The sequence below is a fragment of the Pseudoalteromonas sp. 1CM17D genome (genome assembly GCF_023161805.1).
Taxonomy (GTDB): Bacteria; Pseudomonadota; Gammaproteobacteria; order Enterobacterales; family Alteromonadaceae; genus Pseudoalteromonas; species Pseudoalteromonas atlantica.
In genome coordinates this window covers 1-51,238 of sequence record NZ_JALNTP010000017.1, presented here as the reverse complement: position 1 = coordinate 51,238, position 51,238 = coordinate 1, and the positions used below count along the sequence as shown (strand labels likewise).

Here is a 51,238-nt window from a genome sequence, read left to right as displayed (position 1 = left end):
GTATGTTTACGAAACGCTTTTACTTTCATGAGAACTGACTCCTAAATAGGTGTCTACTTTTATGGAGTCAGATCAATCAGCTATCAGCTAAATAATCGACTACTTAATGCTAACCTGCTAATATTCCTGCCTATTCTTTAATATTCAGCTTCTTATATCTGCATGAATAGCCAAGAATCTAGTCTCACTTTAAAAAAGGAAGCACTAAAATGAGCACACTAGGTCAACAAGTAAAGCAGCTTAGAAATAATAAAAAATTGAGCCAACCAGAGTTCGCTCAGCAAGTGGGGATAGAGCAAAATCATACCCAAACTACCTCAAGATGCGAGTTTCAGTTGGAATTAAAAGCGATTTAGGCAAGGCATTGATTGCAATTAATAGTGGTTCTATTGTTAAAATCAATAACGCAGTATCAATCGCTTTTAAACCAACCCTTTGGGCGTTTCACAGGCACTTACTCTCATCGTTGTTACTTCTTAAAAGGGACTGCCATTGTTGCAAAGTAACGCCTTGATATTAAGCCCCTGTGAGACGCTGAATTCTGCATCTTGAGGTGGTTTGGGTATATATCAAAACTTGAAAACGATAAATCAATTCCCTCGAATGAAATATTTAGAGCCTTATTGATAGCATTAGATCTTTCAATTGATGAGTTTATGAAGCCGCTTGTATCAAGTCATGATAAAACCAGGCTTATGCAGATACCGGATGTTGAGCAGTGGTATAAAAATAAAGCTGTGAGCACTTCAGTAACTCAGCGTAAATTGATTTATTTAGCAATGTTTTTAATTTCGTTTGGGTGTGCACTATTTTATGCAGGCCATAAAAATTATGTGTTTAACGAACATTTTTATGAGTATCGCTCAATTGGAATTATTAAAAATGATGAACCACTCAATGTTTTCAATCATTGGAAAGATTATATAATAGATCCCAGTGCTGAAAAGCGTACAGCAAAACTTAAAGAGATGCTTGCTAGGCGTGTTGAACTTTTTAAATTAATGGATGAGTATATCGGTGAATCATTTGTCGAAGAAGTGACGGGTGGTAAACGTGTTTATACAACAGATGCTGTCCCACGCTACATATCACATGCAGGTAATACTTGGCTTGAGTTTATTGGATTATTTGCAGCTGTTTTAGGTTTAGCTCTGGCGGTATTAGAACCAAAATTAACGCGTCACGCATAAAAAGCTGTATGCGAACAAGCACACAGCTTTTATCTTAAATTTAGCCCATAGTTGTATGGGCTTAAGCGCTATTTTAGATAGGTATCTAAAAATTTTAAGTAAGCGTTAGAGGCTGTTATACGGTTTTCTTTTTTAGTAAAACCATGCCCTTCATCATCAAACAATACATACTCTACTGGCACGTCATTGGCTTTGACTGCGGCAACGAGCTCATCGCTTTCAACTTGTAAAACACGTGGATCGTTAGCGCCTTGTATTACCATTAAAGGTTTAGTGATATTTTTAGCATGAAATAGTGGCGATATAGCCCGATGACGCTCACCATCTGTTGCAGGGTCGCCCATTTCATCGTACAACGCCTTTTTAAAACTCTCCCACCAGGGTGGAATTGAGTTTAGCGTTCTTACCCAGTTAGTAACCCCAAAAATATTAATACCGACTTTGAATTCTTCCGGCTCAAAAGCAAGGGCTGCAGCAGTCATAAAGCCGCCGTAGCTGCCCCCTATGATGCCAATTTTATCGGCATCAACCCACTCTAAACTCTGCAGGTGCTTTTTACCGTACACAATATCTTGTAAGTCGTCAGTGCCGTGCTTTTTATCATCCAAATGAAAAAATGTTTTGCCGTATCCTGAACTCCCTCGGTTGTTAACTGCAAAAATAGCATAGCCATGATTAACTAAATGTTGTTGCATTGCTCTGTAACCAGTACGGCTTTGCCCACCAGGACCACCATGCACCCACACCAGCGCAGGTACTTTATTGTTTCTGTTGGCTTGTTTTGGTTTATACAACACGCCTGGTATTTCTAGATCATCAAAACTTTTAAAGCGCACAATGGTGCTCTCTACTAAGTCGTTTTGATCTATGTCTTTACTTAATGTGTTAGTAAGCTGCTTAGCTTTATTACTACCGACTTGCCAAACAAATAAATTGCTTGGTGAGGTGTCTGAGTTTAAATAAAACGCCATGGTTTTCTCGTCACTTGAGAAATTCACACCGTGTAAATTACCATTGGGTAGGGCGGGCATAGCAACTTGTTTACCTGTCAGAGTATCTAAAATAGACACTTTGGTACTGGCATCGGCATTGACACCACTTACTTGGTAGCGACCAGATTTAGAAAAATAGATAAAGGTTACGTCCCACTCATCTTCTAAAGCCGGCGTGTGCTTACCTGTGGCTAACTCATAGCGCCACATTTGTGAAAACTCGCCTTTTGCGTCTGTAGAGTAATATAAATATTTACCATCAGCAGAGAAGGTTTCAGGCGTATATTGTGCGGGATCATCATGCTGGGATATAAGATGTGGCTTGAGGGTTTTTTTATAAGTGTCAAGAATGTATGTATCACTGTCTTTATTGCTATTATTTTTAGATAAAGCAATAAAGCGTCCATCGGGGCTAATGGCGCCAACATCTAATCCGAGCTCATTTTGATAAACAGGAGACACTTTATAGGTTTCACTATCTACACGATATAAATCCATAAATTTGGCATCACGCTGATTACTTGAGATAAAAAACTGGCTGCCGTCTTTTGTAAAACCTGCAAAGCCAGCTCGTGTTTCATCGCTAGGGGTTAAATCTTTGATTGAACCGTCAACTTCACGCACGTAAACATGGTACCGTTCGTTACCGCCTGAGTCTTTGGTAAACAATATACGCTCATCATTAGGGAAATAGCGTACTGGGTAAGTACTGTCTTCAAAATTAGTTAAGCGGGTTTTACTACCGGTTTTAACATTGACTTCGTATAAGCTGTAAATGCCGCTTTCATCGCTACTGACTAACACTTTATCACCACTTGGTGAAAAACTACTGCCCATAATAGAGGTGGTGTCAAAAAAAGTTTTTGCGTCGTAGGTTTTTACTTGTTGTGTTTGCTCAGTTTTTACAGCGCTAGTGACTAAACTATTAGATTGATTGCAACCCGCTGATGCAAGAGATACAGCACAGGTAATACAGGCAAGTTTGAGGGCTTTTTTCATAGGTACATTCCTTGGTTTATAGTTATATTTCATTTAGAAGTGTTAACCGAACGTTTTTCAAACGCAAGTATTTCTGATATGCAAACAGTAATAAAGTGTTACAAACCATAAATCGTTTTTATATAAGTATTCGCTATAATGATAACTCGTTGAAAAGTGGGTATTTATGATAGAAGTCATTGGGTTACATAAACAGTTTGCTGAAAACATATTGTACAATGGTTATAACGTGCGATTCTGTGCACCTAAAATATGCATCGAAGCACCTAATGGCCAAGGGAAAACAACTTTATTGATGATGTTAGCGGGGCTTGAAACTTACGAAAGTGGTGAGCTTTTGTTTTCTGGAAACACATTAACCGAACCACATAAGCAAATTGCTATTACCTCTGACAGTATTGCTTTACCCGACTTTTTAACAGCAAAGCAAATAATTAACTTATCCTCAAATACATTTGGTTGTTGTTGGCCAACAGCTATAGTCGATGGATTTAATTTTAATGAATTTCTAAATACGCGCTTTGACGCTCTATCATCAGGGAACCAAAAGAAGTGTCAGTTAATTTTAGCGCTTATGCGCGATGCACCGTATTTACTGTTAGATGAACCCAGTGCAGCGCTTGATCAAGCGAGTATTGAGTATTTATTAATTTTACTTGATGAATATTTAGTAAATAAGCCACAAGGTCAAATAATTATTACCTGTCACGAGCCCGAGCCTTTTTTACTGCATGGCTTTGAGTGTATGCCTTTATGATTGCAAATTTAAAACAATCAATTGGCCAATACCGCTCTTTTATGGATTATCGTTTTCTGGCATACAAGACTGAACTTACACAATTATTATTACAACTGAAAAGCTTTGGGGTGTTATTTTTAGTGGTGTTAGGCTCGTCAGTGTTGGGTTTGATATTGCTACTTTTTTTAGGGCTTGGAAAAATTATTGATAGTAGTGATGCACCTCAATATGGTGCGAAAATGGCTTGGCTGTATTTGCTGCTACAAAGTGTAATGTTGAGCGCAATGAAGTCCGCAATAAAAAACTCAGCCCAACGAGCGTTTCAACAGACATTGGTAAAGCGGTATTGGCTTGGTTTGGTGGATATAAAGCTTTTGCTGTTAAGTAATGGCTGGTTGATTGCAAGCCTTGTTATCGCGATTGACCTGAGCATAGACCAGTGGCTTAGGGTGCCGCATTTTTTGGTGTTTTTACTATTACAATTTATCCTCGGCATTTTATGCTTATACAAGCCAATAGCGCTTGTTTATGGATTTTTGTTATCTGCAATGTGGCTAATGTTACCGTTTGATGTAAGTCCACTGAGTTATCAGTGTGGCTTTGTGCTGTTATTTGCCTTAAGCACCTTAATGGCACCTTTAAATTTTGCAGCTAAGTTAGATCTAAGCTCACTTACAGGCTTTTGGCTAATGTTTTTTATACACAACAGCTGGGCTTTGATTTGGCGAGGTGCTTTATTGTTGTGCGTATTTATGGCATTTGAGGTACTACTACAAGAGCGCGCTAATTTAGCTGATATATTTAGTATTTTGTCACTAGCCTTTGTGGTGTTGTTTAGTAGTTCATTACAATTTGATTGTAGTCATCTACATCAACAATATAGTGTGTTTTTTAAAATGCAGAATAAGCAAACAGCATTTTTTATTGGCCAATTTGTTCCTAGTTTAATTGTGCTCTTATTTTCGCTTATTGGTTTTTTTGCTTTATTCAATCAAGCAAGTGGCTTGTTGCTATTAACTGGCATTATTTGGTGCGCACTCCAACAAGCTATCGTGCAAAAAAAACCAGCGCATTACGCGCTGGTTTGGATGATCACAACAGGCGGACTGTTGGCTGCGTTAACCTAACGGGTTAAGCTGCATCTGCTTTGCTGTCTTCACTTTTACGTGCGGCTTTGCCTGCTAATAAATCAGCTGGGTCAAAGTCATCAACGTTAATCACGTCTAAGCGGGCTTTTTCAACAGCGGCTAATTTATCAGCTTCTGCTTGGCTTAATATGCCAGCTTCAAGGCCCATTTGCGCTACTTTATCAAGTTGGAAGAATGGCAGTTTAAGGCCTTTTTCTTTACATACTCGTTCAAATAACGGCTCTACAGCCAGTACGTCTTTAAGTGTTTGCTCTTGACGGCCAACTAGGTTTAGTGGCTCATCTTTTAAGTAAACATAGCTTGCTAAACGGTTACGCGTTTCGCTAGGTACTTGGAGTAGTTGTGCTAATTTATGCTCAAGTTTGTCGGTAGGTTTACGAACCGGGCGACCAAACGGGAATAACAATACTTTTAATACGCCACGTAATGGGGCAGAGGGCATGTTATTGATTAAATCAGCAAGGGCACGTTGGCAGTGGTAAAGATGATCCTGACAGCTCCATTTTACTAGGGCTAAATCTTCTTGTTTACGGCCTTCGTCGTTATAACGTTTAAGCGTTGCAGACACTAAATATAAGTAACTTAGTAAGTCACCTAAACGTGCTGAAATACGTTCTTTACGTTTAAGCGAGCCACCAAATACCGCCATGCTAATGTCAGACATAAGCGCAAGCGATGCACTAAAGCGTGATGCTATACGGTAAAACTCTGCGGTGTCGTCTTTGTACGGTACGCTAGTAAAACGTGCACCACTAAGCGCAAGCCACTTAGTACGTACAAGGTTCGACATTGTAAAGCCAATGTGGCCCATTAGCGCTTTATCAAATACGTTAAGCGCTTCTTCGCGGTCTTCAATTTCACAAGCACCAAGCTCGGTTAGTACAAATGGATGACAGCGAATTGCACCTTGACCATAAATAATCATATTACGGGTCAAGATGTTGGCACCTTCTACTGTTATAGCAATAGGGGCACCTTGATAGCCACGACCTAAATAGTTATTTGGCCCAAGCATAATCCCTTTACCGCCAAGTACGTCCATTGCATGAATGGTCGACTCGCGCATTTGCTCGGTTAGGTGGTATTTAATAATAGCTGAAACAACCGATGGCTTTTCACCTAAATCTACCGCACCCGTTGACATACTAACTGCTGCATCTGAGCTGTAAGCGTAACCTGCAAGTTTAGCCAGTGACTCCTCAACACCTTCCATTTTACCAATTGGTAAACGGAACTGACGACGAATACGGCTATATGCACCTGTTGCTACGGCAATTGTTTTAATGCCACCGGCAGAGTTTGACGGCAATGTAATTGCACGGCCAACCGATAAACATTCAACCAGCATGCGCCAGCCTTGGCCAGCCATTTCTGGGCCACCAATAATGTAATCAAGGGGTACAAAAATATCTTTACCGCGAGTCGGGCCATTTTGAAATGGTACGTTAAGCGGGAAGTGGCGACGACCAATTTCAACACCTGGCGTGTTAGTTGGAATAAGTGCACAGGTAATGCCTGGCTCTTTGTTGTCGCTTAGTAAACCATCTGGATCTTGTAGTTTAAAGGCAAGACCAAGTACTGTAGCCACTGGTGCAAGAGTAATGTAACGCTTGTTCCAAGTAAGGCTAATACCTACTACTTCTTCACCGTTCCATTGCCCTTTACACACAACACCGTAATCAGGAATTGAGCTCGCGTCAGAGCCTGCTTCTGGCGAAGTTAATGCAAAACATGGAATTTCTTGGCCTTGGGCTAAGCGCGGTAAATAATGATTTTTTTGATCTTCTGTACCGTAGTGCTGTAGTAATTCACCAGGGCCTAACGAGTTAGGTACACCTACAATTGACGATAGTAAGGTCGATTTACTGGTTAACTTTTGCAGAACACATGATTGTGCAAACGCAGAAAACTCTAAACCGCCGTATTCTTTTTTGATGATCATGGCAAAGAATTTATTATCTTTTAGATATTGCCATACATCTTGCGGTAAATCGGTAAGCTCGTGTGTTGCTTCCCAATCATCTAGCATGCTACATACTACTTCTACAGGGCCATCAATAAAGGCTTGCTCTTCAATAGTCAGTTTTGGAACTGGGTATTGGTGTAGCTTTTTCCAATCTGGGTTACCACAAAACAAATCAGCTTCCCACCACGTAGTACCGGCATCGATTGCTGACTTTTCAGTGTCAGACATGCTCGGCGTTACTTTTTTAAAGGTAGTAAAAATCGGCTTGATTATATATTGCTGACGAATGCCAGTAACAGAAAGAGGAACTGCGATGATCAAAAAGATCAACCAGCTAATTAAACCAAAAGCACCTGCAAAGGTACCAATTAATAATGTTGCGGCAGAAACACCAAGTGCTGTGTTCCAACTCGCTCTGTGGTAAACCGCGATGCTGAGCAGTGCGATTAAACCGAGTGTAAATATGAGTGTCATTGCTTATTCCTTAATAGAGGTCAGACCACCTCAGTTAGAGTAGCGCTAGTGAGCGTAAGTTTCAAGTACATTACAGCGTTAAATTAACGACAAACTAGCCATTATGCTTATCAATATTCCCTTTATAAGGAACAAGCATGCACCACTGCTGCGTTTAATTCAATCGCAGCGATTATTTAAGCGCTAAAAATCAGTAAATCAGCTAGCCAAAAAAGTTTTTTTAAGTAAGTATGTCTGTTGTAGCGCACAGTAAAGTACAGCGCTATTTATACGTATTTTTTAAGGGTTAGTTTATTAATGTGTGAATTACTTGGCATGTCAGCCAACGTACCTACGGATATTTGTTTTAGTTTTTCAGGTTTATTAGAGCGCGGTGGTAATACTGGCCCGCATAAAGATGGCTGGGGTATTACGTTTTACGAGGGTAAAGGGTGTAGAACCTTTAAAGATCCTGAGCCAAGCTATCAATCAGAAATCGCCAAGCTAGTAAAAGCTTACCCCATTAAAAGCGTGTCGGTAATTAGCCATATTCGCCAAGGCAACCGTGGTCGAGTGTGCCTTGAAAATACCCACCCGTTTACTCGTGAGCTTTGGGGGCGCGAAATTACCTATGCACATAATGGCCAGTTATCTAACTATCACGATTTAAAACCACAATATTATCGCCCTGTGGGCAACACCGACAGTGAGCTGGCGTTTTGTTGGTTGCTAGATAAAATTCGTGAAAAATACCCAAAACGCCCCTCTAATATGGCCTCTGTATTTAGATACGCGGCTAAGCTTTCGCATACGCTACGTGAAAAGGGCGTATTTAATATGTTATTGACCGATGGCGTATTTGTATTGGCGTACTGCACTAATAACTTACACTACATAACGCGTCGAGCACCATTTGGTAAAGCAACGTTAATTGATGCCGATATGGTAGTTGATTTTAACGAAGAAACCACCCCAAACGATGTAGTAACAGTAATAGCTACACGGCCATTAACCAACGACGAACGCTGGCAAAAAATGCAGCCAGGGGAGTTTGCGTTATTTAAAATGGGCGAACTAATTTAGTTAAATAGCCTAAAAGCAAACACAAAAAAACGCGATATAAAATCGCGTTTTTTTGTGTTTGCTATCACCGTGTTTACGGCGCTTCTGATCTTACTTCGCTGCTCTCGCTAACTGGAGTAGAAACAGGCTGGGTAACGGTAAATGAATTCATTTGTACTTCAAACTGCTCCATGCCTTTTTCACCTTTCCACATACGTACAAGCATGTAGTCCATTTCTGGTGCAAACCAGGCAAGGGCTTGGCGTTTATCGTTATCGTATAAACGTTTTACTTTTATAGCTTCTACGTTACCAATTGGCAGCGAAATCATTTCTTTGCCAACCACTTCAAAGTTGTAGTCGCGGCGATTGCCTTTTTTATCAATAAGCGGAAACGAAAAATAAGTTTCGCCTTTTTTTAAGCCTTCGCGTACTTGTACTTGATACGAAATAGCATCTTGAAATTCGTCAGTCCATTCGCACTTTAGCGGGTATTCGCTAGTACTACTGGTGACCACTTTATTTTGTGTATCAAAGTCTATTTTATAATCTTTATCTGGGCCGGTGCCGGTACGCACCATATTGTAATGATGAGGAGTGACTTTGTTATCTAAAAAAGTAAATACTGAGGTTTCTTCTCGCTTGTCAGAGAAAATCATCCACTCAATATTGCTGTGATAAGTAAGTTGATACGTTTGCTCGCCAACTTTTTTAAGTTCGCGTACTGCCTCGCCATGATTTTTACCTTTGCGTAAAATATCGTAGCTGGCTTGATACTCTGTTAGTTCGCCTGCATTTAGGCTAGTAGGAAGTAAAGCGCCCACACATAACAGCAGGGCACTTATTTTTTTATTGTGGGTAGTGCGCGCCGTGTGCAGGAAGTTGTTTTTCGTCAAGAACTGCATAATCTGCTTCCATAGTAAGTCTGTGTTCACTGAACCACTTGACCACCAAAGGATAAATTATATGCTCTTGTTCGTGCACGCGTTTAGCTAATGTTTCTGCTGTATCATCCTTGAGTACAGGTATTTGCGCCTGAAGAATAACGGGACCGCCGTCTAACTCTTCAGTTACAAAATGAACACTTACGCCATGAACATCGTCTTTTGCATCAATTGCTCTTTGGTGGGTATTCAGCCCCTGATACTTAGGCAACAAAGATGGATGAATGTTCAACATTTTTCCAACATATTTTTGCACTAAGCTAGGAGTAAGAATACGCATAAACCCAGCTAATACAACTAGATTTGGCATAAAAGAGTCAATAACGTTCATTAATTGCGCATCATAGGCCTCGCGCGAGTCAAAATCTTTGTGACTGAGCACTTTTGTAGCAATACCTGCTTGTTTTGCACGCTCAAGGCCGTAAGCGTCTGCTTTGTTACTTATAACAGCCGCTATGTGTCCGTTTATTTCGCCGCGCTCGCAGGCATCAATAATGGCTTGTAAATTAGAACCACTACCCGATATTAATACCACTAAGCGAATGGGTGCCATTACTTAGCACCACCTACAATTTCTACTTGCTCTTCGCCGGCAACAGCATCTTGAATTTCACCAAGGTGCCATGCGTTTTCGCCAAGCTCTTTTAAAATGCTTAAGCTTTGCTCTAGCGCGTCGCCTGGTACTACTAATACCATGCCTACACCACAGTTAAATGTACGGTACATTTCGTGCGTAGTAATATTGCCGTTTTCTTGTAACCAGTTAAAAACGGTTGGCCACTCCCAGCTATCGCCTTTAACTACTGCTTTTGCAGAATCAGGTAATACACGCGGAATGTTTTCCCAAAAGCCGCCGCCAGTAATATGCGATAGGGCATGCACGTCTACTTGCTTAAATAACTCAAGTAAAGGCTTAACGTAAATACGGGTTGGCTCTAGTAAGTGCTCGCCTAGTGTTTTGCCGTCAATAACTTGGTTCGTATCGGCGTTTGATACTTCAAGCACTTTACGAATTAAAGAAAAGCCGTTTGAGTGCGGACCGCTAGAGGCAAGGGCAATAAGTTGATCGCCGGCTGCTACTTTTGTGCCATCAATAATTTTAGATTTTTCTACTACGCCGGTACAAAAACCGGCCATGTCGTAGTCTTCACCATCGTACATACCTGGCATTTCAGCTGTTTCGCCGCCAATCAGGGCACAGCCAGAAATCTCACAGCCTTTACCAATACCGGTTACTACATCGGCCGCTGTGTCTACATCTAGTTTACCTGTTGCATAGTAATCTAGAAAAAACAGGGGTTCAGCGCCTTGTACTATTAAATCGTTTACACACATTGCAACTAAATCAATACCTACAGTGTCGTGTTTTTTTAAGTCGATAGCTAAACGTAGTTTAGTACCTACACCGTCAGTACCTGCCACTAGTACTGGCTGTTTGTAACCTTCTGGAATTTCGCAAAGAGCGCCAAAACCACCAATTCCGCCCATTACTTCTGGACGACGCGTTTTTTTAACTACGCCTTTAATACGCTCAACAAGTGCATTACCAGCGTCGATATCTACGCCCGCGTCTTTATAGCTTAATGACTGTTTTTGTTCGCTCACAGGTTTTCCTCAAATAATTGCTTGGGGTTGCTTTTCGATAGCTTAGAAACGCGCGTATTTTACAACAATTGCAACTGCGCGGCTAGCTCAAATATAGTTTTGAAATAATTAACAAGGACACTTGTCCGCTATTAGTTTGTTAATTGCACAAAAAAAGCACCCTAGGGCGTGTTGACCTTTGCGGATTGGAATTTGTTCAATCTAGGGGCGTTCAAATCGCGGCGCGAGGTTTGTAACCTAGTGGGCTCGATAACTGCTCCTGTGTTATTCTAATGACTTACATCCCTGTAAGAATAAGTAAAAATCGAGCAAAGCTTCCGCGTCCTGCTCACGCCCCTTACCTACATCCATGTAGGCAACAAAGAGTTTATCGTCCCTAGAAAGAACCCGAAGGGCAGCGCATGTTTGGCATTTATGCTGCGTTATCGCCTATTTATGTGGAATAACCACACTTCATAGGCTCTGCCTTGCCTAAAAACCAAACACACTGCTGCAAATTCAACCATCAAAGAACAACTCGCCCTGGGTGCTTTTTAGTTATTTATGCTTTGGCAGTTAGTATTGCTCTAAGTGGAGCAGGGTAACCTTCAATGGTTTTACTGGTATCGTTTGGGTCTAAAAAATCAACTAACGATTCGTTTTCCATCCAGTCGGTCCTGCGTTGCTCATCAAGCGTGGTAATTGCGCAATCTTTTATTTGCACATCTTTAAAGCCAACGCGCTCCATCCACAGTTTTAGTGCAGCAGTACTTGGAATAAACCAAACGTTGCGCATTTTTGCGTAGCGGTCGGTAGGTACCAGTACGGTGTTTTCATCGCCTTCAATTACTAACGTTTCTAGCACGAGTTCGCCACCTGGGCGAAGCTGCGCTTTTAACTGCGCTAAAAAATCGATAGGCGAGCGGCGGTGATACAGCACCCCCATAGAAAACACCGTATCAAACGCTTTAAGCTCGGGTAGTGCCTCTACACCTAATGGTAATAAATGCACGTTTTCGTCTGGGTTGTAATGTTTAATGGCCTGAAACTGACACAAAAATAAATCAGAAGGGTCAATACCCACTACAAATTCAGCGCCTTCACCGCGCATACGCCATAAGTGATAGCCAGAGCCACAGCCTATATCTAATACTGTGCGGCCTTTTAATGGCTCAATATGAGGAAGTAGGCGGTCCCACTTCCAATCGCTGCGCCACTCTGTATTTATTTCAATACCGTGTACAGTAAAGGGGCCTTTGCGCCATGGCATCATGCGTTTTAATAAATGCGTGGCTTGTTTTTGCTCGCCTTCGCTCATCTCCCCCGGTGCGCCAATTTCTACTTTAGTGGCGATATCAACGTGGGTTGTTTTTACTTCTGGCAGATTTTTAAGTACTTTTTGCCATTTTGGTAAATCGCCATGGCTTGCCTCGTTTTGCCAATGCTTTAATTGAGCGGGCAGGGTTTCTAGCCAGTGGCTAAGTGGGCTTTGTGCAATTGCTGCGTAAAATTGGTTAAACCATTGAGACATAAGTCACTCTCTTTATTTAATTGCTACCATTGAGCAAAAATTAAAACATTGATACCACACCTGCGTTTGGCTAAAACCAATGTCGCTTAAACGATTAAAGTGAGTGCTTAGCATATCGGGGCGCATCACGTTTTCAATGGCAGTACGTTTTTGGCTTATTTCAAGCTCTGAGTAGCCATTGTGGCGTTTAAAGTCGTGGTGCAAATCAATTAATAAATTATCGCACTGCTCGTTTTCGGCTTTAATTTTTTCGCTAAGGAGCAGGACGCCACCGGGTTTTAAGTTAGCGTAAATTTTTTCAAGCACGGCTTGGCGCTGTAAAGGCGGAATAAATTGCAAGGTAAAATTCATGGCCACTACCGACGCATTTTGAATCTCAAGCTCGTTAATATCGCCTAAAGTTACTGTAACAGGCACGTCTGACTTAAAGCCTTGTAAATGTACCTTACAACGCTCAACCATAGCTTGTGAGTTATCTACAGCAATAATGTGGCAGTTATCGGTGCGAATATTACGGCGCATGCTTAGGGTAACCGCACCAAGCGAGCAGCCTAAATCGTAAAGGTTTGAATTACTTTGCGCATATTCACCGGCCAATTTACCCATAGTGCTTACGATGGTGGCATACCCAGGCACAGAGCGCTGGATCATATCCGGAAAAACCTCAACCACATTTTGGTCAAAGCTAAAATCTTTTACTTGTTGCTCAGAGGCGTAAATACTGTCTTTTATACTCACTAAGGCAGTCTCTTTAAAAATAATGGCACTATTTTAACATTTTATACTGGATAGTCAGTGATAAATTCAGTAGCTTGGCTAGAATTATGAATAATAAGTATAAAAGAGAACGTTAAATGAGCAAAAGTAAGGTAATTAGCACAGACGATATATTAGCAACCCTATGTCATTCAGTGACGGGTGTTCTGTCATCAGCCAGTGGTAACGAAATTAGCTACTCGGCTATGGTGCAAAAAATAACGCGCACCTGTATGCGTCCAGACATTGGCTGTTTTGTATTATTTGATGGTGGCTTTACAGGTCTGGTAGTCACTAATTTTACAGCGCAAGCGGCAATGGAAATTTACGGCGATTACATGCGCAATATGGGCATGCCTGAAGAAGAAATTGCCCACAGTCATTTATCAGATGACGTTTCAAATATAATGGGCGAGCTGATGAATCAAATTGTTGGTGACTTCACTTCTAAAGTGCGTGAGCAGTTACATACCTCTATTACGCAAAACCAGCCAAAAATGATGGCAATTAATAAACAGGTGCAAATATCGGTTGATACCACCATGGATCGTCCACAAGCACGCCGCGTAACCTTTACTACGCGCAACCAAAATATCTTTTACCTAGAGCTGGCAATGGATAAAACAGAGTTTATTAAACTACATGACTTTGACATTGTAGAAGCGATAGACCCTGATGACATTATCGAAAACGAAGCTAAGCAAAAGGCTGAAAAAGCAAAAGCTAAGTCAAAAGAAGCAGAACAAGATGATGCCGATGATGACTTTATGGCTGAGCTAGGGCTGTAATGTAGGTTGGGTTGAGCGAAGCGAAACCCAACGTGCTTTTGAGCTGTCAGTTTTAAGCTGTCAGTTTTAAGCTATCAGCGGTCAGTAGAAAAGTTACTAAAGAGAACGCGATTTTAAATCGCGTTTTTTATTGAGAACTTTGATTACGAGTTAGGTTGTATTTATTTTTCGCTGACCGCTGACCGCTGACCGCTGACCGCTGACCGTTCATGAATAAGGATTCTCTCCCATTGCCACCACCACACAAAAAATCCGTAAATCTAACTCTAACTGATGGTATTGCGGCTCCATGTGGCAGCACAGTTTATAAAAGCTTTTATTGTGATCTTTTTCTTTAAAGTGGGCGAGTTCGTGTACGACTAGTGCTTTTAACAGTGGCTCGGGTGCGCGCAGTAAATCACTGTTTATGGCTAAATCGTGTTTACGGGTTTTACCCTGCATGCGATAGGTGTGAGTACCGAGTGCATTGGTGACCATATCACCTTGTTTTTTAAATGCAGCGCGTCCAAACGGTGGGGCGTTTTTTAAATACTGCTTTTTTAAATCAGTGGCGTAGCTGTAAAGTAGTTTGTCGGTGGTGATGGTGTGCGCATGTGGGTATTTTTTAAGTAAGTAGTCACATACCTTGTTGTTATTTATAAGGCTTAATACTTGCTCAACAATGTTAGCTGGGTAGCCGGTAAAGTAACGTGCGTATTCACTCATTTTTATTCTCTATTTAAAAAAGCGTTGGCTGGTGGGCTTCTTTTTCGCCGCTGAATGGATTTAATACTGGGTGATTATACCCTAAGTCTTCACAAAACTGCCTAGCAAGGAGTGGAGATTCACGGTTATCAGCAGTATGAAAAAACACATACGGGGATTTACCCTCATCAAGCCATTGTTTTACTTTATTGAGCCACGGTTTATAAAAGGGTTTATAGTCGTTTTGTAAATCGGCTATTACAAAGCGTGCCATCGGCTGCGAGCCAGTAGCTATTGCATGTACCGGTAAGTGGGGCTTTTTTTGTTGTGCATCTATTAAAGCCTCGGTGGTGGGCTTTACTGCAAAAAGCGCACGGGTATCCATAGAAATACGGTTTATATTATTTGCCATTAATAGCTGATTAAGGGCAATTTCGGCCTCACCTTTTTTAAAAAAACCACTATGGCGTACTTCTACGCCGTAATTTAGCTCTTTGGGGAGCAAGCTAATAAATTGCGTTAATTTAGGTAAATCGCTTGGACCAAACGCTTTGGGTAATTGCAGCATTATTTGCCCTGTTTTTTCAAGTATTGGGGCAAATAACGTAAGCCAGTCATTAAGTTCTGTTTGAACATTACTAAGCGCAAGCTCGTGGCTAAAGCGACGATGAAACTTAAACGTGAATTTAAAGTCCTCGGGTACGCTTTGAGCCCAGCGTAAAACAGTGCTTGGCGCTGGGTCTGCGTAAAAGCTGGTATTGCCTTCAACTGAATTAAAATGCTGGGCATATTGGCTTAGCATATCGGCATTTTTACATTGGCGGGTAAATAAATTGCCTTTCCAGGCGCTGCTCGACCACTGAGGGCATCCAATATATAACATAAAAAGGGTGGCTTAATGACTTCGTGGCGTAAGTGTACCAAATACATACGGTGCTTGCTGCAAATTAACATTACAAAGCTAAACACACGCTCTAGGGCGTGTTGATCTTTGTAGATTGAAATTTGTTCAATCTAGGGGCGATTAAATCGCGGCGCGAGGTTTGTAACCTAGTGGGCTCGATAACTGCTCCTGCGTTATTCTAATGACTTACATCCCTGTAAGAATAAGTAAAAATCGAGCAAAGCTTCCGCGTCCTGCTCACGCCCCTTACCTACATCCATGTAGGCAACAAAGAGTTAATCGTCCCTAGAAAGAACCCAAAGGGCAGCGCATGTTTGGCATTTATGCTGCGTTATCGCCTTTTTATGGGGAATAACCACACTACATAGACTCTGCCTTACCTAAAAGCCAAACATACTGCTGCAAATTCAACCACCAACGTTCAACACGCCCTAGCATCTTGATACTACTTGGGTATAATGCAGGGCTTAATTTGATTATTTTTAGATTGCTAGCGGCTTTATTTGTATTGTAGTGACCAGTTTTTTAAATCACACGCCTTAAAACAAATAAATATAACCGTTTAAGCCTTTTATCTGACAGGAAAACTATGCGCTCTATATATTGCGGACAGCTAAATAAAACTCACGTAGATCAAGAAGTTGAACTATGTGGCTGGATCAACAAACGACGTGACCTTGGTGGACTTATCTTTGTCGATTTACGCGATAGAGAAGGGTTAGTACAAGTTGTATTCGATCCAGAGGTTGAAGGATTAATGGATAACGCTAACAAACTTCGCCAAGAGTTTTGTGTGCAGTTAAAAGGGGTTGTACGTGCGCGCCCAGAAAGCCAAGTAAATAAAGACATGGCAACAGGTGAAGTAGAAATTTTAGGTACTGAGCTAACTATTATTAATCGCTCTGAGCCGCTACCGCTTGATTTTAATCAAACCAATTCTGAAGAGCGCCGCTTAAAGTACCGCTACTTAGATTTACGTCGCCTTGAAATGAGCGACCGTATTAAACTGCGCGCTAAAGCAAGCAGCTTTGTTCGTCGCTTTTTAGATGACAATGGCTTTTTAGACATTGAAACACCTGTACTTACAAAAGCAACACCAGAAGGTGCACGCGATTACTTAGTACCAAGCCGTGTTCATAAAGGTAGCTTTTACGCATTACCACAGTCGCCACAGTTGTTTAAGCAATTGTTGATGATGTCGGGTTTTGACCGTTACTACCAAATTGTTAAATGTTTCCGTGATGAAGATTTACGTGCCGATCGCCAACCTGAATTTACCCAAATAGATTTAGAAACCTCGTTCATGAGCTCTGATCAAGTACGTGGTATGACTGAAAAAATGATCCGTGAAATGTGGCAATCATTATTAAACGTTGATTTAGGCGATTTCCCAATTATGCCTTACAGCGAAGCAATGAGCCTTTATGGTTCTGATAAGCCAGACTTACGTAACCCAATGAAGCTTGTTGATGTAGCTGATTTAGTAAAAGACGTAGAGTTTAACGTGTTTTCAGGTCCAGCTAATGACGAAAAAGGCCGCGTTGCTGTATTAACAGTACCGGGTGGCGCTAAGCTTTCGCGTAAGCAACTTGACGATTACACTAAGTTTATTGGCATTTACGGCGCTAAAGGTATGGCGTGGATGAAAGTAAACGACCGTGATGCAGGCGCTGAAGGCGTTCAATCTCCAGTTGCTAAGTTTTTAAACGAAGAGGTAATTACCCAGTTACTTGAGCGTACTAACGCACAAACGGGCGACATTATTTTATTTGGTGCCGATAAACGCAACGTTGTAAACGAAGCAATGGGCGCGCTTCGCTTGAAGATTGGTGTTGATTTAGAAATCACTAACCTTGATAGCTGGGCGCCACTTTGGGTTGTTGACTTCCCAATGTTTGAAGAAGATGACGAAGGCACGTTACATGCTGTGCATCATCCATTCACAGCACCAAAAGATATTAGCGCAGAAGAGCTTGAAGCAAACCCTGCCGCGGCTATTTCAGATGCTTACGACATGGTATTAAACGGCTACGAAGTAGGTGGCGGTTCGGTACGTATTCATAATGCTGATATGCAAGAAGCAGCATTTAGAATTTTAGGTATTGATGCGCAAGAGCAACAAGACAAGTTTGGCTTTTTACTTGATGCCCTTAAATACGGCACACCACCACATGCTGGTTTAGCCTTTGGTCTTGACCGTTTAGTTATGCTTTTATGTGGTACCGATAACATTCGTGACGTTATTGCGTTCCCTAAAACCACTCAAGCATCGTGCTTATTAACCGATGCACCTAGCAAAGCTAATAGCGACTCGTTAACTGAGCTTGCAATCAGTGTGGTAGAAAAAGCAATTCCTAGCGAAGAGTAATACCGCGCGCAACAAATGCGCTTAGCTAGATTTAAAAACCCTTAGGAGTATGCCTAGGGGTTTTTTTATGGTTAAATTTAAACCAGTTCATACCAATCGTGTTAAGTTATTAGTCTATTTAGCACGCTAGAATAGTTAAATATTCAAGTTGCTTGGTATCAAATATTATTCAATAGAGAGGGAGTTCTTATGTCGTTTAATCTCACATTATTTGGTGAATTTTTAGCTTTTTTTATTTTGTTTTGCATTCCAATTTTTGCGCTGATTAGCTATAAAATAGGTAAACGCAAAAGCACCATGCCGGGCGTTTTAGCTTTTGTGGGCGGATGCTTAGCGGTATTTCCGCTCTTTGGCTTAATTTTTATCGCCTTATTAGCGCTTAAACAAGACTTGCCAAAAACCAGCCCTTATGCCCATTAAGCAACCCTAAATACGGACACGTAGTCACAGTGCCAATTTCTAATAATAGCTATTATTGCGATCAGCAATTTAGTGCCTTACAGCTAGCAAAACACACACTCGAAAACACAGAGTTTGAAGCATGTACGTTTATAGATTGCGACTTATCTCAGGGGCAATTTAAAACGTGTCGATTTATAGAGTGCAGCTTTGAGCATTGCAATTTATCGAGCATTGAATGGGGATACAGCTCGCTTGAAAATGTAAGCTTTAGCCATTGTAAGTTAAACAGCGTGCAATGGAGCAATGCTGATTGGGGAGCCCTAAGTATTGATGCGCCGGTGAGCTTTAATAGCTGTGAGCTTAGTAACTGCTCTTTTTATGAATTAACTTTAAAATCACTAAAATTAATTCACTGCTTTGCAAAAAATGTTGATTTTAGACATGCCAATTTAAAGCAAAGTACATTTACAGGGAGTAATTTTCGCGATAGTGAGTTTTTTCAAACCACTTTAACTGAGTGTGACTTTGTAGGGGCTACAGAATTTAATATAGATTTAAACAGTAATGCGTTAGCGGGTGCTAAGTTTGAGCGCTTTGAAGCTCTTAATTTACTGACAAGCCTTAATATTGAGCTTTGCGATTAATATGTGAGGAGCGTTTAGAAGCTGCATATTGCAAGCCTCTAAACAATGAATAACCTTTAATAAGATTAAACAGTGGCCTGTAGCTTGGTATTAACAGCTAGGGCCATTTTTATTACGTGCGTTTGCCAATGTGCGGGCAATTTCAAGCAGTGCAGGGGTGATGTCATCAGCGCCGTCTTTGATTAATTTGGTTACATCGCCTGATGAATATAAGCTATCGCGCGGCGACTTAATACCAAGTTCGCGCACAAAGTCTTTTGTTTTACCTGTGCTGCCTGTTTCAATAAATTTAAAAATAATACGCTCGTTGTTACTTTTTGGCTCGGCCTGTAACACGGCAATTTCTTCTTTATAGGCTTCTATTCGACTTTGCAAAATGTCGATACGTTGTTCAATAGTGCTGTATGATTTCATGGGGTACTTTTCTAAATTAACTAAAAATAATACCCGTATTATCGCATACATTAGCAATGGCGCGCGCTAACCTTTATAGTAAAAGTTATTTTTATTTAAAAACAATAATTTATATAAGTACAACATGCATAAAACAATAAAAAAGTTACTAAAAGTAAGTGCATTTAGCCTAAGCGCGAGTTTAATATCACCATTAAGCTTTGCTAATGACGATGTAATAGTGGATCAAAGCCGCAATCGGACCATCCCTATAAATATCACATACCCCAATGAGAGTAATCAATGCAGCGTACACGCAAAGTGCCCTGTAGCATTTGTAAATGCAGGCTACGGCATTAGCCACAATGACTACACGTTTGCGAGTAAGCTATTTAATGCACAGGGTTATTTAAGCATTGCAGTCGCGCATGAGCTAAAAACCGACCCCTCGCTTAATCGCATACAGCCTTATTTAACCACCCGCATGGAAAACTGGCATCGCGGTGTGGTAACGCTTAAGTTTTTAGTTAATGAGTTATCGAGTAAATACCCAGCGTATGATTTTACTAAACTCACTTTATTTGGCCACTCTAACGGCGGTGATATATCAGCTTTATACGCTTCAATTTATCCAGGGGAAGTAAGCCAAATAGTGACACTTGATCACCGCCGCATGTTGATCCCACGTAATAAAAATATACGCGTACTGACACTGCGCGGTAGTGATTACCCAGCTGATGCTAACGTGCTATTAAACGATACAGAGCTTAAAGAGTTCCCTGTTAGCCAAATAAAGATAGAAAAGTCGCGCCATAACGATATGCACGACGGCGGGCCAAAATGGCTGGTACAGAGAATGAGTAAAGAAGTAGGGGCGTTTTTAGATAATTAGCCAAGATATATAATCAAGCCAACTTTAAGCTGGCTTGATATATAAAGGTTTAAGCTGACGCAGAATTTTGAGTGGCATTAAACAAAGTATGTATATTATTGCAGGTTACCCTTGCGGCGTAGCAAACTGTTTTATTGGCCGTTCCTTTATTTCCATATCTTTTGTAGGAATAGCTAGGAGTGAATATTTCGTTCTTATGGTAATGATATCAACAAACTTACCGTTAATGTACAAGTTGACGAACGGTGTAATTGTACTCACTAAGTATTTTTTTTCGGGGTTTAAAGCAAACCTCTCTTCCATGCCTTTTAGCTCAATAAACTTTACTTCAAGCGGTTCGAACTCTATCGAGGATAATTTTTTGTGTGCACGCCGGCGCCCTTGTATAGGTTGTTCAGGGACCTTTGCATTGGGGTTTTCTGCTCTTATTGAGAAGTATTCATCCACTTCATATATGAACATTGAGTTTAAGTCGATACCTTGTTCATTGAAAGCAAGAGAGCTTAATTTAACTTGATAAGGCGAAGTATTTGCCAACCTTATACTAGTTATACATTTAGTATCTATATGACAAAATGTATAAGAAGATGCAGCAATAGGACCTTCGATAACTTCTTCAGAGTTGGCAAAAGTAGAGTAACTAATTAAAAGAAATATAATATTGATCAAAGTTTTCATTGGGCTGTTCGCACTGCATTTTCAAAAAGATATGCCGAATATAGCAATATATCTCTGTCTTCATTAGTTTGATAAATCTGTGCCTTTTGAGCGATGAAATTAAGATCCTTTATAGCAGTTCTCGCGTTATATGCTGTATCTTCAGAAGTCCAAACTGCGTGACTAAACTCATGAACAATAGTATCTACTTTTCTATCAGTACCTACGCTAAAAAAAGCTCTTACCAAACCCTATAATTCCATATCTGTCATAATAAGTAGCATCGCCAAACCCTGCGCATTTATAAAGCTTATGAGGATTTAAAAGCATGGAGCCGATAAGGTTTATTACTTTACGCGCTTGGCGGATTAAAAATGTTCGTGTTGCTTCAAAATTAATTGAATTAACAAAACCATATTGTTTCATAATTGATTCGAATTTTTCTTTTTTCTTTTTATCTAAGTTAGCAGGGTTGTGCAATATATTAATAAAAGTTGTTAATGCTTTTGGGATAATTAGCATAGCCAATTCAATTTGTTTTAGCTCAGATAAAGTTAACTCGATACCTGTTTTGTTTGTATAATTTAACTAACAAACTATTAGAACTGTACCTATTATTCAACCTCTATATTTTATCTCAGATTGTGAGATTGCTTTATTGAACATCTAAAATAGCGCAGCCACAGCTGCGCTATTTTTGTTTTAGTTACTCAACTAATTCACTTACTACAATTGGGCTGTTATGTAGGGTTTTATGCACTGGGCATTTGTCGGCTATTTCTAGCAGACGCTGGCGCTGTGCTTCGGTTAAGTCGCCGCGTAGGGTAATTTTACGGGTAATGGCCTCTAGGTTTTGGGTACATTCGCCGTTGTCGCAATCTTTGTAATAGTCGCGGGTGTGTTCAAGCTCTACTTTTATATGATCAAGCGGCAGCTTTTTTAAGGTTGCATACATACGCAGTGTCATTGAGGTACACGCGCCTAGGCCTGCGAGTATATGGTCGTAAGGATCGGGGCCTAAATTACTGCCACCTACTTTTAATGGCTCATCGGCAAGCCATGTATGATCTTTAGTACTTACGTGCTGAGTAAATATATGATCTTTTTCTTCAACCAGTACTTTGCCGTTTTCTAATTTTGCGCTGTAGTTGCTTTGCTCATATTTAACGTAGCGGTTTGCCCAATTAGCAATAAGCGTAGCAGCGTACTCGGCATCGTTTTTATTACTCAGTAAGTGGTCGGCGTTATCGAGGCTAATAAAGCTTTTTGGGTGTTTGGCTGATGCATAAATTTTCTCGGCTTCTGAAATATTAACCGTGGCATCAACAGGGGAGTGCATAACTAAAAGTGCGCGTTTTAATTTACCTATATGGCTACGGTCGTACTTTGCTATGTCCTCTACAAATTGTTTTTTTATGGTAAATTCGCGCCCAGCTAAGCTAACTTTAGCTTCACCTGCGGCGTTTATTTCGTCTAAATGGGCTTCAAAGTTATGTGCAACGTGTTGTGCATCTGAAGGAGCGCCAATTGTTGTAATAGCCGATACCTCAGGAATATGCTCTGCAGCAGCCAGTACGGCAGCGCCACCTAAGCTGTGGCCAATTAATAACTGCGGCGCATCAAAGTAAGTACGCAGGTGATCGGCTGCGGCCACTAAATCTTGAATATTTGATGAGAAGTTACTGTTTGCAAAGTCGCCGTCGCTATTGCCAAGGCCGGTAAAGTCAAAGCGCAGTACGGCAATACCCTGTTGTGTAAGGGCGCGGCTTATGCGCGTAGCGGCAGCAATATCTTTACCACAGGTAAAGCAGTGTGCAAATAAAGCATAAAACTTTACATCGCCGGCTGGGCGTTCAAGCTGGCCTGCAAGTTCTAAATCGCCGCTTTTAAAAGATACTTTTTGTCGCATAGAAGAGCCTTAGTGTTTCATTAAAATACGTTACAATAATAGATAAGATATAAGCACTAACTAGTGTAATTTCAATGTTTATTATGCTTTGATCTTGATCAAGTAAACTGCTTACTATTTCATCGTGAGGACATTTGTCCTTATGTTTTTTGGGTGGTTTGTCTATCCTCGCACAGCGCTATAATGAAGGTTTTGCTACTTTATATTGGCTAATTAGCTATATTTTAAAGCAGCTCACTTCTAACAACCTATTCACTGGAACGTACAATGCAATTACCTACTGTTGATTATAAAGCTCCCGATGCGGCTGCTCACTTTGTTGAATCGTTAAGAAACACCGGTTTTGGTGTATTAAAAAATCACCCAATCCCGCAATCTTTAGTTGAGTCTATTTACGAAAAATGGCAAGACTTTTTTAATTCAGAGCAAAAGCACGACTTTTTATTTTCTAAAGAAACGCAAGACGGTTATTTCCCGCCTTCTGTATCTGAGGTAGCTAAAGGCTTTACAGTAAAAGACATTAAAGAGTACTTTCATGTTTACCCTAAAGGTCGCGTGCCTGCTGAGCTTGAAGCCGACGTACGTGAGTACTACCGCTTAGCTAACGAATTTGCAGCAACGCTTTTAAGCTGGGTTCAAGCAGAGGCACCAGCCGATGTACGTGCTAAGTTTTCTATCGATTTAAAAGACATGATTGCTGATTCTGAGCAAACATTGTTACGCATTTTACATTACCCGCCAATGACAGGTGATGAAGAGCCAGGTGCAATTCGCGCTGCAGCACATGGTGACATTAACTTATTAACTGTGTTACCTGCATCGAACGAGCCAGGTCTGCAAGTTCAAAAAACTGATGGCGGTTGGTTAGATGTGCCATGTGACTTTGGTAGCTTAATTATTAATATTGGTGACATGTTACAAGAAGCGTCGGGCGGGTACTTCCCATCGACTATTCACCGTGTAATTAACCCAACGGGTAAAGCGTCGACTAAGTCGCGTATTTCTTTACCGCTGTTTTTACACCCACGTCCTGATGTTGTGCTTTCTGAGCGTTACACTGCAGACAGCTACCTACAAGAGCGATTACGCGAGCTAGGTGTTAAATAACGTTATATTTATTGAGTTAAATATAAACCAAAAGCGGCTTTTAGCCGCTTTTGTTGTTTTTAAGCAAGGTTATACCAATCCGCAATAATGTTGAATCATTTTTAGGGGCTAAACGTGTCGCTATCTGCGTTAAAAAATTCTCATTTATGACTATATAGATGCAGAAGGTAGAGCAATGCAGGAGCAATTGCCGAGAACAACTAAATAACGAATTTATTGTCTAGCTATCAACACGTTTATCTATTCTCAAAATAGATCACTTAATTAAGCGGATTGGTATTAATTTTTTGGGTAAGTTTGTTTCATTATTAAAACCGACTCAGCAATTATTTGCTCAAGTATAGCTAAATCGATATTTTCCAATTTTGTCACGTACAAACAGCTTTTACCTAGGCTATGTTTACCAAGCTTATTTAATAATGCCGCTATTTTGGGGTGATCAAAGCCAGGCATAATATAAATAGAAAGCTTAGTTTTGCGTGGTGAAAATCCTGTGATTGGCCATTCACCTGTGCGGCCGGAGTCGTACTTATAGCTGTATTGGTCAAACCCTATAATATCTTTACCCCATACAACAGGCTTTGCCCCTGTGACTTTTTCAAACAGGGTTAGTAAGGTTTGTGTGTCTTCAATACGCTTTGAATCTATACTTTCTAGGCATTGCTTAAGTGTTATTTGGTTTGCTTTAGTTTTTAATGTCATAGCGTTGATTTGTATTGTTATTAGCTACTCTAAGGTTAGCACTTAATTTGCTAAGTGAATATTTCCATGCATTTCTAAGTTAGTTGCGTATAATGCGCCCTTGGCCGGTTTGGCCTTTATTTTATTGAGAGATTTTATGAGTTTTGATGGTTTAGGTTTATCACAGTCTTTAGTTAACGCGGTTTTAGAAAAGGGCTATGAAACGCCAACGCCTATTCAGGCTCAAGCAATTCCTGCAATTATTGAACGTCGCGATGTGATGGCGGCTGCACAAACAGGCACAGGTAAAACCGCCGGTTTTACTTTACCGCTAATTGAGCTGCTATCTAAAGGCAGTAAAGCAAAAAGTAACCACGTACGTGCCCTTATTTTAGCGCCCACGCGTGAGCTGGCTTTGCAGGTAAGCGAAAACGTTGAAGAATACGCTAAGCACTCTGATGTAAGTTCGTTTGTAGTGTACGGCGGCGTAAAAATAAACCCACAAATGCAGCGCCTTCGTAAAGGGGTTGATATTTTAGTGGCCACGCCTGGGCGTTTAATCGATTTACACAATCAAAACGCGGTTAAGTTTGATAATGTTGAAGTGCTGGTACTTGATGAAGCCGACCGCATGCTTGATATGGGCTTTATTCACGACATTAAACGCCTGATTGCTAAAATGCCGCCTAAACGCCAAAACTTAATGTTTTCGGCAACGTTTTCAGATGATATACGTGCATTAGCAAAAGGGTTAATTAACGACCCTGTTGAAATATCAGTTGCGGCAAAAAACACCACTGCTAAAAGCGTAACGCAAAGCGTTTACGCTGTTGATAAATCGCGTAAAACCGCATTACTTAGCCATTTAATTCGTAGCAACGATTGGCAACAAGTATTAGTGTTTAGCCGTACCAAGCACGGAGCAAACCGTTTAGTTAAACAGCTTGAGCGCGACGACATAGTAGGCGCCGCTATTCATGGTAATAAATCACAAGGCGCTCGTGTTAAAGCGCTTGATGGCTTTAAAAGTGGTGAAGTACGCGTACTTGTAGCCACTGATATTGTGGCACGTGGCCTTGATATTGTTGAGCTTCCGCATGTGGTTAACTACGACTTACCAAACGTATACGAAGATTACGTTCACCGTATTGGCCGTACCGGTCGTGCTGGTGCATCAGGGCATGCTATTTCGTTTGTAACAGCCGATGACGCCGCTGATTTATACGGTATTGAACGTTTTATTGGTGAGCTAATCCCTCGCGCTGAAGAGCCTGGATTTGAACCAACTAGCCCAGTACCTGAGCGCGCATTAGATGCTCGCCCAATTAAACCTAAAAAGCCTAAAAAAGCAAAGCAGCCGTTTAACAAGCCTAAGTCTGATAAGCCGAACAGCAAAAAACCAAACAATGGGGGAAGCGGTACCGGCCCTCGTCGTGGTGGTTCTAAAAAACCAGCAGCGAAAACTGATGACAACGCACAAAGCCCATGGGCAAAACGCCAATCGGTAGGTGGTAATGGCCAGCGCCGTCGTCGCCCAAATAACGATTAATGATTATTAAAGATTGTATTGGCCTTTAATTAAACGCCAATACAAAAAAACGCGCTACCTTTTAATAGAAGTAGCGCGTTTTTTATTATCTGTAATTTATACTTACCTGATCAACGAATTAACGCCTAAACCTACAAACAAGGTGACGCTAACGCTTAGTAAGGTGCCTAGCATAACGTACTCGGTGAGCTTTTTATCTTTACTGGCACTTAAATCGCCAAACCTAAATACCGACTTGGCAGCTAGCAAAAAGCCAAGCCCCGCAAATTGATCAAGTAATATAAAGCTGAGTATAAGTACTCGCTCTATCATGCCAATGCTTTGTCCGGCCAACGGTAAGCTGCCCTCACTTGAAAAGTTAGCGGTGAGCCTTTCAAGCATCATTCTTATAAATACGGCACTTGGGCTTAATATAATTAAATATCCGCATACAACCCAAAGCACTTTAGGGTTTGTGGCAAGTGCGCTTACGTACGCGATTAAACTTTGGTTATCAGTTATATAAATACACAGCGCTATTATTACGGCTATATGCGCTATTTGGTCGAGTAAAAAGGGCACAACCCCTTTGTTAGAATACGACTTAGCAATATCTATTAGGTAGTGGCTAAGCATAATTGCAGCTGTTGAAAGTAACACGGTGCTTAGTTGTTGCCAGCCATAGCTATATTCCCAAAGCGCTAAAATAACGGCGCTAACCACACCGTGTACTAATACATGCAGGTAGAGCTTTTTAGCTTTAAAGTGGTGGGTGTTTCTATCGTTTACCCAGCTCATTGGTTGTAAAAAAAAGTCACTGACTAGGTGGCCTATAATTAATGCCGCTAATAATAACGAAAACCCCATTACTCACTTCCTTTTGCAATCGTTGTTATGACCTGTTTAGCGTGCACTATAAATCGCTCTATTAGCTGATAATTTGCTAAGTTAAGCAATTTAGTGACATTTTCGCGACTGGTGCTAAGCTCTTTTGCCAGTGCTGCATGGCTGTTATCGGCTTGGGTTAAATACACGTAAAGCGCATTGGCTTGTTTTTGCGTTATTTTGCTAAGCAAGGTATCAACAAAGGCAAGGTTAAGACTAAAGCCTTCATCTAGGGTGTGCTCTGCTATCTGTAAGGTAAAGCGCTGATTGGCTATTTTATCAAGGCCTTGCCCTGAGAGCACAAAGGCCGAGCCGGTGGCTGTTTTTATATCGCTGCGTGGGTTGTCTACCTCACCTAAGGCCATACTTTGGCGTAGCTCGTAACCTGCCGACTTTAAATGCAAATAAATGATAATAGCGGTTTTAATTAACTGCTCGCTTTGATTTATTTGCAACTGAAAAGCATCACCTCGGTATATGGTCCACAGTGAGGTATTATTACTAATTGCACGCAAACTTTGCTCTAGCTGATAAAGCATGGCATCGTATTGCTGCTTAGGTATTTTTTGCGATTTAATAATATCGCCGCTGATCACACCAATCATAAAAATCCAAAAAGTAACTTAATGCAGTTACATAGAATCAGGTAACCAAATTTGGTTACATTTAGTTAAGTAACCAATTTAGGTTACTTAAAACAAAATTGCAAGGTTCACTCGTTAATGGCGTTTTTTTTTCAGCTGCGCTGAGCTGTGAGCACTTAAGGAAACAAATGACTTTACAAAACGATCAGCAAATCAGTAAGCCACGTGTCGGTATTTTTGTTGATGTACAAAACATTTATTACACGTGCCGCGAAAGTTACCGTAAAAACTTTGATTACAATGCATTTTGGGCGCACATGAAGCAGCAGTATTCTATAGATTGTGCATTTGCGTATGCCATTCACCGCGGTGATGAAAAACAAAACCAGTTTCAAAATATTTTGCGTGCTATTGGCTTTGAGGTAAAACTAAAGCCGTTTATTCAGCGCCGCGACGGCAGCGCAAAAGGGGATTGGGATGTAGGCATAACGATAGATATGCTAGAGCAAGGCAAAAACCTCGATAAAGTTATTTTGCTCTCTGGTGATGGCGACTTTGCGTTATTGCTAGGGCATTTAAAAAATCAATACAATGTACCGTGCGATGTGTACGGCGCCGATAAGTTAACCGCTGAGGTGCTAAAACAAAGTGCAGAACAGTTTCATTTAATTGATGATAGCTTGCTACTCTAAAGCATAAAATATAGCGGCTAAGTGCCTGCAACATGAGAGTTTTTAATAAAGAGCCTATATAGCTAATATAGGCTTTTTTTATTGCTGTAATAAATTGGGTTTACTCAGCGGTTATGGTAATTTTACGCCATACCATGTTATTGAGGACTCACATGCTTTATTACAGCGACATGCCATTAGACCGCGGGTCTAATTTTCGTAAAAACGCGGCGTGGTTAAACGCACAAATGTCGGCACAAAGTAAGTGGCTTTTGGTGAATAATAACCACACTTTGTTTTATAAAGACGCAGCTCAAGTGTGCTACTTAACGTATCCGCAAATTGCCCATTTAGATTTATCAAACGCTATTTATTTAGGCTCAAATACCGAGCAACAGGGTGTGTTTGCGTTAGATGTTTCAGCCATACACGATGACGAACTCAAGTGCGTTATAGGCGACGCACAGTTTTTTGATATACGCCAATATGGCCCTCACGTTGATATACAAGATGGCTCTATAGCCGCACTTGCACGTGGCTTATGTTATTGGCATGCAACGCATAGTTTTTGTGGGCGTTGTGGCAGTAAAAATACATTAGTAGAGGCAGGGCATTCACGCCTATGTGAAAACGAGCACTGCAAGCACCCTACATTTCCACGCACTGACCCTGCAGTAATTATGGTGGTTACTAAAGTATTTGAAGATGGAATAGAGCGTTGTTTATTGGGTCGCCAAGCAATATGGCAACAAGGTATGTATTCGTCATTGGCGGGCTTTGTAGACCCAGGTGAAACACTAGAGCAAGCTGTAGCGCGCGAAGTTAAAGAAGAAGCAGGCATTGACGTTGATAATGTACGTTATATTGCCTCGCAACCTTGGCCATTTCCTTCCTCTATTATGTTGGGTTTTATTGCTCAGGCTAAAACTGAGCAAATAAACGTAGATAAAGACGAATTAGACGATGCCAAATGGTTTACGCGCGAAGAAGTTAAGGCGTTTGGCAATATGGGCGATGAAGGCGATCATTATAAACTCCCTCGGGTCGATTCAATTTCGCGTTTTTTAATTGAACAATGGCTTTCAAATAAGGCTTAAGGATTGGTAATGTCGACAAGCAAAAATAAAAATACCCAGTTAGTATCAACGGGGCGTAAAAAAGCCTACACCCATGGTGTGGTAAACCCCGTAGTACAGCGTGCTTCTACAATTGTATTTGACAGCGTGGCCGAATTAAAAGAGGCCGCTAAAACCCGCGGTGATAAAACATTATTTTATGGCCGCCGTGGCACAACTACACATTTTGCACTGCAAGAGGCAATAACCGAGCTTGAAGGCGGCGAAGGCTGCACACTTTACCCATGCGGCGCTGCGGCAATAAGCCAAGCGTTATTGTCGTTTGTAAAGGCAGGCGATCATATTTTAATGGTTGATAACGTGTATGAACCTACGCGTGATTTTTGCGATAAAATTTTAGCGGGGCTAGGTGTTACCACCACTTATTACCCACCTACAATTGGCGCAGGTATTGAGGCGTATATTCAGCCAAACACAAAAGTGCTGTTTTTAGAATCGCCTGGCTCTATAACCATGGAAATACAAGATGTACCTGCCATGGTAAAAGTAGCCAATGAGCATAATATTATGACCATGCTTGATAACACCTACGGCAATGGCTTGCATTACCGCCCACTTGAACACGGTGTAGATATTAGTATTCAAGCAGCAACTAAGTATATTGTTGGCCACTCTGATGTAATGATGGGTGTAGCAGTGGCAAATAAAAAGTACTGGCCAACCCTGCGTGAGCAGTCGTACTTATTGGGGCAATGCACCAGCGCAGATGATGCCTATTTAGCGCTTAGAGGTTTACGTACTATGGCAGTGCGTTTAAATCAGCACGAAAAGGCGGCTATAGAGGTGGCAAAATGGCTTGAGCAACATGAGTTAGTTGATCATATTCGCCATCCTGCATTTGCAAGCTGCCCTGGGCATGAATTTTTTAAGCGCGACTTTGATGGCAGCAATGGATTGTTTTCATTTGTAATGAAAACCGGTAACCAAAAAGCCATTGATGCGTTTTTAGATAGCCTTGAGCACATTAAAATGGGCTTTTCGTGGGGCGGCTTTGAAAGTTTAGTCACCGCCAATTTGACCATGAAAGGTTTACGTTCGAACACTGGTTGGGATTTAGGCCCTGTTATTCGCTTGCATATTGGCCTTGAAGACATTGATGATTTAATTAATGACTTAAGCCAAGCACTTGAAGTATACCAACAGCATTTATAAAAATAGGCTAAATAAACAAAGTTTGGCCTGTTACATTTAAACGATTTGTTACAAAGCTCACTTATGGTGAGCTTTTTTTTGCTGGTAATTCAAGGTGTTTACACTTACTGTTGTTACATTACGCTTTATTTTAAAGCATGAGCAACGTCATTAAGGAAAGCCAATGGCAACATCATCATTAGTGAACATAGGGCGATTAACCCAAATAGCGGGTTTTGAGCTAGTACGTATGTTTTTAACCAAGCGCGGCTTAATTGCTATGGCCGCCTTTGCCCTTGTTTGGTTACTTATTTTACGCTACCCGATAGGCCAAGCCGTCAGCATTATTAGTGCGCCCAATTTTGAACAAATGGCACGCGATATTTCAGGCAGTATTGGTTTAAGTAAGTTGCTTGATTGGCCTGAGGCCGAATTTGCTATGTACTGGCTAGTCGCTTTGTATAGCTTTCCGCTGTTTGCTATTTTTATATCAAGCGATCAAACCGTTGGCGATAGAGAGCGCGGCACATTACGGTTTTTATCATTGCGCTCTACACGGTTTGAAATTTTATTTGGCCGTTTTTTAGGTCAGCTTGGCGTGTTAGCGTGTTTATTAGCTATTACCCTAGTGGCAACCCTTGGCGTACTTGGTTACAGAGAGCCTAGCCTATTAATGGGGGGGTTAAGCCGTGCGGTTTCTATATTTATAATAATGGTGGTGGTACTTAGCCCGTTTGTGGCATTAATGAGTTTGATTAACACGTTTGCTCGCTCGTCTCGTTTAGCAATTGTGTTAGCCATTTTATATTTTGCTGGTGGCGGCATTATTGTGGGTATATTGGCGTGGCAAGTACCGGCTTTAAATGCGCTCGATTACCTTTTCCCTGGGGTTAATTCTGAGCTTTTAGCTGGGCAAAACCTACCTTTATTAAGTGCCTTAGGTGTGCCGCTTATTCAAAGTGCTGTATTTATAGCGATTGCGCATCGAATATTTACAAGGAGTTCGCTATGAGCGTATTAATAAAAGCCAGCGGCTTGAGTAAATCGTATGGCGCAAAGCAAGCACTTAACAACGTAAGCTTTGAAATTCAAAAAGGCGCACCTGTGGCGTTAGTGGGTCCTAATGGCGCCGGTAAAACCACATTATTTAGTTTATTGTGCGGCTATATTAACCCAAGCCACGGTGAGCTCAGTATTTTAGGGCATAAGCCTGGTAGTGCAGCGTTGTTCAACCAAGTGAGTGCATTACCGCAAGATGCGCAGTTAGATCCGCGTTTTAATATAGATAAGCAACTGGCGTTTTATGGCAAGCTTCAAGGCATGGGCGCTAAACAAAGCCACAATGAAGCGCTGCGCGTACTTGATTTGGTAGGCTTAAAAGAAGTCGCTAAACAGCGTGCGGGCGATTTATCTCACGGTATGCGCAAACGGGTAACGATAGCACAAGCGCTGATTGGCTCGCCGAAAATAGTGATGCTTGATGAAGCCACAGCAGGGCTTGACCCTATTCATGCCAGGGAGGTGCGAGAGCTGGTATCGAGCTTAAGCGATGAAGCCACCTTTATTTTAAGTTCGCACGATTTAACCGAACTTGAGCGATTATGCTCCCAAGTGCTCCACCTAGATAAGGGCATTTTGAGCGAGCACCAAACAAAAGACAACAATACGCATACTCACTTTTATACCTTAATGCTCAACGAGGCGTATCAAAATGTGGAGCAGCAACTGCAGGCGTTAGCAGGTGTAAGCCGTGTGTATATGAGCCAACATAAAGAATACGTGATTGAGTACCAGCCAACCGGTGAGCCACTTGATATTGCTTTATTAAACTTTTGCCATCAACAAAACTGGCAATATAGGCAGTTAGTAAATGGTCACACCTTAGAAAATCAAATATTTACACAGGAGAAAGCATAATGGGACTACTCAGTGGTTTAATGGGAAATGCAAGCGAAGTAGATGATTCTGATTTAGAAAAAGTACTTGCTAATACCCTAATAGATGGCGAACAAGTAGAAAAAGCCTATAAGGTGATTCGCGATATGTTTATTTTTACTAATAAGCGTTTAATTTTAATTGATAAGCAAGGTATGACCGGCTCTAAAATGGAAATGGTGAGTATTGCTTATTCTAAAATTACTAAGTTTAGCAAAGAAAGTGCAGGGCACTTTGATTTAGATGCCGAGCTTAAAATTTGGATTGGTTCAGACCCAACGCCTATTAGTAAAGAGTTTAAATCGGGCGATAATATTAACGAAGTTTATCGTGTAATAAGTCAGCATGCGCTTTAGTTTGCTGAACATGTTTTAAGTAGTTGTTGACTATATGTTGCAACTACTTTAAATTTACAGTTTCTTACACCTACTTACAATTAACTTAATAAATACAACTGCTTAATTAAGTTTTCATTCAGTTTCTCAGCGTTAGCATGTCCCCACTTTAGTCAATGAGCTAAAGCATAAAAAGCAATGCACAAAGGGAAGTCTTACAATGAAAAAATTAGCAGTTATTATTTCAAGCATTTTATTATCTAGCACTGCGGCTGCTGCAGACAGCTACAATTCAATCAGTAATTTAAGCTACAAAGATAGCGATAACAACGACACTGTTGCTGTAGACTCTATTTATTACCTATCTCCTAAAAAAACATTAGGTCCGTACGATCAGTTTGAGTACATTAATAAACAAACTAACGTTTACGGCGGTTATGCTGATGACGACTTTGGTGATGTTACTAACATTGGTGGCGAATACTTTATTAATGAATTTGTTGTTGGCGCATCTTACGAAAACCTTGAACCAGATTCGGGCTCTAACGGTGAGCTTTACAAGCTAACTGGTGGCTACTTCTTTAACCCTGATTTATTAGCAAAAGTAACGCTTGTTGAAAACAAAGACGGCGATGACTTTGCTTTGTTTGATTTAGCATACAATCACATGCTAAACAGCACAGACTACGTAGGTGTAACACTTACATCTGATGACGACTTTGATTACCGCGCTGTTGCAGCTAAGTACTTTATTGACTTACAGCAAGGTAACTTTTTAACGTTTGAAGGTAAATACGAGAGCATTGAAGATGCAGAAAACCAGTGGGTAGCAGAAACTAACTACTACTTCTCAAAAGCAACCTCGGTATTTGCTAACTACAACAAGCAAGATACATACAGCTTTGGTGCTCAGCACTTCATCAATAAAAACATTGGTCTTAAAGTAGGTTACGAGAACAATGCAGATGACTCTGATAACGATGCATACTTTGCAAACATGCGTTTTCAGTTTTAATTAAGCCCTGTACTTAATTAAAAGCATAAAAAGCCCGCTACTGTAGCGGGCTTTGTTGTTTTTAACTTAAATTATCCGTGGTAAAAGTTTTACCAGGTGCAATTACGGTCTTTGTTCTGCTCATCTAAATAGCATTTTTTAAATTAAAAATAATAATTTTTTTGAAAAATGAGAAAAATATAATGAGGGATAGTTATATTGATGAGGTTTATCGAATAGTTAAGTTGTATTCAATTTAGCGACAGTTTGTACCTTATTTGTTACTTTTGAAGTTTAAATGCTGAGATATAATTCTACTGTAGATTTAAGATGTGCTTTATATTTACATTTGTACGGAATGATTAACAATTTAAGTTGTTGATATTGTGTTTAATTTGTTCTCCCATTCATTTTTTGTTCATTATTTGTTGTTAGGATGCGGCCCGACTTTGGCTACATGGCCCAAGCATAGAAAATAACATTTATAGGGAATTTAAAATGAAAAAATTAGCCGTTATCATTTCGAGTATTTTATTATCAAGCGCTGCATCTACTGCAATGGCAGCCGATACTTACCAATCTATCAGCCACGTAGGATACATGGACATTGATGGAGATGACACGGTAAGTGTTGACTCAACTTATTACTTTTCTCCAAAAGCGACGTTAGGTCCTTACGATCAATTTGAGTACATCAATAAGCAAACAAATGTTTATGGTGCATACAGTGATAATGATTTTGGAGATATTACTAGCGTTGGCGGTGAGTATTTTGTACAAGATTTCGTATTAGGTGCGCAGTACAATAATTTCGACAGTGATTTTGGCTCAAGCACGGATGTAATTGAACTTTCAGCAGGCTATTTCTTTAATCCAAACCTTGTATTAAAAGCAACGTTTGTAGATGTTGAAGATGCTGACAATCAGTTTGTGTTTGACTTAGCATATAACCACGAATTAAACAGCACTGATTATATCGGCTTTACTGTAACAGCAGATGACGAGTTTGATTACCGTGCAGTAGCAGCTAAGTACTTTGTTGATTTACAGCAAGGTAACTACTTAACTGTTGAAGGTAAATTTGAAGATGTTGATGGCGGTTCTAGTAGCTGGGAATTAGCATCTAACTACTATTTCAGTAAAGCAACATCGGTGTTTGTTACAGTTAACAAGAACGATGACTACGCTTTTGGTGCTCAACACTTTTTCAATAACAATGTTGGTTTAGAAGCAGGTTACGGTAATAACTGGGATGATTCTGATTACGATGCTTACTTTGCAAATGTAAGCTTACAGTTCTAATTTAATCAAAAGTTAGTTACTGAACAAAAAGCCCGCTACTGTAGCGGGCTTTGTTGTTTTTAACTTAAATTAACCGTGGTAAAAGTTTTACCAGCCGCAATTACGGTCTTTGTTCTGCTCATCTAAATAGCGTTGCAGCGGTGCAAAGTAATCAAGCATAGCGGTTGCATCCATTTGTGGCTTGCCAGTGATGGTTTCAAGGGCTTCTTGCCATGGACGAGAAGAGCCCATTTCCAGCATTGCGTTTAGCTTATCCCCTGCTTCTTTTGAATTATAAATAGAGCAGCGGTGAATGGCTTTATCGTTACCGGCTATTTCACATAAGCTACGGTGAAATTCAAACTGTAAAATATGCGCTAAAAAGTAACGTGTATAAGGAGTGTTGCCTGGTACGTGGTATTTAGCACCTGGATCAAAGTCATCTTCGCTACGTGCAATAGGCGCTTTCACACCTTGGTATTTTTCACGTAGCTCCCACCACGCTTTATTATAATCTTGTGGCTTTACTTGGCCCGAAAATACCTGCCAGCGCCATTGATCAACCATTAAGCTAAAGGGCACAAACGCGACTTTATCTAGCGCCATTTTCATTAGTAAGCCAATGTCTTTTGACTCATCAGGTACTTGCTCGAGTAAACCAATCTCTTTTAAGTAACCGGGTGTAACCGATAAAGCAATGGTGTCGCCAATGGCTTCGTGAAAACCATCGTTGGCACTTTCTTGATAAAATAAAGGTTGTTTATTATAAGCGCGCTGATAAAAGTTGTGGCCTAGCTCATGGTGAATAACAGAAAATTCTTCGCCGGTGCGTTGAATACACATTTTAATGCGTAAATCGTCTTTGCTATCTATATTCCAAGCAGAGGCATGACACTGTACGTCTCTGTCTTTCGGTTTTACAAATAACGAACGCTCGTAAAAAGTCTCTGGCAGTGGCTCAAACCCCATTGAGGTAAAAAAGGTTTCAGCACCTTTAACCATTTTTAGCTCGTCGTAATTATTTTTAGCTAATAGCTCGGTAACATCGTAACCCGGATCGGCGTTTTCTGGCGCGACCACATCGTAAATGTTACCCCACGCTTGCGCCCACATGTTTCCTAATAAATGCGCAGGAATAGGCTCATCTTGGGCTACTTTGTCGGTGCCGTATTTTTCGCCTAATTTAGCGCGTACATGGCAATGCAGTGAGTTATAAAGTGGCTTTACTTGCCCCCAAATGCGGTCAAGCTCGGTTGTAAAGTCATCGGCTGGCATATCGTACTTGCTGCGCCACATTGCGCCGGTATCAGCATAACCTAGCTCTTTAGCCCCTTCGTTTGTAAGGGTTACTTGCTGCTCGTAAAGTGGGCGCATGGGCTTTGAAATTTGGCGCCACCCTTGCCATAAATCAAGTAGCTCGTTGTAATCACGGCTGGTGGCCATTTTTGCGGTCATATCACCAAGGCTTAAACAGCTGCCATCGTCTTTACAGTATTTACCTTTACCGTATAAACCACCTAGCTCTGCCACAATAGTTGAAAGTTGGGCTGTTTTTTCAGCGTCCTGAGGAGCGGGTAAAGTAAGCGCAAGTTTAAGTTTATTAAGCTTGCGGCGTGCATCGTAATCAAGCGCTAAGTCGTCAAATTGTGCTGCCTGATTGGCTAAACGTACGACCGACTCGGTCATTTTACGATTAACTTCGGCAGATAACGCCGAGGTGTCGTGTGTTATAAAGTTTGCGTAAATCCACTCAGCGCGGCTCGACTCTAGGTAAAGCTCACTTAGTTCTTGCTCGGCTTTGGCAATAAATGCATTGGCATCTTGTTTTGTAAGAGGCTTCTCGGTCTGTGCTGAATCACTAGTGTCTATGGCTATTTCTGCTTCGCAGGCGGTTAGCGCTAATGTACTTGCGACTATGAGGGCGCTCATACTTAGTTTAAAGCGTGGCGTGTTCATTGTATTCCTTTGGTTTATTGTTATTAAGAAAGTGATAATAGCAGCGATGTTTAAAACAATAAAATTAATACGTTAAGGCGTGTGGTGCATCGCGCAATGATTGTATTTAAACTAAGATGGGTCATAATTAAGTTACTATTTTCATTCAATGTAAAAGGAATGTGCTCATGTCAGTATTTATAATATTGCTGGTCGTGGTGGTGGTTATTTTTGCAGTCAAAGATATTCGCCTTAACCTGATCAGCCGTCCTACGTTTAAAATGTTTAAAAAGGTACTTCCGCCGCTCTCGCAAACGGAGCGAGAGGCAATGGAAGCCGGCGATGTATGGTGGGATGGTGAGCTATTTAGTGGTAATCCAGATTGGCAAAAACTGCATAACTTTCCAAGGCCTGAGCTTAGCGATAAAGAAAATGACTTTATGGATAATCAGGTTAACACGCTACTGGCGATGCTAGATGATTACCAAATTGTACAAAAAGACAAAGACCTGCCAAAAGAAGTCTGGGATTACTTAAAAACAGAGGGCTTTTTTGCGCTGATCATTCCTGAAAAATTTGGTGGACGTGAGTTTTCTGCCATTGCTAATTCAACCATAGTGTCAAAAATTGCCACAAAAAGCTTAACTGCGGCGGTTACTGTTATGGTGCCTAATAGCTTAGGCCCAGGCGAGCTGTTACTGCATTATGGCACAAAAGAGCAACAAGACCGTTGGTTGCCAAGCCTTGCAAGTGGTAAAGATGTACCGTGTTTTGCACTTACAGGCCCAGAAGCAGGCTCTGATGCCGGCAGTATTCCCGACTCAGGCGTAGTGTGTAAAGGGCAGCATAATGGTGAAGAAGTTATAGGCCTGCGTTTAAATTGGTCTAAGCGTTATATTACGCTTGCGCCGGTGGCAACCGTACTTGGCCTTGCCTTTAAAATGTATGACCCAGATGGGATATTAGGCGATGAAAAAGAGCTAGGGATTACCTGTGCGCTAATTCCTACAGATCACGAAGGGGTAGAAACGGGTGAGCGCCATTATCCATTAAACATGGCATTCATGAACGGAACTACCTACGGTAAAGATGTTTTTATTCCGCTAGATTGGATTATTGGCGGTGAGCAGGGCGCAGGGCGAGGCTGGCGCATGTTGGTTGAGTGTTTAAGTGCTGGACGCGGTATTTCTTTACCTGCACTAAGCACCGCAACAGGGCATTTAGCCTCTAAAATGACCTCTGCTTACTCTGTGGTACGCCAACAGTTTGGTGTATCAATTGGCCAATTTGAAGGTGTACAAGAAGCCTTAGCCCGTATTGGCGGGTTAACGTATACGTTAGAGTCTGCGCGTTTAATGACCGCAGGCGCAATAGATTTAAAACTTAGCCCATCGGTTGTTACCGCCATTGCAAAATACCATATGACCGAAATGGGGCGTACGGTAATGAACGATGCAATGGACATTCATTCTGGTAAAGGTATTCAAGTAGGGCCTAATAACTATTTAGCCCATGGTTATATGGGGATCCCGGTATCGATTACCGTTGAAGGGGCAAACATTTTAACCCGCAACTTAATGATTTTTGGCCAAGGTGCCACGCGTTGTCATCCGTTTGTGTTAAAGGAAATGGAAGCTGCCGCAATGGAAGACGATGATGCAGCACTTGATCAATTTGATAGTTTATTGATGAAGCACATTTTATTTGCTGCCAGTAACGCCGGCATGGCTTTTGTGCATGGTCTTACGCGAAGCTGTTTGGCAAAAGCGCCCGTGTGCGGTGCAACCGCTGTGTATTACAAACAGCTAAGCAGAATGAGCCGAGGGCTTGCCTTTACTACAGATGTAGCCATGTTGGTACTTGGTGGCGAGCTAAAGCGTAAAGAGATGATTTCGGCGCGTTTAGGTGATGTGCTTAGCCATTTATATTTAGCCTCTACGGTATTAAAACGCTTTGAAGATGAAGGGCGCCAACAGGCTGACTTACCTTTTGTGAAATACGCTATTGCAAATTCTCTTTATGAGATAGGCCAAGCGTTTGATGGTTTTTTCAAAAACTTTTCAAATCCGGTGGTTAACTTTTTACTTAAACGCATTGTGTTTCCGCTGGGGAATCACTACCACAAGCCAAGTGATGAAACAGCCCAAAGTATTTGCGAGCATATGACGCAACCTGGGGTGTTTAGAAACCGTTTAACGCACTTATGTTATGTAGATGAAAATGCGGGCACTGGCGTGATGGAAAATGCATTTTTAGCTATGCACGATATGCAAACACAGTTTAAAGAATTAAAACACTGGCAACGCAGTGGTAAGGTCCCTGCAACACTCGACATAGAAGGCGCAATAAATTACGCACTAGAGAATGAACTCCTTTCGCAAGCAGATGCCGATGCAATGCACCATACCAATAAACTAAGAAAACAAGCAATTGCCGTTGATAACTTTAAACCCGGTGAATTATAACGCTTAAGATAAGCGCTAAACGCAAAAAGGCCTTACATGTGTAAGGCCTTTTTTGTGGTGTATAAGTTAGCGTGCGTAAGGGTCTGCAACTATTTTATCGATATACCATTTCCCTTTTTTACGAAGCATTTTAACGCTGCGCATATCATCGACTTTATCGCCATTAAAGTAGCCTGTAAAAATGAGGTTTATTTTGGCGTTATCGCCATATTGTTCGCGTACGCTCATGTTGGTCATATCGACTTCAATTACTACTTCATCGTATTGCAGGTTTACTAAGTTTCGGGCAAATTGTTTAGCAGTACCATAGGATTTCATAATTCGGCTGAGGTTAGGGGTGGCCATTGTGCTGGCTTTTTGTAAATCTTTTTGATTATACAATGCATCAAAGTAAGCGGTGGCTGTATCGCCCGGTGAGTCGCCCAGCGTTTGTACGCTATCGCCACAGGCGGCTAAAAATAAGCATACGATAAAACTTAAATAAGCTGTTATTTTTTTCATGTTAAATGTTTTTAATTAGTTTTTTTAAAGTGTGTGGTTAATTAAACAAGATGTAAAGCAGCACTGGGGAATAAATAGAAAATTGAATCATAAATAATAAAAAAGGATGCCATAAGCATCCTTTTGAGTATCTCAAGGAGAGAAGTTTACTGTACTAATTCTTGCTCGCTAAATTCTTCAGCAAACATTGGGCTAGACAGGTAACGCTCTGTGGCACTTGGTAAAATCACCACAATATTTTTATCAGCGTTTTCTGGTTTTTCAGCAAGGCGTTTAGCGGCAACAACAGCTGCGCCTGATGAAATACCCACTAAAATACCTTCTTTTTTCATTAGCTCATGAGCCATGGCAATAGCATCTTCGTTTGATACTTGCTCTGCACCATCAATCACACTTAAATCAAGGTTTCCAGGAATAAAGCCTGCGCCAATACCTTGAATTTTATGTGGACCTGGTTTTACTTCTTCGCCTGCAAGCGTTTGGCTAATAACAGGTGAGTTAGTTGGCTCAACTGCAATCGCTTTAACATCTAGGCCTTTTTCGTTTTTAAGGTAACGGCTAACACCTGTAATAGTACCGCCAGTGCCTACGCCTGCTACAAAAAAGTCTACTTTACCATCAAGCGCTTCAAAAATTTCAGGGCCGGTTGTTTCAAAGTGAATTTTAGGGTTAGCTGGGTTTTCGAACTGTTGTAATAAAATGTATTTTTCTGGATCTGTTGCTTGAATTTCTTTTGCTTTTTCAATTGCGCCATTCATACCTTTAGCGCCATCTGTAAGCACTAAGTTAGCGCCTAATGCTTTTAATAGTTTGCGGCGCTCTAGGCTCATTGTATTTGGCATGGTAAGTGTTAGTTTGTAACCACGTGCTGCTGCAACAAATGCAAGGGCAATACCTGTATTACCCGATGTAGGTTCAATTAGTTCTTTACCTTCAACAAGCTGACCTGATTTTTCAGCTTCCCAAATCATTGATGCACCAATACGACATTTAATACTAAAGCTAGGATTACGCGATTCTACTTTAGCGTAAACGTTTCCGCCTGTTACGCGATTAAGTTTTACCAGTGGTGTATTACCAATGCTTAGTGAGTTATCTTCAAAAATAGTAGACATAATGTTCCTTTGGATACAATCTGATCAATGTGTTAATAGCCTTTGCTATTAACTATATAAATACACTTTACTGCGAGTTTAAAAAAACTAAAGTAAAGTTTGGCTATAACATATATCTATTGGGCTTATAACCAGCCGAAATAAAAATTAGTTATTATTGTTGCTTTAGTTATTAAAGATGCGGGCTCATTTTTAAATTTAAAGAGTAAATTTCGCCACGTAGTTAAAAAATGCTCAGAGTAGGCTAATTATTGCGATGTTTTTGTGTGTTATTTGCGCACATGAATATAACTTGAATACTTTTATCACACAATGCGCCTAAAACATGTTAAAAACACTCTATCTATATTCAACTAAGCAATCACAATGAAGTTAATCTTAAAATTAATTGCCGGTATTGTGGCCGGTATTTTGGTCGGGCTTTATGTGCCTCTCACAGGTGTTGAGCTTTTATTTACTGTTAAAGAACTTATTGGCCAACTCATTTCTTTTACCATTCCATTAATTATTTTATTTTTTATTGCTTCTGGCATTGCGGGCTTGCCTAAAGGGTCTGGCCATTTATTAGGTAAAACCGTTGGCTTTGCTTATAGCTCTACAGTAATTGCAGGTACGCTTGCCTTTTTATTAGTGAGTGCGGTTATTCCACTGCTAAGTGGCAATATTACGTTTGAAGCCGAAGTTGCCACTGAAATTGGCAGTTTTATTGATTTAGAAATTCCACCGCTGATGGGTGTAATGACAGCGCTTGTGACTGCATTTGTGTTTGGTATTGGCATGAGCCAACTTGAATTAGAAACACTTAAAAAAGTGTCTGATCAGGGTCGCGATGTAATCGATGCTTTATTATCTAAAGTAATTATTCCGGCATTACCATTTTACATTGCAGGTGTATTTGCGGAAATGACCGTAGCAGGTACCGTGGTCGATACATTGCAAACCTTTGGTGTAGTGCTTATTGCTGCACTTGTTATGCACTGGCTGTGGCTAACCGTATTATATGTTTCTACGGGGATATTACTTAAACGTAACCCGTTGGAGCTCGTTAAAAATATGCTTCCTGCTTATTTTACAGCGCTGGGGACAATGTCGAGCGCGGCAACCATTCCGGTGTCTTTGCAATCAAGCAAAGCAAATAACGTAAAAGAAGATGTAGCAAACTTTACAGTGCCACTGTGCGCTACTATCCATTTATCGGGTTCTACCATTACGATTGTGACGTGTGCAATGGCCGTTATGTTTTTATCGCCAAGCATGGAAGTACCTTCTTTAATGGGGATGCTACCGTTTATTATGATGTTAGGGGTAGTAATGATTGCAGCGCCAGGTGCACCTGGTGGAGCAGTAATGTCGGCGCTCGGTTTATTAACCAGTATGCTTGGCTTTAACGAAGGCGCTGTTGCACTTATGATTGCACTTTACCTTGCGCAAGATAGCTTTGGTACTGCGTGTAATGTTACAGGCGATGGCATTATTGCCCTATGGGTAGACCGTTTTAGCGAAAAAGCAGCGCCATAAAAAACTAAAGTACTGGTTTTTAGCAGTAGTAAAATAATGCTAAAAGATGAGTACACCTAAAGCGAAGCAATAATATTAGTTATTGTTTCGCTTTAACTGTGGTAATGTGGCAAATTAGATTGTTTGTCGCGTATTGTTAGGTTAATGAGGGTATTACATTGATTAATGTGCTTTTAGTTGATGACCATGAGCTGGTACGAACTGGTATAAAACGTATATTAGATGATGTACGTGGTTTTAAAGTGGTAGGCGAAGCTAAAGATGGAGAGGCTGCGGTACAGTTTTGTCGCCAGCACGCACCTAATATTGTATTAATGGATATGAACATGCCTGGCATGGGTGGCTTAGAGGCCACTAAAAAGATTTGTCGCTATTGCCCAGATGTAAAAATTATTGTGCTTACGGTTAATTGCGAAGACCCGTTTCCATCAAAAGTGATGCAAATTGGCGCGCATGGCTTTTTAACCAAAGGTGCAGGCTCTGATGAAATGGTTCGTGCTATACGGTCTGTTCATGCAGGCCAGCGTTATATCGCCCCAGAAATTGCACAACAAATAGCCCTTGCGCAAGTAACAGGGCGTACCGATGAAAACCCTTTTCAAAGCTTATCTGAGCGCGAGCTACAAATTATGCTAATGATCACCAAAGGTGAAAAAGCTCAAGATATTGCCGAGCGCTTAAATTTAAGCTCAAAAACAGTGAACAGCTACCGTTACCGTATGTTTGAAAAATTAAACGTAGGAGGCGACGTTGAGCTTACTCATTTGGCTATTCGCCACAAAATGATTGATATAGACGTATCTCATTAATTTTTTAATTTATGTCTGAATTCGATCACGCCCAATTTTTAAAAACGCTATCAAGTGAACCGGGTGTATACCGTATGCTTGATAGTGAACAACAAGTTATTTATGTCGGTAAAGCTAAAAACTTAAAAAAACGGGTAAGTAGCTACTTTAGATCTAATCTAACCGACAGCAAAACCCGTGTGCTAGTGAGTAATATTTGCGATATTGAAGTTACGCTCACAAACACCGAAACCGAAGCCCTGCTGCTTGAAAACAACCTTATAAAAAAATATCAGCCGCGTTATAACATTTTATTACGTGATGATAAGTCATACCCCTATATATTACTTACCAGTCATAAACATCCGCGTTTAGCCTTTCATAGAGGCAGTCGCAAGGTAAAAGGCGAGTACTTTGGGCCTTTCCCAAGTGCTGGCGCAGTGTCGGAAAGTTTGCGTTTAATGCAAAAAATATTTCCTGTACGTCAGTGCGAAGATGCCTATTACCGTGCCAGAAGTCGCCCGTGTTTACAGTATCAGCTAAAGCGCTGCTCAGCACCGTGTGTTAATAAAGTGACAGAGCAAGAGTACGGCGAACAAGTTGATTATGTACGTAAGTTTTTAACAGGTAAGTCGCACGAAGTAATAGCCGATTTAATAAAAAAAATGGAAGCGGCGAGTAAAGACCTTAACTTTGAGCTCGCAGCTAAAGTGCGTGACCAAATTATGCTACTGCGCAAAATGCAGGAGCAGCAGTCTATTTCAGGTAATTTTGCTGAAATGGATGTGGTAGGTTTTGCACACTTAAATGGATTAAATGGGATTCATTTATTAATGATCCGCGATCATAAAGTGCTAGGCAGTAAAACCTATTTTCCAAAAGTGCCTAAAGATTCGGGGCAAGAGGAAATACTCACTTCGTTTTTAGGGCAATATTATTTAGCGCCTGGTGCGACAGGGCGCATAGCAAAAGAGATTATTTTACCGTTCGAGATTGAAGAAAGTAGCGCATTGAGTGAAGCGCTTACGCAAATTAGTGAGCGTAAAGTATCGCTTAAAGTGGTTACCCGCGGGGAGCGAGCACAATATCTTCAGCTTGCTAATAAAAACGCATTAAACAGCATTACCGTTAAACAAAGTACGCAAGACTCTATAAACAAACGTTATGCACAATTAAAAGCGACCCTAGGCTTAGATGATATAAACAGAATGGAATGTTTTGATATCAGCCATACCATGGGGGAGAACACAGTAGCCAGTTGTGTAGTATTTGATTCGCAAGGGCCAAATAACAAAGAGTACAGGCGCTACAACGTAACGGGTATAACCGGCGGTGATGATTACGCGGCAATGGAGTTTGCACTGAACAAACGCTACAACAAAGTGGTAGATGAAGACAAAATCCCTGACGTTATATTCATTGACGGTGGTAAAGGGCAACTAGGCCGTGCAGAGCAGTATTTTGCTACGTGGCCACATGCTAAAATGCCGCTGTTAGTAGGTGTAGCAAAAGGCACAAGCAGAAAGCCAGGCCTTGAAACCTTATTAATTGATGGCGGGCGAAAAACGATTCCTATGGATTCGGATGCGCCAGCACTTCATTTAATCCAGCATATTCGCGATGAGTCGCACCGATTTGCCATTGCAGGGCACCGTAATAAGCGCCAAAAACAGCGCACGCAATCATTATTAGAAGAGATCAACGGAGTAGGTTCTAAGCGCCGCCAAACATTATTAAAATATTTAGGGGGCATGCAAGGGGTAAAAGCTGCTAATATAGAACAGTTAAAGAAAGTTCCTGGGATCAGTCCTGACATGGCTGAGAAGATATTTAACCATTTGCATGACAAGGGCTAGCCCTTCATGCGAATATAGAAAAAAAGACATATCCAAGTAGTTATGTGGAATATTCCAAACACACTCACAACCTTTAGACTTTTTCTTATCCCCATATTTTTGGTGATATTTTACTTGCCTTATAGCTGGGCGTTTTTTGCTGCCGCTTTTATTTTTTGGCTTGCATCAATCACCGATATACTTGATGGCTATTTAGCACGAAAGCTAGAGCAATCTACGCCTTTTGGTGCGTTTTTAGACCCTGTAGCCGATAAGGTTATGGTGTGTGCTGCACTTGTTGCGCTCTCTGATCATTATCAGTCTATGTATATGACGATTCCGGCACTTATTATTATTAGCCGTGAAATAGTGATATCTGCATTACGCGAGTGGATGGCCGAACAAGGCAAACGTGGAAACGTTGCAGTATCAAATATGGGCAAAATAAAAACCGCGGCGCAAATGCTGGCGATTATTGGCCTAATTTGGCAATACGATACGTGGATGATCTATTTAAGTTTTGCTTTACTGTATATAGCCACCTATTTAACACTGAGCTCTATGGTGCAATATTTAATGGCTGCATGGAGTGAATTGACCAAAAATTGATTGTAAACGTCTAATAACGCACCGTTTTAGATAAAAAATAATCAAACAGTTCAAAAGTGGCATTTTTTGTGTTGACGCGTTTAATAATCTCTGTAGAATGCGTCCGTGTTGAGAGGGCATACCCCCCAAGATAAAGAAAACCAAAGTTACTTAGTTAGCAGCGTAAACATCGCAAGATGTTGAATAACGCAGATAATTAAATAATAATGCGGCACTAGCTCAGTTGGTAGAGCGCGACCTTGCCAAGGTCGAGGTCACGAGTTCGAGCCTCGTGTGCCGCTCCAAGTTTTCATTAGGTTGTCCAACGGTTTGGCGGAATGGCAGAGTGGCCATGCAGCGGATTGCAAATCCGTCCACCTCGGTTCGACTCCGGGTTCCGCCTCCATTCAACACTCCACATGCTTTAAATAGCAAACTCGATGCCCGAGTGGTGGAATTGGTAGACACAAGGGATTTAAAATCCCTCGACTAACAAGTCGTGCCGGTTCAAGTCCGGCCTCGGGCACCACTTTGTGGTTTAATTACATAGCCAAGTGTAATTTATAAAAACAATGTTACATAAATTAGTTTGTGTAATTAAATTTAGAATTAATATGATGCGGCACTAGCTCAGTTGGTAGAGCGCGACCTTGCCAAGGTCGAGGTCACGAGTTCGAGCCTCGTGTGCCGCTCCATATTAGTTTTATCCACTTGCTTTAAATAGCAAACTCGATGCCCGAGTGGTGGAATTGGTAGACACAAGGGATTTAAAATCCCTCGACTAACAAGTCGTGCCGGTTCAAGTCCGGCCTCGGGCACCACTTTTAATTATCCTACCAAGATAATTGAGAGTTAGATAAAATATTAATGAAAAGTTTAACGCGGCACTAGCTCAGTTGGTAGAGCGCGACCTTGCCAAGGTCGAGGTCACGAGTTCGAGCCTCGTGTGCCGCTCCAAATTATTTGGAAGCGTTAAGGCGGAATGGCAGAGTGGCCATGCAGCGGATTGCAAATCCGTCCACCTCGGTTCGACTCCGGGTTCCGCCTCCATTTAATTACTCCACATGCTTTAAATAGCAAACTCGATGCCCGAGTGGTGGAATTGGTAGACACAAGGGATTTAAAATCCCTCGACTAACAAGTCGTGCCGGTTCAAGTCCGGCCTCGGGCACCACTTTTACTAAAGTCCTTTTAGTAAATTAAATACTCCCTATTTTTAAATAAACATCCATTTTTTATATAACAATCACTTTGTTTATGTTTTTGCCTATTCCTTAAAAATTAATAGCAATTGGCTTAATCAAGTGACTAATTTTGAGGCAGACAATCGTGCTTAAAGCAAAGCATACGTATTGTTACACGTTAACGTTAGTTGATTAAACCTAAATTACTTTTCCTATATCCCTTTGCTGCTGCCGTCTAAATCCAATTCAGTTCATCAAAGCAATTTACATACATGCGCGACTACCTGATGATATAAACTTGATAGCTAAAGGTGCAACAAATAGCACTTGGTTGTTATGCGCTTATATGTGCGCTCTATTTATTTAAAACAACGTGTTTTAGAGGTGTATATTGCCAAAGCTAAACAGTTTGATAATTAAATACGTTCGTTAATGTATTAGCTGAAGTGTAGGTAGGGGAGGAAATAAAGTGCAAAGCAAAGCGACACAAAGCCGCTTTGCTAAAGTACATAATGCTATAACTTTGTTTGTGCTTTATAAATAGGGTATTCGCTCATTAAACCTTGAATAAGCGCCACGCACATTAAAATAAGCACAATTGAGAAAGGTAACGCAGTGGTTACTACTCCCGATTGCAAGGCCTGCAAGGCTTGAGAGCCACCTACCCACAGTAATACGGCGGCTATTGCCCCTTCAATCGATGCCCAAAATATACGTTGTGGTACCGGCGCATCAATTTTTCCGCCAGCGGTTATGCCATCTATTACAAGTGAGCCAGAATCAGAAGAGGTGATAAAAAATACTAAAACAAGCACAATTGAGATCACACTAATAAGGCCACTAAGCGGAAGCTGCTCATAAACCTGAAATAGCGTCACAGAGATATCGGTTAACCCGTTTTGCCCAAGTGGGCCTACTTTATCAATAATTTGTGAAATCGCTAAATTACCAAATACCCCCATCCACACTAAGCTTAACAGTGTTGGTAGGCCAATGACGACTAATAAAAATTCTCGCACGGTACGGCCTCTAGAAACGCGGGCAATAAACATTCCTACAAACGGCGACCACGATATCCACCATGCCCAATAAAATACTGTCCAGGCATGCATCCAGTCTTCATCTTCACGGCCAAACGGATTACTAAGCGGAACCATATGTTCTACATATGCACCAAAGGTAAACCATATTGCTGTGATTGAGTCACTAAAAGTAAGCGATATTATGGCTACAAGTAAAATAAATGCACATATAAGATTGATGTTACTAAGTACTTTCACACCCCCTTCAATGCCTTTAATAACAGAAACAATAGCAATACAGGTAACGAGTGCTATAACTGTAATTTGAAAAGCGGTGCCGTAGTCAGTGCCCATTAAATAATTAATACCACTTGTTGCTTGCTGTGCCCCTAAACCAAGAGACGTTGCTAAACCAAAAAGCGTGGAAAGTACAGCAAGTATATCAATAACATGACCCAGCCAACCCCAAGCACGATCGCCAAATAAGGGATAAAACACGGAGCGTATAGATAACGGAAGGCCTTTATTGTAAGCAAAAAACGCTAAGCTAAGTGCAACAATGGCATAAATTGCCCAACCATGTAAGCCCCAGTGATACATGGTGGCGCCCATGGCTAAAGAGTGCGCTTCTGGGGTATTTGGCTCTGCGTTCATTGGCATTAAATACCAATCAGTATAATAGGCTGCGGGCTCTGCAACACCCCAAAATAGTAAACCTATCCCCATTCCTGCGGCAAATAACATTGCCAGCCATGAGAGATAACCATGTTCAGGTTTTGCATCAACACCCCCTAAGCGAATTTTACCAAGAGGGGAGAGCGCAAGTGCAAAGCAAAATAATACGAAACCATTAGCAATCAACATGAAGTAGCTATCAAATTTATTGATAATGGCATCTTTAGTTGAGGTAAGTGCTTCTCTGACCACTTCAGGGTCAAGCAATAAGGTAAGGGCAACAAATAGTATGACTAAAAATGCGCTTATTCCAAACACTGGGTTATGAACATCAAACCCCCATTTTTGTACGTTATCTTGACCTACCTGATAATCGGTAGTGTCAATACTGTATTTGTTCAATTGGTCATCCATCATGACTCCTTTATATTATAGATAACAAACTTCAATTTTATAGTACGTAAGTAAATCAAAAAGCGCCTATTACTGATATTTAATTATGGTATATATCTCTGAAATACATTAATAAATTTTTATATAGTTTGAAAGGCAAAAAAAAGCGAGCTAATGCTCGCTTAATAATCTTTTAATTTAGCGTTACTTCCACGCGTTAGGATCAACCTCTTTGGCAAGCTTAGGGTGCTTGTCTTTGTCAAACGTAGGTAATACACCTTGCTTGTTTTGCGCGTTGTAATCTTTTGATAACCACACAACAACGCCTGAAAGCATAAACAGTGCAACTACGTTTACAATAGCCATAAGGCCCATAGAAATGTCAGCAAGTGTCCAAATAATACCTAGTTCACCAATGGCACCAAACATAACCATACCTAATACAAGTAATCTAAATATAAACATTCCTTTAGTAGAGTTGTGCTCTAAAAACATTAGGTTTGTTTCGGCATATGAGTAATTCGCGACAATAGAGGTAAATGCAAAAAACAAAATGGCAATGGCAATAAAGTAAGTACCCCAGTCACCTACGTGCTCTTGTAGTGCGGCTTGCGTTAACTCTATTCCTAATACACCCGATTCAGGCACAAGTTGATTAGACAGTAAGATTAATGAGGCAGTGGCTGTACAGATCACAATAGTATCTATAAATACACCTAGCATTTGCACATACCCTTGCGAGGCTGGGTGCGGTGGATAAGGTGTTGCCGTTGCTGCGGCATTGGCTGCGCTACCCATACCGGCTTCGTTCGAAAACAAACCGCGCTTAATACCTTGGATCATAGCTTGCGTTACACCATAGCCAATTGCACCGGCGCCTGCTTGCTCTAAACCAAAAGCACTTTTTATTATAAGTACAATAACATCAGGTAGGGCAGTAAAGTTAATCGCACATACATATATAGCAACTAGCAAATAGGCAAGCGCCATAAATGGAACAACCATTTCGGCAAAACGTGATATTGTTTTTAATCCACCAAAAATAATAATGCCTGAGCCAATTACAAGTGCAATGCCTACTATATACTTAGGTACATCAAACGCTACTTCAAATGCGGCAGCAATAGAGTTTGACTGTACAGCATTAAATACCAGGCCAAAGGCTAAAATTAAGCATAATGAAAACAACACACCCATCCAGCGTTTGCCTAAACCACGCTCCATATAATAAGCAGGGCCACCTCTAAAGTTGCCATCAGCGTCTTTAGTTTTATAAGCTTGCGCTAACGTACTTTCTGCAAAGCTAGTTGCCATACCTATTAAAGCAATCAGCCACATCCAAAATATAGCCCCAGGGCCACCTAAATAAAGTGCCACGGCAACACCGGCCATATTACCTGTTCCAACACGCGCCGCTAAAGAAGTACAAAAAGCCTGAAAAGAAGAAATCTCATCTCCACCACATTTACGTGAGCCAAACATAACTTTAAACATATGGGGGAATTGTACAAATTGAATAAAGCCTAACCGAATGGTAAAAAAGACACCTGCTGCTATTAATAAGTAGACGAGAACTTGGCCCCAAAGTAAGGCACTTATACTATTTATTATATCTGTCATGAATACTACCTAAGTACATGAGTTGAAAAAGTGCTGGCAACTTACCATAACAAATCAAAAGAGTTTAGTTTTAAAAGCAAAAAAGCAGTCTTATCCACAGGCTTTTGTGGGTAACATGTGTTTTTAATGTGGGGTTCTTATGGGTATAAATTAAATGCAATTTTATTCAATAAAACACTTGCGTATAAAACGTTTCTCCCTATAATGCGACCCCACTGAGACGGCAGAGCGCAACGCATAGCGAGGCACGAGCTACTCAGTGAGTTGAGTAAAACTTAGTTTTAAAAACTTTCAAGTTTAACAAAATTAAGTGTTGACAAAAAAATA

Annotated in this window: 46 protein-coding genes and 8 tRNA genes; 33 read left to right on the top strand and 21 right to left on the bottom strand. The window is 40.9% G+C overall.

Translation table 11 applies throughout. From position 1 onward, the window contains the following. The first annotated feature begins 209 nt into the window (after nucleotides 1-209). Nucleotides 210-356 (top strand): helix-turn-helix domain-containing protein, encoded by a 147-nt coding sequence (locus tag MSC25_RS19440; protein WP_223230549.1) that lies wholly within the window; start codon nucleotides 210-212, stop codon nucleotides 354-356. Nucleotides 357-623: 267 nt separating this feature from the next. Next, nucleotides 624-1,190 carry a transcriptional regulator gene (locus MSC25_RS19435; RefSeq protein ID WP_248444369.1) on the top strand — a complete coding sequence of 189 codons (567 nt, stop codon included), beginning with the start codon at nucleotides 624-626 and terminating at the stop codon, nucleotides 1,188-1,190. Between the two features lie 68 nt (nucleotides 1,191-1,258). Here MSC25_RS19435 and MSC25_RS19430 read toward each other — a convergent pair whose 3' ends face one another. After that, complete coding sequence (locus tag MSC25_RS19430; protein ID WP_248444367.1) at nucleotides 1,259-3,181, bottom strand: S9 family peptidase; 1,923 nt, start codon at nucleotides 3,179-3,181, stop codon at nucleotides 1,259-1,261. A gap of 166 nt (nucleotides 3,182-3,347) precedes the next feature. On the opposite strand from MSC25_RS19430, the gene MSC25_RS19425 reads away from it, so the two are divergent. Both MSC25_RS19425 and MSC25_RS19420 read left to right on the top strand, forming a co-directional pair. Further along, complete coding sequence (locus MSC25_RS19425) at nucleotides 3,348-3,938, top strand: ATP-binding cassette domain-containing protein (RefSeq protein WP_248444365.1); 591 nt, start codon at nucleotides 3,348-3,350, stop codon at nucleotides 3,936-3,938. After that, nucleotides 3,935-5,047, top strand: coding sequence for a DUF6136 family protein (locus tag MSC25_RS19420; protein ID WP_248444363.1), 1,113 nt, complete (start codon nucleotides 3,935-3,937; stop codon nucleotides 5,045-5,047). The genes MSC25_RS19425 and MSC25_RS19420 overlap by 4 nt, the downstream gene beginning before the upstream one ends. A gap of 4 nt (nucleotides 5,048-5,051) precedes the next feature. Here MSC25_RS19420 and fadE read toward each other — a convergent pair whose 3' ends face one another. Beyond that, nucleotides 5,052-7,508, bottom strand: a complete 2,457-nt coding sequence (gene fadE, locus MSC25_RS19415) for an acyl-CoA dehydrogenase FadE (protein WP_029772579.1) — start codon at nucleotides 7,506-7,508, stop codon at nucleotides 5,052-5,054. Nucleotides 7,509-7,805: 297 nt separating this feature from the next. Between fadE and MSC25_RS19410 the strand changes: the two genes are divergently transcribed. Next, nucleotides 7,806-8,570 (top strand): class II glutamine amidotransferase, encoded by a 765-nt coding sequence (locus MSC25_RS19410; protein WP_004587229.1) that lies wholly within the window; start codon nucleotides 7,806-7,808, stop codon nucleotides 8,568-8,570. A gap of 73 nt (nucleotides 8,571-8,643) precedes the next feature. Here MSC25_RS19410 and MSC25_RS19405 read toward each other — a convergent pair whose 3' ends face one another. The 5 genes from MSC25_RS19405 to cmoA form a co-directional block, all read right to left on the bottom strand. Then, nucleotides 8,644-9,381 carry a DUF3108 domain-containing protein gene (locus MSC25_RS19405; RefSeq protein WP_054982662.1) on the bottom strand — a complete coding sequence of 246 codons (738 nt, stop codon included), beginning with the start codon at nucleotides 9,379-9,381 and terminating at the stop codon, nucleotides 8,644-8,646. A gap of 16 nt (nucleotides 9,382-9,397) precedes the next feature. Further along, nucleotides 9,398-10,045: a phosphoribosylglycinamide formyltransferase gene (gene purN, locus MSC25_RS19400; protein ID WP_004588939.1), complete on the bottom strand. Its 648-nt coding sequence runs from the start codon at nucleotides 10,043-10,045 to the stop codon at nucleotides 9,398-9,400. Then, nucleotides 10,045-11,097 (bottom strand): phosphoribosylformylglycinamidine cyclo-ligase, encoded by a 1,053-nt coding sequence (gene purM, locus MSC25_RS19395; protein ID WP_138579437.1) that lies wholly within the window; start codon nucleotides 11,095-11,097, stop codon nucleotides 10,045-10,047. The genes purN and purM overlap by 1 nt, the downstream gene beginning before the upstream one ends. A gap of 541 nt (nucleotides 11,098-11,638) precedes the next feature. Further along, complete coding sequence (gene cmoB, locus MSC25_RS19390; RefSeq protein ID WP_054982276.1) at nucleotides 11,639-12,607, bottom strand: tRNA 5-methoxyuridine(34)/uridine 5-oxyacetic acid(34) synthase CmoB; 969 nt, start codon at nucleotides 12,605-12,607, stop codon at nucleotides 11,639-11,641. Between the two features lie 12 nt (nucleotides 12,608-12,619). Beyond that, on the bottom strand, nucleotides 12,620-13,345 hold the full coding sequence (cmoA, locus tag MSC25_RS19385; RefSeq protein WP_248444361.1) for a carboxy-S-adenosyl-L-methionine synthase CmoA: 726 nt from the start codon (nucleotides 13,343-13,345) through the stop codon (nucleotides 12,620-12,622). A 116-nt stretch (nucleotides 13,346-13,461) separates the two neighbouring features. On the opposite strand from cmoA, the gene MSC25_RS19380 reads away from it, so the two are divergent. Beyond that, complete coding sequence (locus MSC25_RS19380) at nucleotides 13,462-14,151, top strand: DUF3334 family protein (protein ID WP_248444359.1); 690 nt, start codon at nucleotides 13,462-13,464, stop codon at nucleotides 14,149-14,151. 207 nt (nucleotides 14,152-14,358) lie between these two features. On the opposite strand, the gene MSC25_RS19375 is transcribed toward MSC25_RS19380, so the two are convergent. Both MSC25_RS19375 and MSC25_RS19370 read right to left on the bottom strand, forming a co-directional pair. Continuing rightward, a complete protein-coding gene (locus MSC25_RS19375) occupies nucleotides 14,359-14,856 on the bottom strand; it encodes a YgjP-like metallopeptidase domain-containing protein (RefSeq protein ID WP_055255240.1) in 498 nt (165 codons plus the stop codon). Between the two features lie 13 nt (nucleotides 14,857-14,869). Beyond that, complete coding sequence (locus MSC25_RS19370; RefSeq protein ID WP_096739850.1) at nucleotides 14,870-15,718, bottom strand: DUF72 domain-containing protein; 849 nt, start codon at nucleotides 15,716-15,718, stop codon at nucleotides 14,870-14,872. Between the two features lie 610 nt (nucleotides 15,719-16,328). On the opposite strand from MSC25_RS19370, the gene aspS reads away from it, so the two are divergent. The 3 genes from aspS to MSC25_RS19355 all read left to right on the top strand — a co-directional run bounded on the left by aspS (nucleotide 16,329) and on the right by MSC25_RS19355 (nucleotide 19,153). Beyond that, nucleotides 16,329-18,107, top strand: coding sequence for an aspartate--tRNA ligase (gene aspS, locus MSC25_RS19365; protein WP_029772588.1), 1,779 nt, complete (start codon nucleotides 16,329-16,331; stop codon nucleotides 18,105-18,107). Nucleotides 18,108-18,296: 189 nt separating this feature from the next. Next, on the top strand, nucleotides 18,297-18,527 hold the full coding sequence (locus tag MSC25_RS19360) for a hypothetical protein (RefSeq protein WP_024033669.1): 231 nt from the start codon (nucleotides 18,297-18,299) through the stop codon (nucleotides 18,525-18,527). 29 nt (nucleotides 18,528-18,556) lie between these two features. Then, nucleotides 18,557-19,153 carry a pentapeptide repeat-containing protein gene (locus MSC25_RS19355; RefSeq protein WP_096739849.1) on the top strand — a complete coding sequence of 199 codons (597 nt, stop codon included), beginning with the start codon at nucleotides 18,557-18,559 and terminating at the stop codon, nucleotides 19,151-19,153. Nucleotides 19,154-19,243: 90 nt separating this feature from the next. Here the strand turns inward: MSC25_RS19355 and MSC25_RS19350 are convergent, their stop codons facing one another. Continuing rightward, a complete protein-coding gene (locus MSC25_RS19350; RefSeq protein WP_004588950.1) occupies nucleotides 19,244-19,567 on the bottom strand; it encodes a hypothetical protein in 324 nt (107 codons plus the stop codon). Nucleotides 19,568-19,691: 124 nt separating this feature from the next. Here MSC25_RS19350 and MSC25_RS19345 point away from each other — a divergent pair, with 124 nt between their 5' ends. Then, a complete protein-coding gene (locus MSC25_RS19345; RefSeq protein WP_248444357.1) occupies nucleotides 19,692-20,438 on the top strand; it encodes an alpha/beta hydrolase in 747 nt (248 codons plus the stop codon). A gap of 105 nt (nucleotides 20,439-20,543) precedes the next feature. On the opposite strand, the gene MSC25_RS19340 is transcribed toward MSC25_RS19345, so the two are convergent. The 3 genes from MSC25_RS19340 to MSC25_RS19330 all read right to left on the bottom strand — a co-directional run bounded on the left by MSC25_RS19340 (nucleotide 20,544) and on the right by MSC25_RS19330 (nucleotide 23,004). Next, nucleotides 20,544-21,116 carry a hypothetical protein gene (locus tag MSC25_RS19340; protein ID WP_248444355.1) on the bottom strand — a complete coding sequence of 191 codons (573 nt, stop codon included), beginning with the start codon at nucleotides 21,114-21,116 and terminating at the stop codon, nucleotides 20,544-20,546. Between the two features lie 207 nt (nucleotides 21,117-21,323). Further along, nucleotides 21,324-21,617, bottom strand: coding sequence for a hypothetical protein (locus MSC25_RS19335; protein WP_248444353.1), 294 nt, complete (start codon nucleotides 21,615-21,617; stop codon nucleotides 21,324-21,326). Between the two features lie 184 nt (nucleotides 21,618-21,801). After that, on the bottom strand, nucleotides 21,802-23,004 hold the full coding sequence (locus MSC25_RS19330; protein WP_064386443.1) for a bifunctional alpha/beta hydrolase/OsmC family protein: 1,203 nt from the start codon (nucleotides 23,002-23,004) through the stop codon (nucleotides 21,802-21,804). 267 nt (nucleotides 23,005-23,271) lie between these two features. Here MSC25_RS19330 and MSC25_RS19325 point away from each other — a divergent pair, with 267 nt between their 5' ends. Next, nucleotides 23,272-24,111, top strand: coding sequence for a 2OG-Fe(II) oxygenase family protein (locus MSC25_RS19325; protein ID WP_004589526.1), 840 nt, complete (start codon nucleotides 23,272-23,274; stop codon nucleotides 24,109-24,111). A gap of 279 nt (nucleotides 24,112-24,390) precedes the next feature. On the opposite strand, the gene MSC25_RS19320 is transcribed toward MSC25_RS19325, so the two are convergent. Further along, nucleotides 24,391-24,813: a DUF1801 domain-containing protein gene (locus tag MSC25_RS19320; RefSeq protein WP_054983884.1), complete on the bottom strand. Its 423-nt coding sequence runs from the start codon at nucleotides 24,811-24,813 to the stop codon at nucleotides 24,391-24,393. Between the two features lie 136 nt (nucleotides 24,814-24,949). On the opposite strand from MSC25_RS19320, the gene MSC25_RS19315 reads away from it, so the two are divergent. After that, on the top strand, nucleotides 24,950-26,341 hold the full coding sequence (locus MSC25_RS19315; RefSeq protein WP_004589525.1) for a DEAD/DEAH box helicase: 1,392 nt from the start codon (nucleotides 24,950-24,952) through the stop codon (nucleotides 26,339-26,341). Between the two features lie 102 nt (nucleotides 26,342-26,443). Here MSC25_RS19315 and MSC25_RS19310 read toward each other — a convergent pair whose 3' ends face one another. Continuing rightward, nucleotides 26,444-27,187 (bottom strand): DUF3307 domain-containing protein, encoded by a 744-nt coding sequence (locus MSC25_RS19310; RefSeq protein ID WP_248444351.1) that lies wholly within the window; start codon nucleotides 27,185-27,187, stop codon nucleotides 26,444-26,446. Then, complete coding sequence (locus MSC25_RS19305) at nucleotides 27,187-27,810, bottom strand: hypothetical protein (protein WP_248444349.1); 624 nt, start codon at nucleotides 27,808-27,810, stop codon at nucleotides 27,187-27,189. The genes MSC25_RS19310 and MSC25_RS19305 overlap by 1 nt, the downstream gene beginning before the upstream one ends. Nucleotides 27,811-27,977: 167 nt before the next feature. On the opposite strand from MSC25_RS19305, the gene MSC25_RS19300 reads away from it, so the two are divergent. The 8 genes from MSC25_RS19300 (at nucleotide 27,978) to MSC25_RS19265 (ending at nucleotide 35,293) form a co-directional block, all read left to right on the top strand. Next, nucleotides 27,978-28,481: an NYN domain-containing protein gene (locus MSC25_RS19300; protein WP_004589523.1), complete on the top strand. Its 504-nt coding sequence runs from the start codon at nucleotides 27,978-27,980 to the stop codon at nucleotides 28,479-28,481. A 152-nt stretch (nucleotides 28,482-28,633) separates the two neighbouring features. Beyond that, the gene (gene nudC, locus MSC25_RS19295; RefSeq protein WP_096739842.1) at nucleotides 28,634-29,557 is read left to right on the top strand and encodes an NAD(+) diphosphatase; all 924 of its coding nucleotides are present in this window, start codon (nucleotides 28,634-28,636) and stop codon (nucleotides 29,555-29,557) included. Nucleotides 29,558-29,566: 9 nt separating this feature from the next. Beyond that, nucleotides 29,567-30,748 (top strand): cystathionine beta-lyase, encoded by a 1,182-nt coding sequence (locus MSC25_RS19290; RefSeq protein ID WP_248444348.1) that lies wholly within the window; start codon nucleotides 29,567-29,569, stop codon nucleotides 30,746-30,748. Between the two features lie 163 nt (nucleotides 30,749-30,911). Then, nucleotides 30,912-31,739, top strand: coding sequence for an ABC transporter permease subunit (locus MSC25_RS19285; RefSeq protein WP_054983890.1), 828 nt, complete (start codon nucleotides 30,912-30,914; stop codon nucleotides 31,737-31,739). Beyond that, nucleotides 31,736-32,644, top strand: a complete 909-nt coding sequence (locus tag MSC25_RS19280; protein ID WP_024033654.1) for an ABC transporter ATP-binding protein — start codon at nucleotides 31,736-31,738, stop codon at nucleotides 32,642-32,644. The genes MSC25_RS19285 and MSC25_RS19280 overlap by 4 nt, the downstream gene beginning before the upstream one ends. Then, nucleotides 32,644-33,018 carry a PH domain-containing protein gene (locus tag MSC25_RS19275; protein ID WP_004589518.1) on the top strand — a complete coding sequence of 125 codons (375 nt, stop codon included), beginning with the start codon at nucleotides 32,644-32,646 and terminating at the stop codon, nucleotides 33,016-33,018. The genes MSC25_RS19280 and MSC25_RS19275 overlap by 1 nt, the downstream gene beginning before the upstream one ends. A gap of 199 nt (nucleotides 33,019-33,217) precedes the next feature. Next, the gene (locus MSC25_RS19270) at nucleotides 33,218-34,012 is read left to right on the top strand and encodes a putative porin (protein WP_248444347.1); all 795 of its coding nucleotides are present in this window, start codon (nucleotides 33,218-33,220) and stop codon (nucleotides 34,010-34,012) included. Between the two features lie 477 nt (nucleotides 34,013-34,489). Further along, nucleotides 34,490-35,293 carry a putative porin gene (locus tag MSC25_RS19265; protein WP_064386448.1) on the top strand — a complete coding sequence of 268 codons (804 nt, stop codon included), beginning with the start codon at nucleotides 34,490-34,492 and terminating at the stop codon, nucleotides 35,291-35,293. Between the two features lie 87 nt (nucleotides 35,294-35,380). On the opposite strand, the gene MSC25_RS19260 is transcribed toward MSC25_RS19265, so the two are convergent. Next, nucleotides 35,381-37,228 (bottom strand): M2 family metallopeptidase, encoded by a 1,848-nt coding sequence (locus MSC25_RS19260; protein WP_024033652.1) that lies wholly within the window; start codon nucleotides 37,226-37,228, stop codon nucleotides 35,381-35,383. 167 nt (nucleotides 37,229-37,395) lie between these two features. Between MSC25_RS19260 and MSC25_RS19255 the strand changes: the two genes are divergently transcribed. Continuing rightward, nucleotides 37,396-39,672, top strand: a complete 2,277-nt coding sequence (locus MSC25_RS19255) for an acyl-CoA dehydrogenase (protein WP_248444346.1) — start codon at nucleotides 37,396-37,398, stop codon at nucleotides 39,670-39,672. Nucleotides 39,673-39,738: 66 nt separating this feature from the next. On the opposite strand, the gene MSC25_RS19250 is transcribed toward MSC25_RS19255, so the two are convergent. Next, nucleotides 39,739-40,173, bottom strand: a complete 435-nt coding sequence (locus MSC25_RS19250; protein WP_029773124.1) for a hypothetical protein — start codon at nucleotides 40,171-40,173, stop codon at nucleotides 39,739-39,741. Nucleotides 40,174-40,319: 146 nt separating this feature from the next. Further along, nucleotides 40,320-41,288, bottom strand: coding sequence for a cysteine synthase A (gene cysK / locus MSC25_RS19245; RefSeq protein ID WP_004589513.1), 969 nt, complete (start codon nucleotides 41,286-41,288; stop codon nucleotides 40,320-40,322). A 366-nt stretch (nucleotides 41,289-41,654) separates the two neighbouring features. On the opposite strand from cysK, the gene MSC25_RS19240 reads away from it, so the two are divergent. The 12 genes from MSC25_RS19240 (at nucleotide 41,655) to MSC25_RS19185 (ending at nucleotide 47,191) form a co-directional block, all read left to right on the top strand. Then, entirely contained in the window at nucleotides 41,655-42,806 is a 1,152-nt protein-coding gene (locus MSC25_RS19240) for a dicarboxylate/amino acid:cation symporter (RefSeq protein WP_248444345.1), read from the top strand. A 158-nt stretch (nucleotides 42,807-42,964) separates the two neighbouring features. Next, entirely contained in the window at nucleotides 42,965-43,615 is a 651-nt protein-coding gene (gene uvrY / locus MSC25_RS19235; protein ID WP_004589511.1) for a UvrY/SirA/GacA family response regulator transcription factor, read from the top strand. A gap of 11 nt (nucleotides 43,616-43,626) precedes the next feature. After that, entirely contained in the window at nucleotides 43,627-45,450 is a 1,824-nt protein-coding gene (uvrC, locus tag MSC25_RS19230; RefSeq protein WP_004589510.1) for an excinuclease ABC subunit UvrC, read from the top strand. Between the two features lie 42 nt (nucleotides 45,451-45,492). Continuing rightward, entirely contained in the window at nucleotides 45,493-46,038 is a 546-nt protein-coding gene (pgsA, locus tag MSC25_RS19225; RefSeq protein ID WP_024033647.1) for a CDP-diacylglycerol--glycerol-3-phosphate 3-phosphatidyltransferase, read from the top strand. A 208-nt stretch (nucleotides 46,039-46,246) separates the two neighbouring features. After that, nucleotides 46,247-46,322 (top strand) — tRNA-Gly (locus tag MSC25_RS19220). A 27-nt stretch (nucleotides 46,323-46,349) separates the two neighbouring features. Further along, nucleotides 46,350-46,423: transfer RNA gene (locus MSC25_RS19215), tRNA-Cys, on the top strand. A 36-nt stretch (nucleotides 46,424-46,459) separates the two neighbouring features. After that, nucleotides 46,460-46,546 (top strand) — tRNA-Leu (locus MSC25_RS19210). A 90-nt stretch (nucleotides 46,547-46,636) separates the two neighbouring features. After that, nucleotides 46,637-46,712, top strand: a tRNA-Gly gene (locus tag MSC25_RS19205). A 39-nt stretch (nucleotides 46,713-46,751) separates the two neighbouring features. Then, a tRNA-Leu gene (locus MSC25_RS19200) sits at nucleotides 46,752-46,838 on the top strand. 60 nt (nucleotides 46,839-46,898) lie between these two features. Beyond that, nucleotides 46,899-46,974 (top strand) — tRNA-Gly (locus MSC25_RS19195). Nucleotides 46,975-46,993: 19 nt separating this feature from the next. Beyond that, nucleotides 46,994-47,067: transfer RNA gene (locus MSC25_RS19190), tRNA-Cys, on the top strand. Between the two features lie 37 nt (nucleotides 47,068-47,104). Further along, nucleotides 47,105-47,191, top strand: a tRNA-Leu gene (locus MSC25_RS19185). 525 nt (nucleotides 47,192-47,716) lie between these two features. Here MSC25_RS19185 and MSC25_RS19180 read toward each other — a convergent pair. Together MSC25_RS19180 and MSC25_RS19175 are read right to left on the bottom strand one after the other, a co-directional pair. Beyond that, on the bottom strand, nucleotides 47,717-49,312 hold the full coding sequence (locus MSC25_RS19180; RefSeq protein WP_096739834.1) for a BCCT family transporter: 1,596 nt from the start codon (nucleotides 49,310-49,312) through the stop codon (nucleotides 47,717-47,719). Between the two features lie 183 nt (nucleotides 49,313-49,495). After that, a complete protein-coding gene (locus MSC25_RS19175) occupies nucleotides 49,496-50,911 on the bottom strand; it encodes a sodium:alanine symporter family protein (RefSeq protein ID WP_024033645.1) in 1,416 nt (471 codons plus the stop codon). Between the last annotated feature and the right edge of the window lie 327 nt (nucleotides 50,912-51,238).

Coding starts and splice junctions, on each gene's coding strand:
- MSC25_RS19440 (WP_223230549.1), top strand. CDS start 210: ATGAGCACACTAGGTCAACAAGTAAAGCAGCTTAGAAATAATAAAAAA.
- MSC25_RS19430 (WP_248444367.1), bottom strand. CDS start 3,181: ATGAAAAAAGCCCTCAAACTTGCCTGTATTACCTGTGCTGTATCTCTT.
- MSC25_RS19425 (WP_248444365.1), top strand. CDS start 3,348: ATGATAGAAGTCATTGGGTTACATAAACAGTTTGCTGAAAACATATTG.
- MSC25_RS19420 (WP_248444363.1), top strand. CDS start 3,935: ATGATTGCAAATTTAAAACAATCAATTGGCCAATACCGCTCTTTTATG.
- fadE (WP_029772579.1), bottom strand. CDS start 7,508: ATGACACTCATATTTACACTCGGTTTAATCGCACTGCTCAGCATCGCG.
- MSC25_RS19410 (WP_004587229.1), top strand. CDS start 7,806: ATGTGTGAATTACTTGGCATGTCAGCCAACGTACCTACGGATATTTGT.
- purN (WP_004588939.1), bottom strand. CDS start 10,045: ATGGCACCCATTCGCTTAGTGGTATTAATATCGGGTAGTGGTTCTAAT.
- cmoB (WP_054982276.1), bottom strand. CDS start 12,607: ATGTCTCAATGGTTTAACCAATTTTACGCAGCAATTGCACAAAGCCCA.
- MSC25_RS19380 (WP_248444359.1), top strand. CDS start 13,462: ATGAGCAAAAGTAAGGTAATTAGCACAGACGATATATTAGCAACCCTA.
- MSC25_RS19375 (WP_055255240.1), bottom strand. CDS start 14,856: ATGAGTGAATACGCACGTTACTTTACCGGCTACCCAGCTAACATTGTT.
- MSC25_RS19370 (WP_096739850.1), bottom strand. CDS start 15,718: ATGTTATATATTGGATGCCCTCAGTGGTCGAGCAGCGCCTGGAAAGGC.
- aspS (WP_029772588.1), top strand. CDS start 16,329: ATGCGCTCTATATATTGCGGACAGCTAAATAAAACTCACGTAGATCAA.
- MSC25_RS19360 (WP_024033669.1), top strand. CDS start 18,297: ATGTCGTTTAATCTCACATTATTTGGTGAATTTTTAGCTTTTTTTATT.
- MSC25_RS19350 (WP_004588950.1), bottom strand. CDS start 19,567: ATGAAATCATACAGCACTATTGAACAACGTATCGACATTTTGCAAAGT.
- MSC25_RS19345 (WP_248444357.1), top strand. CDS start 19,692: ATGCATAAAACAATAAAAAAGTTACTAAAAGTAAGTGCATTTAGCCTA.
- MSC25_RS19340 (WP_248444355.1), bottom strand. CDS start 21,116: ATGAAAACTTTGATCAATATTATATTTCTTTTAATTAGTTACTCTACT.
- MSC25_RS19335 (WP_248444353.1), bottom strand. CDS start 21,617: ATGCTAATTATCCCAAAAGCATTAACAACTTTTATTAATATATTGCAC.
- MSC25_RS19330 (WP_064386443.1), bottom strand. CDS start 23,004: ATGCGACAAAAAGTATCTTTTAAAAGCGGCGATTTAGAACTTGCAGGC.
- MSC25_RS19325 (WP_004589526.1), top strand. CDS start 23,272: ATGCAATTACCTACTGTTGATTATAAAGCTCCCGATGCGGCTGCTCAC.
- MSC25_RS19320 (WP_054983884.1), bottom strand. CDS start 24,813: ATGACATTAAAAACTAAAGCAAACCAAATAACACTTAAGCAATGCCTA.
- MSC25_RS19315 (WP_004589525.1), top strand. CDS start 24,950: ATGAGTTTTGATGGTTTAGGTTTATCACAGTCTTTAGTTAACGCGGTT.
- MSC25_RS19310 (WP_248444351.1), bottom strand. CDS start 27,187: ATGGGGTTTTCGTTATTATTAGCGGCATTAATTATAGGCCACCTAGTC.
- MSC25_RS19305 (WP_248444349.1), bottom strand. CDS start 27,810: ATGATTGGTGTGATCAGCGGCGATATTATTAAATCGCAAAAAATACCT.
- MSC25_RS19300 (WP_004589523.1), top strand. CDS start 27,978: ATGACTTTACAAAACGATCAGCAAATCAGTAAGCCACGTGTCGGTATT.
- nudC (WP_096739842.1), top strand. CDS start 28,634: ATGCTTTATTACAGCGACATGCCATTAGACCGCGGGTCTAATTTTCGT.
- MSC25_RS19290 (WP_248444348.1), top strand. CDS start 29,567: ATGTCGACAAGCAAAAATAAAAATACCCAGTTAGTATCAACGGGGCGT.
- MSC25_RS19285 (WP_054983890.1), top strand. CDS start 30,912: ATGGCAACATCATCATTAGTGAACATAGGGCGATTAACCCAAATAGCG.
- MSC25_RS19280 (WP_024033654.1), top strand. CDS start 31,736: ATGAGCGTATTAATAAAAGCCAGCGGCTTGAGTAAATCGTATGGCGCA.
- MSC25_RS19275 (WP_004589518.1), top strand. CDS start 32,644: ATGGGACTACTCAGTGGTTTAATGGGAAATGCAAGCGAAGTAGATGAT.
- MSC25_RS19270 (WP_248444347.1), top strand. CDS start 33,218: ATGAAAAAATTAGCAGTTATTATTTCAAGCATTTTATTATCTAGCACT.
- MSC25_RS19265 (WP_064386448.1), top strand. CDS start 34,490: ATGAAAAAATTAGCCGTTATCATTTCGAGTATTTTATTATCAAGCGCT.
- MSC25_RS19260 (WP_024033652.1), bottom strand. CDS start 37,228: ATGAACACGCCACGCTTTAAACTAAGTATGAGCGCCCTCATAGTCGCA.
- MSC25_RS19255 (WP_248444346.1), top strand. CDS start 37,396: ATGTCAGTATTTATAATATTGCTGGTCGTGGTGGTGGTTATTTTTGCA.
- MSC25_RS19250 (WP_029773124.1), bottom strand. CDS start 40,173: ATGAAAAAAATAACAGCTTATTTAAGTTTTATCGTATGCTTATTTTTA.
- cysK (WP_004589513.1), bottom strand. CDS start 41,288: ATGTCTACTATTTTTGAAGATAACTCACTAAGCATTGGTAATACACCA.
- MSC25_RS19240 (WP_248444345.1), top strand. CDS start 41,655: ATGAAGTTAATCTTAAAATTAATTGCCGGTATTGTGGCCGGTATTTTG.
- uvrC (WP_004589510.1), top strand. CDS start 43,627: ATGTCTGAATTCGATCACGCCCAATTTTTAAAAACGCTATCAAGTGAA.
- pgsA (WP_024033647.1), top strand. CDS start 45,493: ATGTGGAATATTCCAAACACACTCACAACCTTTAGACTTTTTCTTATC.
- MSC25_RS19180 (WP_096739834.1), bottom strand. CDS start 49,312: ATGGATGACCAATTGAACAAATACAGTATTGACACTACCGATTATCAG.
- MSC25_RS19175 (WP_024033645.1), bottom strand. CDS start 50,911: ATGACAGATATAATAAATAGTATAAGTGCCTTACTTTGGGGCCAAGTT.